General features: G+C 63.3%; 47 protein-coding genes (1 of these 47 cut by a window edge). 25 read left to right on the top strand and 22 right to left on the bottom strand.

From position 1 onward, the window contains the following. The 3 genes in view from XnspCFBP7698_RS19210 to XnspCFBP7698_RS19220 are tightly spaced (at most 10 nt apart) and all read right to left on the bottom strand, a layout consistent with a single transcriptional unit that may run on beyond the window. On the bottom strand, positions 1-168 hold the 5' portion of the coding sequence (locus XnspCFBP7698_RS19210; protein WP_047694728.1) for a DUF3526 domain-containing protein. The gene continues 1101 nt to the left of window position 1, outside the view; 168 of the gene's 1269 nt are visible here — the first part of the coding sequence; the start codon lies at positions 166-168; its stop codon lies beyond the left edge, outside the window. After that, a complete protein-coding gene (locus XnspCFBP7698_RS19215; RefSeq protein WP_104579514.1) occupies positions 168-1604 on the bottom strand; it encodes a DUF3526 domain-containing protein in 1437 nt (478 codons plus the stop codon). Before XnspCFBP7698_RS19215 ends, XnspCFBP7698_RS19210 begins: the two co-directional genes overlap by 1 nt. 10 nt (positions 1605-1614) lie before the next feature. Beyond that, positions 1615-2355 carry an ATP-binding cassette domain-containing protein gene (locus tag XnspCFBP7698_RS19220; RefSeq protein ID WP_104579730.1) on the bottom strand — a complete coding sequence of 247 codons (741 nt, stop codon included), beginning with the start codon at positions 2353-2355 and terminating at the stop codon, positions 1615-1617. 206 nt (positions 2356-2561) lie between these two features. Between XnspCFBP7698_RS19220 and XnspCFBP7698_RS19225 the strand changes: the two genes are divergently transcribed. Beyond that, positions 2562-4430: a M14 family metallopeptidase gene (locus XnspCFBP7698_RS19225; RefSeq protein WP_123137675.1), complete on the top strand. Its 1869-nt coding sequence runs from the start codon at positions 2562-2564 to the stop codon at positions 4428-4430. 21 nt (positions 4431-4451) lie between these two features. Here the strand turns inward: XnspCFBP7698_RS19225 and XnspCFBP7698_RS19230 are convergent, their stop codons facing one another. Next, positions 4452-5396, bottom strand: a complete 945-nt coding sequence (locus XnspCFBP7698_RS19230) for a LysR family transcriptional regulator (RefSeq protein ID WP_199680241.1) — start codon at positions 5394-5396, stop codon at positions 4452-4454. A gap of 106 nt (positions 5397-5502) precedes the next feature. Between XnspCFBP7698_RS19230 and XnspCFBP7698_RS19235 the strand changes: the two genes are divergently transcribed. The 5 genes from XnspCFBP7698_RS19235 (at position 5503) to XnspCFBP7698_RS19255 (ending at position 11406) form a co-directional block, all read left to right on the top strand. Continuing rightward, a complete protein-coding gene (locus tag XnspCFBP7698_RS19235; protein WP_104579517.1) occupies positions 5503-5916 on the top strand; it encodes a Rid family hydrolase in 414 nt (137 codons plus the stop codon). A gap of 483 nt (positions 5917-6399) precedes the next feature. Further along, positions 6400-7569 carry a hypothetical protein gene (locus XnspCFBP7698_RS19240; protein ID WP_104579518.1) on the top strand — a complete coding sequence of 390 codons (1170 nt, stop codon included), beginning with the start codon at positions 6400-6402 and terminating at the stop codon, positions 7567-7569. 11 nt (positions 7570-7580) lie between these two features. Further along, the gene (locus XnspCFBP7698_RS19245) at positions 7581-8009 is read left to right on the top strand and encodes a substrate-binding domain-containing protein (RefSeq protein WP_104579519.1); all 429 of its coding nucleotides are present in this window, start codon (positions 7581-7583) and stop codon (positions 8007-8009) included. Beyond that, a complete protein-coding gene (locus XnspCFBP7698_RS19250; RefSeq protein WP_104579520.1) occupies positions 8006-10141 on the top strand; it encodes a methyl-accepting chemotaxis protein in 2136 nt (711 codons plus the stop codon). Before XnspCFBP7698_RS19245 ends, XnspCFBP7698_RS19250 begins: the two co-directional genes overlap by 4 nt. A 527-nt stretch (positions 10142-10668) precedes the next feature. Beyond that, positions 10669-11406, top strand: a complete 738-nt coding sequence (locus XnspCFBP7698_RS19255; protein ID WP_123137684.1) for a DNA/RNA non-specific endonuclease — start codon at positions 10669-10671, stop codon at positions 11404-11406. A gap of 51 nt (positions 11407-11457) precedes the next feature. Here the strand turns inward: XnspCFBP7698_RS19255 and XnspCFBP7698_RS19260 are convergent, their stop codons facing one another. The 3 genes from XnspCFBP7698_RS19260 to XnspCFBP7698_RS21660 form a co-directional block, all read right to left on the bottom strand. Further along, complete coding sequence (locus XnspCFBP7698_RS19260; RefSeq protein ID WP_123137676.1) at positions 11458-11790, bottom strand: hypothetical protein; 333 nt, start codon at positions 11788-11790, stop codon at positions 11458-11460. Positions 11791-11825: 35 nt separating this feature from the next. After that, the gene (locus XnspCFBP7698_RS19265; protein ID WP_047694715.1) at positions 11826-12056 is read right to left on the bottom strand and encodes a DUF1653 domain-containing protein; all 231 of its coding nucleotides are present in this window, start codon (positions 12054-12056) and stop codon (positions 11826-11828) included. Positions 12057-12349: 293 nt separating this feature from the next. Then, entirely contained in the window at positions 12350-12520 is a 171-nt protein-coding gene (locus tag XnspCFBP7698_RS21660) for a hypothetical protein (protein ID WP_068838522.1), read from the bottom strand. 322 nt (positions 12521-12842) lie between these two features. On the opposite strand from XnspCFBP7698_RS21660, the gene XnspCFBP7698_RS19275 reads away from it, so the two are divergent. Continuing rightward, positions 12843-13058: a hypothetical protein gene (locus tag XnspCFBP7698_RS19275; protein WP_104579522.1), complete on the top strand. Its 216-nt coding sequence runs from the start codon at positions 12843-12845 to the stop codon at positions 13056-13058. 56 nt (positions 13059-13114) lie between these two features. Here XnspCFBP7698_RS19275 and map read toward each other — a convergent pair whose 3' ends face one another. From map to XnspCFBP7698_RS19300, 5 genes are all read right to left on the bottom strand, one after another. Further along, complete coding sequence (map, locus tag XnspCFBP7698_RS19280) at positions 13115-13891, bottom strand: type I methionyl aminopeptidase (RefSeq protein WP_104579523.1); 777 nt, start codon at positions 13889-13891, stop codon at positions 13115-13117. Continuing rightward, positions 13888-14115 (bottom strand): ParD-like family protein, encoded by a 228-nt coding sequence (locus tag XnspCFBP7698_RS19285; protein ID WP_104579524.1) that lies wholly within the window; start codon positions 14113-14115, stop codon positions 13888-13890. The genes map and XnspCFBP7698_RS19285 overlap by 4 nt, the downstream gene beginning before the upstream one ends. Positions 14116-14303: 188 nt before the next feature. Beyond that, complete coding sequence (locus XnspCFBP7698_RS19290; protein WP_104579525.1) at positions 14304-15380, bottom strand: chemotaxis protein CheB; 1077 nt, start codon at positions 15378-15380, stop codon at positions 14304-14306. Positions 15381-15797: 417 nt separating this feature from the next. Continuing rightward, positions 15798-16331, bottom strand: a complete 534-nt coding sequence (locus tag XnspCFBP7698_RS21665) for a hypothetical protein (RefSeq protein WP_199680235.1) — start codon at positions 16329-16331, stop codon at positions 15798-15800. A 350-nt stretch (positions 16332-16681) separates the two neighbouring features. After that, positions 16682-17605, bottom strand: coding sequence for a LysR family transcriptional regulator ArgP (locus XnspCFBP7698_RS19300; RefSeq protein WP_104579526.1), 924 nt, complete (start codon positions 17603-17605; stop codon positions 16682-16684). A gap of 103 nt (positions 17606-17708) precedes the next feature. On the opposite strand from XnspCFBP7698_RS19300, the gene XnspCFBP7698_RS19305 reads away from it, so the two are divergent. The 6 genes from XnspCFBP7698_RS19305 (at position 17709) to XnspCFBP7698_RS19330 (ending at position 24431) form a co-directional block, all read left to right on the top strand. After that, positions 17709-18323, top strand: a complete 615-nt coding sequence (locus tag XnspCFBP7698_RS19305; RefSeq protein ID WP_104579731.1) for a LysE/ArgO family amino acid transporter — start codon at positions 17709-17711, stop codon at positions 18321-18323. A gap of 158 nt (positions 18324-18481) precedes the next feature. Further along, positions 18482-19432, top strand: coding sequence for a diguanylate cyclase (locus XnspCFBP7698_RS19310; protein WP_052077030.1), 951 nt, complete (start codon positions 18482-18484; stop codon positions 19430-19432). Positions 19433-19641: 209 nt separating this feature from the next. Continuing rightward, entirely contained in the window at positions 19642-19890 is a 249-nt protein-coding gene (locus XnspCFBP7698_RS19315; RefSeq protein ID WP_146093153.1) for a hypothetical protein, read from the top strand. 366 nt (positions 19891-20256) lie between these two features. Then, positions 20257-22509, top strand: a complete 2253-nt coding sequence (locus tag XnspCFBP7698_RS19320; RefSeq protein WP_104579527.1) for a methyl-accepting chemotaxis protein — start codon at positions 20257-20259, stop codon at positions 22507-22509. A gap of 541 nt (positions 22510-23050) precedes the next feature. After that, a complete protein-coding gene (locus tag XnspCFBP7698_RS19325) occupies positions 23051-23602 on the top strand; it encodes a type II CAAX endopeptidase family protein (RefSeq protein ID WP_039405993.1) in 552 nt (183 codons plus the stop codon). A 145-nt stretch (positions 23603-23747) separates the two neighbouring features. Next, positions 23748-24431 (top strand): YoaK family protein, encoded by a 684-nt coding sequence (locus tag XnspCFBP7698_RS19330; RefSeq protein ID WP_199680237.1) that lies wholly within the window; start codon positions 23748-23750, stop codon positions 24429-24431. Between the two features lie 104 nt (positions 24432-24535). Here XnspCFBP7698_RS19330 and XnspCFBP7698_RS19335 read toward each other — a convergent pair whose 3' ends face one another. Both XnspCFBP7698_RS19335 and XnspCFBP7698_RS19340 read right to left on the bottom strand, forming a co-directional pair. Continuing rightward, on the bottom strand, positions 24536-25180 hold the full coding sequence (locus XnspCFBP7698_RS19335) for a response regulator transcription factor (protein ID WP_123137677.1): 645 nt from the start codon (positions 25178-25180) through the stop codon (positions 24536-24538). Further along, the gene (locus XnspCFBP7698_RS19340; RefSeq protein WP_123137678.1) at positions 25173-26612 is read right to left on the bottom strand and encodes a PAS domain-containing sensor histidine kinase; all 1440 of its coding nucleotides are present in this window, start codon (positions 26610-26612) and stop codon (positions 25173-25175) included. The genes XnspCFBP7698_RS19335 and XnspCFBP7698_RS19340 overlap by 8 nt, the downstream gene beginning before the upstream one ends. Before the next feature lie 212 nt (positions 26613-26824). On the opposite strand from XnspCFBP7698_RS19340, the gene XnspCFBP7698_RS19345 reads away from it, so the two are divergent. Next, the gene (locus tag XnspCFBP7698_RS19345) at positions 26825-27733 is read left to right on the top strand and encodes a bestrophin family ion channel (protein WP_047694694.1); all 909 of its coding nucleotides are present in this window, start codon (positions 26825-26827) and stop codon (positions 27731-27733) included. Positions 27734-27747: 14 nt separating this feature from the next. Then, positions 27748-28662 (top strand): universal stress protein, encoded by a 915-nt coding sequence (locus XnspCFBP7698_RS19350; RefSeq protein ID WP_233549028.1) that lies wholly within the window; start codon positions 27748-27750, stop codon positions 28660-28662. A 315-nt stretch (positions 28663-28977) separates the two neighbouring features. On the opposite strand, the gene XnspCFBP7698_RS19355 is transcribed toward XnspCFBP7698_RS19350, so the two are convergent. Both XnspCFBP7698_RS19355 and XnspCFBP7698_RS19360 read right to left on the bottom strand, forming a co-directional pair. Next, on the bottom strand, positions 28978-29466 hold the full coding sequence (locus XnspCFBP7698_RS19355; RefSeq protein ID WP_047694690.1) for a GNAT family N-acetyltransferase: 489 nt from the start codon (positions 29464-29466) through the stop codon (positions 28978-28980). A gap of 4 nt (positions 29467-29470) precedes the next feature. Beyond that, positions 29471-29734 (bottom strand): DUF1778 domain-containing protein, encoded by a 264-nt coding sequence (locus XnspCFBP7698_RS19360; protein ID WP_104579531.1) that lies wholly within the window; start codon positions 29732-29734, stop codon positions 29471-29473. Between the two features lie 610 nt (positions 29735-30344). Between XnspCFBP7698_RS19360 and XnspCFBP7698_RS19365 the strand changes: the two genes are divergently transcribed. The 9 genes from XnspCFBP7698_RS19365 to XnspCFBP7698_RS19400 all read left to right on the top strand — a co-directional run bounded on the left by XnspCFBP7698_RS19365 (position 30345) and on the right by XnspCFBP7698_RS19400 (position 44570). Continuing rightward, positions 30345-30563, top strand: a complete 219-nt coding sequence (locus XnspCFBP7698_RS19365) for a hypothetical protein (protein ID WP_104579733.1) — start codon at positions 30345-30347, stop codon at positions 30561-30563. Further along, positions 30560-30838: a hypothetical protein gene (locus XnspCFBP7698_RS19370; RefSeq protein WP_199680239.1), complete on the top strand. Its 279-nt coding sequence runs from the start codon at positions 30560-30562 to the stop codon at positions 30836-30838. Before XnspCFBP7698_RS19365 ends, XnspCFBP7698_RS19370 begins: the two co-directional genes overlap by 4 nt. Before the next feature lie 928 nt (positions 30839-31766). Continuing rightward, entirely contained in the window at positions 31767-32624 is an 858-nt protein-coding gene (locus tag XnspCFBP7698_RS21455) for a hypothetical protein (RefSeq protein WP_146093154.1), read from the top strand. A 1090-nt stretch (positions 32625-33714) separates the two neighbouring features. Beyond that, positions 33715-38682 carry an ATP-binding protein gene (locus XnspCFBP7698_RS19380; RefSeq protein WP_104579532.1) on the top strand — a complete coding sequence of 1656 codons (4968 nt, stop codon included), beginning with the start codon at positions 33715-33717 and terminating at the stop codon, positions 38680-38682. Further along, positions 38679-40163 (top strand): hypothetical protein, encoded by a 1485-nt coding sequence (locus XnspCFBP7698_RS19385; protein ID WP_104579533.1) that lies wholly within the window; start codon positions 38679-38681, stop codon positions 40161-40163. The genes XnspCFBP7698_RS19380 and XnspCFBP7698_RS19385 overlap by 4 nt, the downstream gene beginning before the upstream one ends. Positions 40164-40663: 500 nt before the next feature. Continuing rightward, positions 40664-41338 (top strand): hypothetical protein, encoded by a 675-nt coding sequence (locus XnspCFBP7698_RS19390; protein ID WP_146093155.1) that lies wholly within the window; start codon positions 40664-40666, stop codon positions 41336-41338. Between the two features lie 61 nt (positions 41339-41399). Beyond that, a complete protein-coding gene (locus XnspCFBP7698_RS19395; RefSeq protein WP_146093156.1) occupies positions 41400-43019 on the top strand; it encodes a hypothetical protein in 1620 nt (539 codons plus the stop codon). Between the two features lie 73 nt (positions 43020-43092). Beyond that, a complete protein-coding gene (locus XnspCFBP7698_RS21460) occupies positions 43093-43428 on the top strand; it encodes a hypothetical protein (protein ID WP_146093157.1) in 336 nt (111 codons plus the stop codon). Positions 43429-43817: 389 nt separating this feature from the next. Then, the gene (locus XnspCFBP7698_RS19400; protein ID WP_104579536.1) at positions 43818-44570 is read left to right on the top strand and encodes a MobA/MobL family protein; all 753 of its coding nucleotides are present in this window, start codon (positions 43818-43820) and stop codon (positions 44568-44570) included. Positions 44571-44779: 209 nt separating this feature from the next. Here the strand turns inward: XnspCFBP7698_RS19400 and XnspCFBP7698_RS19405 are convergent, their stop codons facing one another. From XnspCFBP7698_RS19405 to XnspCFBP7698_RS19430, 5 genes are all read right to left on the bottom strand, one after another. Continuing rightward, positions 44780-46384: a DUF3987 domain-containing protein gene (locus XnspCFBP7698_RS19405; protein WP_104579537.1), complete on the bottom strand. Its 1605-nt coding sequence runs from the start codon at positions 46382-46384 to the stop codon at positions 44780-44782. Then, positions 46381-46782: a hypothetical protein gene (locus XnspCFBP7698_RS19410; protein WP_147423614.1), complete on the bottom strand. Its 402-nt coding sequence runs from the start codon at positions 46780-46782 to the stop codon at positions 46381-46383. Before XnspCFBP7698_RS19410 ends, XnspCFBP7698_RS19405 begins: the two co-directional genes overlap by 4 nt. Positions 46783-46793: 11 nt before the next feature. Further along, a complete protein-coding gene (locus XnspCFBP7698_RS19415) occupies positions 46794-47048 on the bottom strand; it encodes an AlpA family phage regulatory protein (RefSeq protein WP_104579539.1) in 255 nt (84 codons plus the stop codon). 365 nt (positions 47049-47413) lie between these two features. Further along, positions 47414-47854, bottom strand: coding sequence for a hypothetical protein (locus XnspCFBP7698_RS19420; protein ID WP_233549029.1), 441 nt, complete (start codon positions 47852-47854; stop codon positions 47414-47416). A gap of 628 nt (positions 47855-48482) precedes the next feature. After that, entirely contained in the window at positions 48483-48893 is a 411-nt protein-coding gene (locus tag XnspCFBP7698_RS19430) for a hypothetical protein (RefSeq protein ID WP_146093159.1), read from the bottom strand. A 120-nt stretch (positions 48894-49013) separates the two neighbouring features. On the opposite strand from XnspCFBP7698_RS19430, the gene XnspCFBP7698_RS19435 reads away from it, so the two are divergent. Beyond that, on the top strand, positions 49014-49238 hold the full coding sequence (locus XnspCFBP7698_RS19435) for a helix-turn-helix transcriptional regulator (protein ID WP_104579542.1): 225 nt from the start codon (positions 49014-49016) through the stop codon (positions 49236-49238). A gap of 247 nt (positions 49239-49485) precedes the next feature. On the opposite strand, the gene XnspCFBP7698_RS19440 is transcribed toward XnspCFBP7698_RS19435, so the two are convergent. Further along, on the bottom strand, positions 49486-49749 hold a 264-nt coding region (locus XnspCFBP7698_RS19440), incomplete at its 5' end, for a transposase (RefSeq protein ID WP_147423615.1).

Genomic DNA, 49749 nt, shown 5'->3' on the forward strand with positions numbered 1-49749 from the left:
GTCTTCCTGCTGCAGCGCTGCAATGCGTGCGATGTTGGCGCGCTGCGCAGCGATGACGTGCTGCCCGGAGAGCAGGCTGCACACGGTCAACAGCCCAAGCAGCACCAGGCCGGCCGCTGCAGCGCGCGCGCGCAGCAGCAACAGCAGTTCGTATTTCCACAGCAGCATCAGCGCGTCACTCCCACACGTCGGCCGGCGACAACCAGCATGCACAGCGCCACCAGCAACCACGCCCCGATCAGTCCCAGCGGGATGCGCGTCGCGCCGATCACCTCCTCGGTGGACGCCGGCACGAACGCGAATACCGGAATCGCATGCCAGTGCGCTGCGGAAATGCGCTTGCGCCGGTCGGCACCGGCATCCTGCGCGGTGTCGTCGGCCATGCGCACCGCATCGGCCTGCAACTGGTTGAGCTGTTGCACCAGCGTGTAGCGATAGCGCTCGGCCTGCGCCAGAAAGTGCGCGTGCGCGCGCAGATCGGTGCGTGCCAACGCCATCGACACCTCGCGCAGCGCCACCGTCGGGCTCAGCACCGCGAAGCCGCGCACCAGCAGGTTCTGGTCCTGCTGGATACGGGCATCGCGCGCGGCGTAGCGTTCGAACAGGCTGGCGCTGAGCCGCTCGCCTTCCAGTGCGAGCAGGCCCTTGTAATTGACCGGCAGGTCTTCCACGCGCTGGACACCGTAGCGGCGCAGCACCTGCTGCTTGAACTGCGCAAAGTGCGGGTCATCCGGGTTATGGCTGTCGCCGAGCGTGCGCAGATCGCGCTGGATGGCCACATCGGTTTCCAGCCGCGTGGGCAGCCGGTACGCCGCACTGGCCACATCCGGCGCCACCCGCGGCACCAGCACGGCCAGCCACACCCACAGCGCCAGCGACACCAGCAGCGCATCGCGGCCGCGCCGGCACAGCATCGAGACCGTCAGCACCAACGCGCACCACAGCAGCAGATACGCCGCATACGCCAGCACCAGAAGCGCCACCGGCCCGGCCTGGCCGGGCACCAGGGCAATCGGTATCAGGCCGACCAGCGCCGGCAGCAGGCAGGCCCCGGCCACCGCAGCCAATGCCAGATATTTGCCGCCAAGCAATTGCCGGCGCGTGGCGCCCTGCAACAGCAACACGCGCAGCGTGCCGGCCTCCTGTTCGCGCGCCACCGCGCCATAGCCCAGGAACACCAGCAGCAACGGCGCCAGTACCTGCAACACGAACGCCGGGCTCAGTTGGCCAAACCGCACCAGCAACGAGCTCTGACGCACGTCGCCGAAGTTGGCGGTGTTCTGGCGATGGCCTTCCAGGAACATGCTGTTGCCGGTGAAGGCGTCCACGCCCGCATCGAAGGCGGCCAGCGCCGGCAACGGGCGATAGATGAAGTGGCCGTAATGCACCACGCGATGCGGATGCCGGTCCGGCTGGGCCTCGAAGGCCTGCTGCGCGGCCTGTTGCTGACGCGCGCGGAACTCGGTGACCTGGCGCTGGTGATGCGCGGCAGTCAGCGTGGCCGCCAGCGTCAGCAGCATCAGCAACACCACGCCGATGGCGGCGGAGCGATTGCGTGCCATGAAGCGCAGTTCTTCGCGGCCCACCAACCACACCGCCCTCATGCGCGGCGGCTCATGCAGCGTGATCCTGTGGACGCGCAAAGCGCGCATGCAGGGAGCGCACATCGAACCCGCTGTCGCCGGCGCCGATCTGTTCGGCAATGCGCCCGTCTTCGAGAAAACCGATACGGTCTGCAACGTCGACCGCGCCGAGCAGATCGTGCGTGACCATCAACACCGCACCGCCACGTTCGCGCACGCCGTCGACCAGGCGGTTGAAGTCGGCAATGGCGCGTGGGTCCAGCCCGGAGGTGGGCTCATCCAGCAGCAGCACCGGCACCTGGCGCAAGCTGGCGACGGCGATGGCCACCTTCTGGCGCATGCCCTTGGAGAACCCGGCCAGGCGCTGCGCCCAGGCCTCACGCTGCAGGCCTGCGGCGGCAAATGCCTGGCCGATCTCGGCATGGGCGCAGCGCTGCCCAGCCAGCGCGAGCAGGTAGTCGGCGTTTTCCATGGCACTGAGATGCTCATAGAGCGCCACGTTTTCCGGCAGATAGGCCAGCCGCGCACGTGCCTTGCCGGGCGCGGACACCGGGTCGACACCATCCACCAGCAGCGTTCCCGATGCTGGTTTCACAAAGCCCAGCAAGGCAGACAAGGTCGAGGACTTGCCGGCACCGTTGCCACCGAGCAAGGCGTAGACGCTGCCGGCGGCGACCTGAAGCGTGAGGCCTCGCAGCACGGCACGTCCGCGGTAGGCGACGTGCAGATTGTCGATCGAGATCGCCGGCGCTGGCTGTGGAGATGGGGACATCATGCCGATCATGGGTAAAATGATACGTTATCACATTGCCGACTCAGGCCTGAGATGCCCGGCCGCGCGCGACGCCCGCATGCCGTGCGCAAGCTGCAGCAGACCAGTGCCGCGCCCGTCACCCGACACTGGCGGCAGACCGCACGGCCACCGCCTTCATCAGCCCCATCACTGTCACCACCTCCACACGAGATTGCGCACGCCACATGAGTTCCGATCCACGCACCTGCCCCGACTTCACGCACGCCGGTCACCGCGTCGCCTCGCCGGGCTCCCCGCGCCCCGGCTTTCACCGCGCGACACGTGCCGCCTCTGCCTGCCTGCTCGCGGCCGCATGTCTTGCTGCAGCGCCGCTTGGCGCACAGCCACTGGAAACCACTGCCCTGTTGCCGCCGGTGCGCACCTGGCATGGGGCGAGCGAGGCGTTGATCGCCGGTCCAGCCGATCCGTGGATCACGCCGGCCGAGCGCAGCGATTTCGTCAGCACGCCCAGCTACGAAGAAACGCGCGCGTGGTTGCAGCGCCTGGTCGCGGCCTCGCCGCTGCTGTCGCTGGAAGTATTCGGCAAGACCAGCGAAGGGCGCGACCTGCTGCTGGTGCGCGCGCGCAAGGGCAAGCCGGGCAAACCGGTGGTGCTGGCGCAGGCCGGCATCCATGGCGGCGAGATCGATGGCAAGGACGCCGGGCTGATGCTGCTGCGCGACATCGCCCAACGCGGCAAGGACGATCTACTGGATGCGGTGGACTTCGTGTTCGTGCCCATCCTCAACAGCGACGGCCACGAACAACGCGGCCCACTGGTCGGCGCCGCATTGCGTGGCCCGCAACAGATGGGCTGGAACACCACCACGCGCGGCATCAACCTCAATCGCGATTATCTCAACCTGGAAGCGCCGGAGACGCGCGCGATGGTCACGTTGCTGCACACGCTTGACCCCGCGCTGTACATCGACCTGCATGTCAGCGGCGGGCTCGATCATCAGTACGACATCACCTTTACCTTCGCCGGTTGGGGCACGTATGCACGTTCGCGCGCCACTGCCGGCTGGCTGCAGCAACGCTTCACGCCGGCCGTCAACGCCGCGCTGCGCAACCAGGGCCACACACCTGCGATCTACCCCAGCCTGATCGACGAAGATGCGCCACGCTCGGGCCTGCGCTATTCGCCGGAAGGCCCGCGTTATTCCACCGGCTACGGCGATTTCGCCGGCATTCCCACCGTGCTGGTGGAAAACCACCGGCTGAAGTCGTACCGGCAGCGCGTGCTCGGCGACTACGTCCTGCTCGAAGAAGCGCTGCGCCTGGTCGGTCGCGATGCAAACAAGATCGCTGCTGCCAAGCGTGCAGATCGTGCCGCACGTCCGCAGGAATTGATGGTGGCCTGGGAACGCCTGCCGCAGCCGATCGACCACATCGCGTTCAAGGGCGTGACCTATACCCGCGCCCTGTCGCCGGTTTCCGGCCGGCAGGAATTGCGCTGGGAAGGCCGCGATGAAACCTGGACGATGCCGGTGATCGGTTACCGCCAGACGCAGGCGGTGCAGTATCCGGTGGCCTGGTGGATTCCCCCCGGCTACGACGACGTGCTTGCGTTGCTCGACACGCATGGCATCCAGTACGAACGTCTGCAGCAGCCGCACCAGCACACGGTGGAGCAGATTCGCATCACCAACACCAATACCAGTACCGACGCCACCAGCAAGCAGGTCGCGCACACAGACAGCGTGGACGAGCTCTTTCCTGCCGGCAGCATCCGCGTGCCCGCCGATCAATCGATGCGCATGTTGGCCGCCGCATTGCTGGAGCCGCTCAGCAGCGATTCCCTGCTGGCCAGCGGACGGTTCCGCAACGCCGGCAGCCCCGACAGCGGGCTATACGGCGCCGAGCTGGTGGACTTTACCGAACGCCTGTTGCGCAGCGACGCCGCATTACGCCGCGAATTCGAGCACAAGCTGGCTAGCGATGCTGCGTTCCGCGCAGATGGCGATGCGCGACTGCAGTGGATCTACGCACGCTCACCCTACGCGGCGATCACTGGCTGGCGGTATCCGGTGCGGCGCGAAGTGACGCAATAGCGCCGCGCCTATGCGCAGCGCTTATCGCAGAGCGGGCGCCATCGGCGGCGCATGCTCGGCCATCAGCGCAATCACCCAATCGATGAACACCCGCAGCTTGGCGCTGACGTGGCGGTTGGGTGGGAACGCAATCGACAAGGGCATCGGCTCCAGTTGCCAGTCTGCAAAGATCGGAACCAGCTCGCCGCTAGCGACATGCGCGTTGGCCATGTACACCGGCAGCCACAGCACGCCCATTCCCGCAAGCCCGGCGGCGAGATACGCATTGCCATCGTCGGCGGCCACAACGTGCCGCCCGTGGACGCGCACCGCGTCGTCGCCCCGCTGCATCACATAGGGAACCGTCGTGGTAGTGCCCCAGCGCATGAAGCCGACGCAGCGATGCCGGGTGTTTTCCAGCTCGGACGGATGGGTGGGCATGCCCAGCCGCTGCAGATACGCGGGCGCGGCGTAGACGCCGGCCTGCAGGTCGGCCACGTGGCGCGCGATCAACGACTGGTCGGTGATGGTGCCCCCGCGTATCACGCAATCCACGTTCTCGCCGATCAGGTCCACGCGACGGTCGCTGACGCCCATGTCCAGCTGGATACCCGGATAGCGCGCATGAAAGGCCGGCACCGCCGGCATCAGGATCAGCCGCGCCAACGGGCTGGGCACATCCACGCGCAGGCGCCCGCGCGGCAGTGTCGAGGCATCGGACAGGCTGGTTTCCGCGTCGTCCATGTCGGCCAGCAGGCGCACCACGCGGTCGTAGTAGGCCGCGCCATCGGCGGTCACCTGCACCCGGCGCGTGGTGCGGTGGAGCAGGGTCACCCGCAGGCGCGCTTCGAGCTGCTGCACCAGCTGGGTGACGCTGGCCCGGCTCATGTGCAGCGTGTCTGCGGCCTTGGTGAAACTGCCGGCCTCTACCACCCGCGCAAACGCCTGCATCGCATCGAACCGATCCATCGCCACTCCCGCATCCAGATTGTTTGGATTCTACAAACAGTGTTGGTCAAGGCTGCGGATTTATCGCGCGCAGCCACGCGTTTAGGGTGGAGCTCCGTTCTGTCGCACTTCGAAGGAGACCTCCATGGCCACACGTGACGTTGTTTTACCGCCGGGCCGCCACGCCTTGTATGAGCGCCATCGCTATTCGCCGGCGGTACGTGCCGATGGCCTGCTCTTCGTCGCCGGCCAGGTCGGCAGCCGCGAAGACGGCTCGCCCGAGCCCGACCTGGACGCGGAGATCGCGCGCGCCTTCAGCAATCTGGACGCCATCCTCAGCGCGGCCGGCTGCACCTCGCAAGACGTGGTGGATGTCACCTTGTTCATGGTCGATCCCGAGGTGGTGTTCGACGCTGCCTGGAACCGGTGGGCCGATTACTGGGGCCCGGCCCCCTACCCCACCGTCACCGCCGTGGGGGTGACCTGGCTGGCCGGCTTCCGGTTCGAGATCAAGGTGGTCGTCAAGTTGCCGGCGACCGATCCCGCGTCGGCGGCCTGATCCCGGCGTGGGCTCCCACGCCATGATGGCAACGAGCTGACGGCCGTCGAGCACCAAGCGGGTGACCGCGACGATGCCAGCGACGCGGATGACTCCCGCTGGCCGACCACCACACGACAACGCCACGCCCACGCGTGGCGTTGTCGTATGCGTCAGGCCAGCGCGCAGGGCACGCGTGGTAGCGCCGTGCGCCTACGATCTTCAACTCCTGCGCCATCGGCTGCGCTCAACATCGAAGCGGTGCCGGACAAAAACGTCCATCCACCCGTGGCGATTGGGTAATCCCGGCATTCCGATAGCGCCGGGCTATCGTTCATTTCCGTACTGTCTCCGGCGAATTAACCGTTTCTTAAATTCGTAAAAAACTCGCTAAAGCGATGCCATAGGCGGCCGCTACCGGGGATCAGCGCCACGAGACGCGCATCACCGTTCTGCCCGCTGCGCTCCTGGCGCGGCGTCCATCATCTTCTTAGCGAGACCGCAATGAACCTGACCGTCAAACTGCTCAGTGGCGCCATCGCCCTGGCCTCGTCGACCTGCGCCTACGCGCAGGAGGACTCGATGTTTTCCTTCAGCGGCTTCGGCACGCTGGGCGTGGTGCACTCGACGGAGGATCAGGCCGACTTCACGCCCGACATCCAGACCGTGGAAGGCGTTGGCGCAAGCCACTCCACCTCCGCCCGCCCGGACTCGCGCATCGCCGGCCAGGTCAATGCCAACTTCACCGACAACTTCACCGGCGTGCTGCAGGTGACCAGCGAATACGCCGAGCGCGCCGACTACGCGCCCAAGGTGACCCTGGCCCACGTGAAGTACCAGTTCGGCCCGCAGTTCGCCGCCCGCCTGGGCCGCATCACCGCGCCGTTGTACATGCTCTCCGAATACCAGCGCGTGGGCTATGCCACCCCGTGGGTGCGCCCGCCGTATGAGGTCTACAACTACCTGCTGCCGATGGACGGCGTCGAAGGCGTGTACACCATCAATGCCGGCGAAAGCGTGGTCAGCGTGCAGGGCTTCTACGGCCGCATCGATTCCAAGAAGGCCGACGTGTACGCCATGCGTGGTCTGGCCCTGGGCCTGGAATCGGGTGCATCGACCTTCCGTGCGGCCTACATCGTCGGCACCACCGACTTCGATTCGCCGTCGCTGGACCGCCTGTTCACCGCCTACCAGCGCATCAATCCGGCGCTGGCCAATCGCCTGACCACCTATGGCGTGGACGGCAGCTTCGCCAGCGTGGGCTACGCCTACGACCCGGGCAACTGGTTCCTGCGCACCGAAGTGATCCAGGCCGATTACTCGCCCTCGCTCAACGGCAAGACCACCTCCGGTTACCTCAGCGTCGGCGGCCGGTTCGGCACGCTGACCCCGTCGGTTACCTTCGGCAGCGTCGATCGCAAGGCCTCGCGCATCGCCCCGGGCCAGGACCCGGTCGGCATCATGACCCGTGCGCTGGCGCAGGCCGAAAGCGGCCGGCATAGCGTCACCGCCTCGCTGCGTTGGGATGCGCGCGAGAGCATGGCGTTCAAGCTGCAGGCCAGCCATATCAACAACAACGCCGGCTCGTTCGGCTCGTTGAACAACATCCAGCCGGGCTTCCGTCCGGGCGGCAGCTACAACCTGCTGTCGGCGTCCGTCGACTTCGTGTTCTAAGAGAGCCCCCCATGAAACTTTCCAAGTATTTCGCAGGCTGCGCGCTTGCGCTGTTGTCGCTGGTTGCGTTCTCGGCCAACGCCGACGTAGTGGTGGTGATGGCGGCCAAGGGCGGCCCGGACAGCCTGAGCGCGGCGCAGGTCTCGCAGATCTTCCTGGCCAAGTCCAACAGCTTGCCCGGCGGCGGCGCAGCGGTGCCGATCGACCAGGAAGAAGGCGCCGCCACGCGCGATGAGTTCTACAAGAAGGTCGCCTCGCGCGATGCGGCGCAGCTGAAGTCGTACTGGTCGCAGTTGATGTTCACCGGCAAGGCGCAACGCCCCAAGCGCGTCAGCGGCGACGACGCGGTCAAGAAGGCCGTGGCGGCCACGCCGGGCGCGATCGGCTACATCAGTGCCGCAGCCGTGGATGCCAGCGTCAAGGTCGTCCTGAAGCCGTGACCCGCCACCTGCTCGAGAGCCCTCTCATGAGACGCATTCTGTCGCTACCGTTGTTCTGGAAAATCCTGATGCCGGCAGCGGTAGCAATCATTTGCCTATCGGGCTATGTGGCTTTCAGCACGCTGGTGTTCCATCGCAACAACGACCGCCTGGAAGCGGTGCGCGACGTGCATTTCCCGATGCTCGACGCGATGACGCGCAACGTGGCAGCGCTGGACAAGCTCATCAGCGGGCTCAATGGCGCAGCCGCGGCAGGCGATGCGGACATGTTGGCGGCCACCAAACCGGTGGCCGACGACATCCACAGCTCCTACGTGAAACTGCAAAAATCCGACCCGGCCAACGCGCAGGAACTGGCGCGCCTGGGCAAGCAGTTCGATCAGTACTACAGCCTGGCGCATGGCGTGGCCGCGGCGTTCGTGGAGCAACGTGAACCCGATGCCGCGCAGATGAGCGCCATGGCGCCGGCGCTGGAGACCTATCGCACCACCCTCACCGCCATGCAGAAGCGCGCCGATGCGCGCTTTCGCGGCACCGTGCAGGAAGCGGTGGACAGTTCGGTCACCGCCAGCATGACCGGCCTGCTGCTGGGCCTGGTCGGCGCGGTGGTGTGCATCGCGTTCGGCTGGATCGTGGCGCGTGCCATCACCCAGCCGCTCAACCGCGCGGTGGGCATTGCGCATGCGGTGTCGTCGGGCCGGCTGGACAACGCCATCTCGATCGACCGCAATGACGAGGTCGGCCAGCTGTTGCAGGCCATGGACAGCATGCAGCGCCAGCTGCGTCGCGTGATCCAGGCGCAGACCGACATGGGCGACAAGCACGAGGCCGGCATCGTCAGCCACCGCATCGCCGAGCAGGAGTTCCCCGGCGAGTTCGGCACCATGGTGCGCGCCAGCAACACGCTGGTGTCCAGCCATATCGCGGTCACCATGCAGATCGTGGCATTGACCGAGCGCTATGCGGCCGGCGACCTGTCGCAGCAACTGGAGGCATTGCCGGGCGAGAAGGCGGTGATCAGCCAGTCGATCAACGACGTGCGGGCCAGCCTGCTGTCGATCAATGGCGAGATCAAGCGCCTGGCGGCGGCCGCGGCGGCGGGCGACTTCAGCGCGCGTGGCGACGAGACCGCGTTCGAGTACGACTTCCGCCAGATCGTGGTGGACCTCAACCACCTGATGGGCACCTCCGACAAGAGCCTGGGTGCGTTGTCGCAGGTGCTGCAGGCGATCGCCAACGGCGACCTGACCACGCGCATGCACGGCAACTTCGCCGGTGTGTTCGCGCGCATGCGCGACGATGCCAATACCACGGTGGAGCGCCTGACCGACATCGTCGCGCGCATCCAGCAGTCGTCGGCGGAAATCGATACCGCTGCCGGCGAGATTGCCGCCGGCAATCAGGACCTGTCGCGGCGCACCGAGCAGCAGGCAGCCAACCTGGAAGAAACCGCTGCCTCGATGGAAGAGCTTACCTCCACCGTCAAGCAGAACGCCGAACACGCGCATCAGGCCAACGAACTGGCACGTAGCGCCGCCGGCGTGGCGTCGAAGGGTGGCGAGGTGGTGAGCCAGGTGGTGGGCACCATGAGCGGCATCGAAGCGTCGTCGAAGAAGATCGCCGAGATCATCTCCGTCATCGATGGCATTGCCTTCCAGACCAACATCCTGGCACTGAACGCCGCGGTGGAAGCGGCGCGCGCCGGCGAACAGGGCCGTGGCTTCGCGGTGGTGGCCAGCGAAGTGCGCACGCTGGCACAGCGTTCCTCCGGCGCCGCCAAGGAGATCAAGGAATTGATCGACGCCTCGGTGGGCAAGGTGGCCGAAGGCTCGGCGCTGGTGCACAAGGCCGGCACCACCATGACCGAGATCGTGGCCAGCGTGAATCGCGTCACCGACATCATGGGGCAGATCACCGCAGCCTCCAGCGAGCAGTCGGCCGGCATCGAGCAGGTCAATCAGACCGTCATCCAGATGGACGAAACCACCCAGCAGAACGCGGCATTGGTGGAAGAGGCCATGGCCGCCGCCCGCGCGATGGAAAAGCAGTCCAGCACCCTCACCCAGCTGGTGTCGTTGTTCCAGCTGGACGCGGCAACCCAACAAGAACGTGCGCTCGAAGAAGTCGCATAGCAGATCGCGATCCGCCGTGCGGATCGTTTCGCTGGATCGTCAACGACCCCCTGCTGCATCGATGCAGCAGGGGGTTTTTTTGTGTGCTGGATGACGACCGCGCGGGCGACCGCAGCCATCGGGGCTGCGTAGCTGAGAGAGCCGTTTGGCAAGTGCGTAGCGCAGGCGCGGCAGGCAGGCACGGCGACGAAGCACGACGCCGGTTAGGCCCTACGGCATTCGACGTGACACGACGTCACCCGCATGCGCGGCAGTTGCGCAATGACCGGCAGCATCGCGCTGATGCACCTATGCCGGCACATCGCTGGATGCCAAGTGCGTCACAGCCTGGCACTGCGGCGCGCCTGGCGCAGATGTGTTGTCACGTTCGTCACACGCAAGCAACATTGGCATGCGATAGCTGTCGCGCTCGCTAGGGGACGGGCGAGCCATTGACCTCTCTCAGCGCACTGCGCATCACGTCGGTCTGCTCCTGGCACATCGGCGGCGGCGTCGTGCGTCCGACCGATTCGAAGGAGATTTGCCGCATGCGTTTCAGGACCCTGTTTGCCGTCGTGCTTCTTACCGCGTTCAGTGCCGTTGCCCAGGCACAGGTCGTCACGCTCAACAAAGGCGGTTACACGCTGCGTTACGACTGTACCAACCACACCACGCTGCGCTACGAATACGTGCTGCAGGCCGATACCGGCTCGGCCGCGCGCCCGTCCGGCTTCAATCTGGACACCGAGCTGCCCAGCGGCTGCGCCGGCCAGACCTCCACCGCCTCCTACGCCAGCGTGCGCAGCGGCTACGACCGCGGCCATCTGGTGACCTCCAACCACATGGACTACAACGCCACCTACATCCGTCGCGCCAACCTGATGTCCAACATCGTGCCGCAGGTGGCCAGCTTCAACCAGGGCATCTGGGTGCGCGCCGAAAACGTCGCCGAGTGCTACCGCGATATCGCCAGCGTGCAGGTCTACGGCGGGGTGATCTACAGCGACACCAGCAACGACTACTTCCTGACCAGCCACGGCATCCGCACCCCGGACTTCTTCTGGAAGACCATCATCACCGCCAACCCGGGCGGCGGCACGCGCGCCATCAGCTGGCTGATTCCCAATCGCGAAAATCTCGGCTCGCTGGACAGCTACATCGTCAGCATCGACGAACTCGAAGAGCTGTACGGCGCCAGCACCATCGGCATCACCGCGCCGGCCGCCGTCAAGGCCATGCTGCCTGCCACCACCTGGCCGCAGCCGAGCAACTGCGACCTGGGCTGAGCCGCCCTGCATTCACGCCACTGCACCCAGCCCGGCGCGCGCCGGGTTGGGTCATGCGCCATCGCGTGCGGCAAACCATGCGGCGTAAGGCGTGTTCCTGACCAGATGCCGATTGAGATCGGCGGCACCATCGCTCCACCACACTGGCCCACGTTCTCCCAGGGCCACCTTGGCGGCATCGACCTGGCGACGTGCCGCCGTCAGGGCGTGTGCATCGTCAGCGCGTTTGGCCGCCTTGACCGCGCGCCGCGCGTCCATCAACTCGCTCACCAGCGCCGCACGGGCATCTTCGCCTAGATGCGGATTGGCCGTCCGCCAGAGCCGGCCACGCACGATGAGATAGCGCCCGTCCGGCGTCAGCAGCGGCGCGTCGGTCGTGCTCATTGCGGTGTCCGGGACACGGCGGTCGGCATGCCTGCTCAGGCAACCGGTGCGAAGCGCGGGCGCATGGCGCCATCCACGTTCACCTGTTCCAGAAACATCGCATACGGCCTGACCCACAGGCCAACGTCGTTGTCCAACGGCCGGTACAGCACCAGCGGTTCCAGCGTCTCGCTGCTACGCACCACACCCAGCACCTCGTAGCGGCCGCCCTTGAAGTGGCGATATTCGCCCAGTGCAATGGTCGGTAGCGGTGGCAGTGTCTGCATGGTCGTCAGCGCAAGCGAGGGCTGTGGAGTGTAGGCCGGGTAGCGGCTGCTGACGAGCCGGCGGGCGCGTGCCCCGATTGTCGTGTACCCGCAGCATGCGCTGCATCGTCAGGCGACGCCGCAGTGGTAAAGCATGTTCGTTCCAGTGGCCCAACGAAGTCATGACGGCCGTGCCGCCGGCACACACACCACCGGGCAGGCATCCACGTCACCTGCAGGCGTGCGCACCCGGACCGGGCACGCACGCGGCTCCGGATGCCGCGACGCGGCACCTGGAGCGGCGTCTGCGGTGCCTATTCGTCTTCGTCCGCGTCGACGTCGTCTTCGATGCCATCGTCGTCGTCGATCTCGCTGTCCTGGGCAGGGCCATCCTGCAGCAGGTCTTCGTTCTTGCCCGGCGCCTTGACGCCATTGGGCGGGGTGGGGTCGTCGATCCGTGTCGCGCCGCTGTCTTGGGTACGCATGCTGCTCTCCTGCGGCAGAAGGCCGCGCAGCCACCTTCCCCCCGCCGCCGTGATGTGGACGTGTGCCGTGCGCATGCGCAGCGCGCAGGCACGCATGGCCGTCACAACGCAGCCGCCCGGTAACCAGCGCCATCAGGCGATGCCCGCACATCCGGCCGGCGGACGCACCCGACCGGTCACGACAGCCGCAGCCGCGCGCCACGCAACGCGTCGGCAGGCCACACGCGTCCGCGGCTGAACTGCGTCATCGCGCCGCAGGCCCGCCCTGCATCTGCGCGCCAGCTGCCTGCGTAGAGAGGGGACACCCATCGAGACACCGACCATGCCGAGCCTGCGCCGTGATCTGGAAGACCTGCTCGCCGCCTGGAAGGCGGAAGCACGCACCTTCGATGCCTGCGACATGCCCGCCTCTGCCCTGGCCTTGCGCGACTGCCATCGCCGGCTCTCGGCATTGCTGGGCAGCCACAGCGCGCACCCGCCAACGGCCGACGTGGCCGTGGCTGCCCACGCGCAGCCCATCGCCACCACCACGCTGTAATCAGGCGCGGCGGGTGGCGCCGGCCGAGGCGACCTGCCCTGGCGCGGTTGGCAGTCTCACTCCACCGCGCACAGCGGTGTTTCGCCGGGCCGTAACGTCAACACACGCACACCGGTGCGCGTGACCGCCACCGTATGTTCAAACTGCGCCGACAGCTTGCCGTCGCGCGTGTACACCGGCCACTGGTCCGGCTGCGAGCGGATCGCCGCGCGTCCCTGATTGATCATCGGCTCGATGGTGAACACCATGCCCTCCTGCAGGGGCAGGCCGGTGCCCGGGTGGCTGTCATGCAGGATCTGCGGCTCTTCGTGCATCTGCCGCCCGATGCCGTGCCCGCAGTAGTCCTTGACCACGCTGTAGCCGTGTTCGCGTGCATGCCGGGCAATGGCATGCCCGATATCACCCACGTGCGCGCCCGGCCGCACCGCGGCAATGCCCTTCCACATCGCCCGGTACGCTGTCTGCACCAGCCGCCTGGCGGCATAAGACACCTCGCCCACCAGATAAGTGGTGCTGGAATCGGCGATGAATCCGTGCTTTTCCAGCGTGATATCCAGGTTGACGATCTGCCCGCTGCGCAACACGTCATCGGCCGATGGCACACCATGGCAGACCACGTCGTCGATCGACGCATTGAGCACGTACTCGAAGCCGTACTGGCCCTTGCTGGCGGGCCGCGCGCCCAGCTCCTGCACGATCATGCGCTCGACCAGGGCATTGAGTTCCAGCGTGCTGCGTCCTTCCAGCGGCACCTGGTCCAGCGCATGAAACACCTGCGCCAGCAGCTGGCCGGCCGTGGCCATCGCTGCGACCTCTTCCGGCTGCTTGATCATGCCCGCCCAGGCTTCAAAACCTGCGGCTTCAAGGCCTGTGGCAGCACCCCTGCCGCGCGCAACTCCTGCGCCACGATGTCCTGGAACGACATCGCCGGATGCATCTCGCACAGCATGCCGACCTTGATCCAGAAATTGGCCTGCGCATTGATCGACCGGCTGCTCACCGTACAGGCGCGTCGCAGTTGGTCATGCAGATCGTCGTCGATATTGACGATGCCCATCGGTAAGCTCCTGATCGCGAATATACGCAACGTATATGAAACATATATTCGCAGCAAGCAGCCGCTACCGAGCGTCGCTTCGGCCGCGCGCCCTTGCATCAGACAGGACACTGCACAAACTCCGCATCGCCACACGCCACCTGCTGCGCGTCACTCCGGTGGCACAACCCACCTGGCGCGATGGACGCTCATCGTCGCGATGGGCGCTCATCATCGAGCGTGCCCATGACTTCTTTGTCGGCAACCGCCTCACGCTGGCGTGTCTGGTAGTTGTCCGCAGCCACTGCCGGCTTCAACGAACCCAGCAGCACGCCGCGCAACAGGTCCGCATAGCTGCGGTATTCGGACGCGCGGTCGGCATACATTGCCGCCACCGAGGGTTGGCGCCGGCCATCCCTGCTGGCCAACCGCGTCACCAGATCGACACGCTCCTCGATCACGCGCAACGCCACCCGCAAGGCCTCGTCCACCGCGCCTTCCTTTTCCATTTCCAGCGCCTGCGCAGAATACGCATGCCCCACCTGGCACCTGAAACGCAGCCCGCCGTCACCTGCGATCTGGCTCAGCACGCCGCCACAGGCCGGGCAACTCATCGTGGAGGGGGATGCGATCTGTGCGATCAATTCTCCCGTCGACGGCCGGCCGAGCGCGATATCCACCTCCAGCGTCAGCGCACCCAGATCGGCCTGGTTCGGCGACGGGCGCTGCTGCAGCAATTGCACGATGGCCTCTGCCAATCCCGCGCCGCAGGCAATGCGATCGGGCCTCAGCCGCTGCAGGGCGGCACGCGGCATTTCATCGGCATCGGCGTCGGCCGGATCCTGCACGATCACCGCACCACCGCAGGCCTGGATCGCCTCCAGCCCGGCGGCGCCATCGCCCAGCATGCCGGACAGCAACACCCCCACCACGCGCGGGCCAAACGCGAGTGCGGCCGACCGGAACAATGCATCGATGGCTGGACGTGACATGTTCTCGCGCGGCCCCACCCCCAGGGCAAGGCGCTCACCGTTGAGCATCAAATGCCGATCCGGCACCGCTACATAGATGTGCCCTGGCAGCAGCGCCTGCCCGTCTTTGGCCACGTGTACGGCGAACTGCGGTGCGGCGCGACGCACCATGCTGTCCATGCCATCGCCGCGCGCAGACAGATGCATGACGATCAGGATCGGCGCGGGCAGATCGTGCGGCAGCTCGCCCAGAAACGCGCGCAACGCCGCGCCACTGCCCGCAGAGCCGCCGATGACCACGATATCGCGTTGCATTGCAGACCTCTCTCCCGAACCTGAGGTCACCAACCTGCACGCGCGGCCGTGCATGGTTCGTTAGATGCACGGCCACAGCAGATCAGCGCCTGTGCAACACCATGACCTGGCAGCGCGTTGCAGCACGCGCAGTGCACTGGCACACCGCGCGCGTGCGTGGTTCACACGCATGACATCGCTTGATCTCCTGCGGCGCGACATCGCAAGGGAAGCGAGGGCCGCCCGGTCCGGACAGGCAGCAGCCTGCGCAGGCGCAGTCCGCTGGCGAAGCGATCACCAAGGATGGCCCGGACGTGCATGCGGATCGCTGGCACCGGTGCTGCTGCAGTCCTGCACGGCAGCACCAACGGCACAGCCGCTGCACGTCCCACCTTCAACCGGCAGGCCTGGCACGGCGACGATCGCTCGGGGACCTGATCAGTCGCGCACGGCGCCGCCCTGGACCTGCAGTTGACGCCGGCGCGTCTTGCCAATCAGCCGCCGCAGCGCCGGCCACAACGCAAAATGGGCAATTGCAGAGACGCTGGCGATCGCCACAAAGACGATGCAGGGCAGCACCGCCCCAAACACGAAGGTCATGCCCAACACGAAGCCGAACAGATATTCGGCACGGTACGCGCGGACCACCACTGCGCACAGCAGCAGCGTCACCAGCACACCGAACGCGACCGATTCGTTGCCAAGCACGAAGGCGACCGATAGCGACCCGCCAGCCGCCCACGCGCCAACCGCGCCTGCCACCGCGTTGCGGAACACCGCACCATCGCCAGCGGCCCGGCTTGCCACCACGCTGACGGCAAGCCAGCCCACCAGCGGCAGGCTGAGCAGCCCCCACCAATTGGAGATGGCAGGCAGGTCTGCGCGGTTCAGCAGGTGATGGCTACGCACGCCGCCGTGGCTGTGCTCCCACGCCAGTTGCGCGATGGCGACCAGCACACCCAGCAACGGCATGCCCCAACGCCACCAAGATCTGTCCCGCTGTGCCATCCGTGCTCTCCTGGTGGTGGTCGTTGCGCGCCCTGCGTCGCCATGCGCTGACGCACGACCACTTTGCCGCAGCCGTCGGCGCGCCACGTGTGCTGGGCGGCACCATGACTTCTGGACGTGATCATCGGCGCAATCGTGCACGCAAGGTCACCACCACGCACCGGCAAACGCTGCAGTGCGACTGCACACCGGCACCGGCCTCAGAGGTAGGCATGTGGACGGAGAGGTAGCCATGCACGACATCCATGTCGATGCCGGCAGTGTCGGTGCTGATGCGCAGAGCGTGCATGTGGGTATCGTCCGGAAGGATCGTCTCAACGGCGCACGGTGGAACTGCGTGCCTTTTTCGAATGCATCACCGTGGCGGCGGCATCGCGGATGGCGCTGGTGATGTGCTGGAGCGTGCTGGACCTGACCGCTGAATACTGCCAGTACAGCGGCACATCGATATGACGCGTGGGCGATATCAACACGACATCCCCGGCATCCACGGCGGGTAATGCCAGTGCATCCGGCGCAAGACACCAGCCCATCCCGCTGGCAGCGGCGCGGACGAAGCCGGTGGACGTGGGCAGGTAATGAATCGGTGGCTGCAGCCTGGCGCGCGTCACATGGCGGATGAATCGTGCCTGCAGGTCGTCCTTGCGGTTGAAGGCCAGCAACGGCGCCCGCGCCAGCGACGCGGCCGACACACCGTCAGCGAAGTGCCGGCCTGCAAATGCCGGCGAAGCGATCGCCACGTACCGCATCACGCCCAGCGCATGCACGTTGCAGCCCTGGATGGGGCGAGGCTCGGATGTCACCGCGCCGAGCACCGTGCCGTCGCGCAGCAGGCGCAGCGTGTGGTCCTGATCATCCACCCGCACATCCAGCAGATAGCCATGCGCGGCGTGCAGCCCGGCAATGGCCGGGATCACCCAGGTGACCAGCGAATCGCCATTGACCGCGATTGCAACGGACTGGGTGCCACGGCGCTTCTCCGAGCGCGCAAACACGTCCTCGACTTCGGACTCCAGCGCCTGCAACGGGCGCACGCGGCGCAACAACTGCTCGCCCGCCGCAGTGGGGCGGCAAGGCGCGTCTCGCACGATCAAGATCTGGCCCAGCCGGTCTTCGAGCGCCTTGATCCGCTGCGAAACCGCCGACTGGGTAATGGACAGGTAGCGCGCCGCCGCCTCGAAACTGCCCTCATCCAGAACCGCCGAAAAGGCCGCAAGCTGTGGATGCATGAGGATCATCGGGGCACTCCATTAGAGGCGCTAATGCTGTAGAAGAATGGATCGTTTGTCTAATGCGCGGCCTGCGCCAATGCTGGCACCTCTCATTGAGATCGGTGCCCACATGTCCATCACTGCCCTGCTGGCCGGCTTCCTCGCCGGCGCCGGCCTCATCATCGCGATCGGCGCCCAGAACGCCTTCGTCCTGCGACAGGGGTTGAAGCAGCAGTACGTTGCACGCGTGGTGGCCATCTGTGCCCTGGGCGACATCCTGCTGATCGTGCTTGGCGTTGCCGGCATCGGTGCACTGGTCCACCGCTATGCCGGGTTGCTGGACGTGCTGCGGGTGGGCGGCGCCTGTTTCCTGGCGGCCTATGGCGTGCTCGCCGCCAGGCGTGCCTGGCGCGGATCGGGCGGCCTGTCCGAAGCACCCGAAGCGCAAGCCGGCCCGTATCGCGTGCTGCTGACCTGCGCGGCGTTTACGTTTTTGAATCCACACGTCTACCTGGACACGATGGTGCTGTTGGGCAGTATTTCCACCCGTTATGCCGGCCAGCACCGCTGGTTCTTCGCGCTGGGCGCCTGCCTGGCGAGCGTGACCTGGTTTACCGCACTCGGCTTCGGTGCGCGGTTGCTGAGGCCGGTCTTCCGCGCCCCACGGGCCTGGCGCGTCCTCGATGCAGGGATCGCCGTGTTCATGATCGGCCTGAGCGTTGCCCTGCTCACTCGCCCGCTGTGAATGCGCAGGGCATGGTGCACACGACGACACCGCCAGCGATCGGGCGTTCGGGCACTTCCCGCGCGCTGACGCCTGCTCGGTTCATAAAGTCGAGGGTGCATCCGCTATAGCTCCGATCGATCCTGCCGCTATGGGTTGAATCAATGGAGCAAGCCTGCATGGCCAACGAACTCACAACCCAGGTGCCCTTCGCTGGCCTGGACGACACTGCCGGGGAACTGCTGCAGCGCCTTGCGGAGCTGACACCGCTGAAAACCTGGGTGCTTGCAGAAATCAAGAACGACCATTGGATCATCCGGGCCTGCACGGACGCGTCCTTCGGCCTGGCGGTGGACCAGTTCTTGAGTTGGCCCGAATCGGTCTGCCGCAGCATGATGGTCATGGGCGGGCCGCAGTTCGCACCGGATCTGCAGAAGTTCGAGCACCTGGCGCAGTCGCCGGTGGCCAGCAGACTCGGCATTGCAAGTTACCTGGGCGTTCCCATCCGGATCCCCGGCAGGGTGGAGGGCATGTTGTGCGGCCTGGACGATCGCGTCGTGGAGGGAAAGGTCGAGCATCTCCTGCCGCTGGTCGAGACCTTCGGGCGCGTCCTGGCCGGCTCCTGGGCCCAGCACCTCGGGGCGTTACCGCAGGCTACGGCAGATGCCGCGGCCGTGGACGACACACAGACGCTGGCCGGCCTCTACGACCTCGGCGCCTTCCGTGAGCTGCTTCAGGCAGCGGCGGATCACCGCCATCGCACCGAACAGGGCGGCGTCCTGTTGTTCGATCTGGATACCAGCAGCTCGGGAAACCCGCTCGGCTCCGAGCAGGACGTCATGGCGGCCATCGGCGTGCTGAAACAGGCCACCCGGCCGCAAGACAGTCTGGCGCGGCTGGCACATGGGGAGTTTGCGCTGTTCCTGCCCGGCAGCAGCGAATCCGGCCTGCTGTCGGTGGCACGACGCATCCAGTCGTCGCTGCGCTCCAAGGGCCTGAGCGCCAAGTGGGGAGCAAGCTGGTTCAAGGAGATGGGGCAACTCAACAACATCGACCACCTCATCAAGGTCGGGCCGCTGCTGCCATCCAGCCCGGTCAGCGACGCGCCAGCCATGGCGCCGGTCAACTGACGCGCAGCGTTTCAGCATGCGCCAGGCACTGCGATGTCGCGCGCGCAGCGTGGATCGACAGGCGCCCCTGCAAGCGGGCTCACCCACACCGACAGAACCTTCATCCCCTCCCTTCGATACTGCCACCTTGTCGCGCTCGCTACCGGGCGCTCATCTGCTGACGCTGCTGCACGGTCAGCAGCGGCCGCTGTCTTCAAGAGGGCTTGCTTTTGGATACCCCGACTGTCCGGGACGTGGGCGAGTATCTGCTCACCGCCCACGTCTGCCCACTGCATGGAAAGTTCGTGCCGGAGCTTCTGGTGTCCCGGCCCGGCGGCATCACCCTGCGTCGCCATTGTCTGCCCGGTGCCGCGTTTGCGGACCGCGACACCGCCTATGACTACGCCCGGCAATCGATGGCCTTGTGCCAGGTGTCGAGTACGGGCCTGGTGACCCTGTCGAACGTCAGCCTGGCCTGACACTCCGACAACCGCAGGCTGCGACCAAGCGCCGGGAGTGCGCCTGTCCATACGAGCGGCGTGAGCCCTGTACGCCAGTGATGGCGGCCAATGCATTGTGCGCGCTCGAAAGAAATCAGCAGGCGACCCACCTCCCCCATCGATATGGGACGACGGGCCAGGATCATCTCCGGCCGCGATCGCGCAGCCGCTGTCGCCGATCAAGAGTTCCTGCCGACAGCCGCTAATCCGTGTAGCCACCGGTATCAGTGCCAACCGGTGAAGCCGAACGCTGATGAGCCTCGCACCGGAGCGGACGACGCCTTCGGATGGTCAGTTGGTGATCGTTGTTCCGACACGCAGATCCACCACTCACCAAGGTCCACCATGCTCGCTACCATCAAGCGCAAGTTCCTGCTGGCATTGCTGGGGACATTGATCCCAAGCATCCTGCTTTGCCTCTTCCTGCTGCATAGCCTGCATGGCTCCAAGGACCGGGTGGGCACGCTCTACAACCGGGATTTCACCGGTTCGGCCCTGGCGAGCAGCATCGATGGCCAGCTGACCCGCGTCGACATCAACATCCTGCGCATGATCGCCATCGGCACGCCGGACACGATCGCCCAGTGGAAGCAGGAGAACGAGACGCGCTTCACCCAGGTGGAATCCAACATCGCGCAGCTCAAGCGCCTGCTGAGCAATGAAAGCGACCACACTGCGCAGCTGCAGAAGATCACCGCCAGCTACGCCTTGATGCACGATGGCATGCGGCGCCAGGTCGAGCTGATAGAAGCCGGCGACATTCCGGCCGGCGCAGAGGTCAACCGCACCCAGGTCAAGGACAACGCCAACGCCACCTTCGCCGGGCTCTCCACCTTGCGCGACGAGCTGGGCAGGTCCGCCAAGCTCCGTTACGAGCAGCAGCAGGAAGCCAACACGCGCGCAATGATCCTCTCGGCCATTGCGTTGGCCCTGATCGCGGTGGGTGGCATCAGCGCTGCGCTGGTGTTGGGAAACACCATCTCCCGTGCCATCCGGCGCGCGGTCGGCGAGGTCGAAAAACTCTCCAATGGCGTCCTCGACGCAGATGCCGGCCCCAAGGCGACCGGCAAGGACGAGACCGTGCAACTGGCCAATGCCGTTGACCGCATTCGTGACCGGCTGAAGGGCGTCATCGCAGCACAGGTGGAAATGGCACGTCAGCACGATGCCGGCCAGATCAGCTACCGCATGGATGAAAGCGCGTTCCCGGGCCAATACGGCCACATGGTGCGCGATGCCAATGCATTGGCAAACTCGCATGTGCAGGTCATGACGCGCCTGGCCCAGATCACCGGCCGCTATGCGGTCGGCGACCTGTCCGAAGACATGGACCGGCTACCTGGCGAGAAGGCGGTGCTGACCGAGACCATGGATCAGGTCAAGCGCAACCTGACCGCCATCAATCACGAAATCAGCCATCTGGCAGAAGCAGCGGCGGCCGGCGACTTTGGCGTGCGTGGCGACACCGCGCGCTTCCAGCACGACTTCCGCACCATGGTCGAACGCCTGAATGCCCTGATGTCCACCGCAGACGGAAATCTGCAGTCGTTGTCGGCCCTGCTGAAGTCCATCGCCGCCGGCGATCTCACCGCGCGGATGACGGGTACCTTCCAGGGCGTGTTTGCGCAGATGCGCGACGACGCCAACACCACCGCAGCGCAGCTTGCAGAGATCGTCGGGCGCATCCAGCAGTCGGCCGGCGCCATCAACTCGGCCGCAAGCGAGATCGCGGCGGGCAATCAGGATCTGTCGCAACGCACCGAGCAGCAGGCAGCCAATCTCGAAGAGACGGCTGCATCGATGGAAGAGCTGACCTCCACCGTGCGCCAGAACGCCGAGCACGCACGCCAGGCCAACCAGCTGGCGATCAGCGCCGCAGGGGTGGCATCACAGGGCGGCGAGATCGTCAGCAAGGTGGTCGGCACCATGGCCGGTATCGAAGCCTCGTCGAAGAAGATCGCAGACATCATCAGCGTCATCGACGGCATCTCCTTCCAGACCAACATCCTGGCGTTGAATGCCGCCGTGGAAGCGGCGCGTGCCGGCGAACAGGGGCGCGGGTTCGCGGTGGTGGCGTCGGAAGTGCGCACCCTGGCCCAGCGTTCCACCGCTGCCGCCAAGGAGATCAAGACACTGATCGATGACTCCGTGCAGCGCGTGGCCGAAGGCTCGACGCTGGTGCACTCTGCCGGGGCGACCATGTCCGACATCGTTGCCGGCGTGCAGCGGGTGACCGACATCATGGGTGAAATCTCTGCCGCCTCGCAGGAACAATCCAAGGGGATCGAGCAGGTCAACCTCACCGTCACCCAGATGGACGAAACCACCCAGCAGAACGCTGCGCTGGTGGAAGAAGCCACCGCGGCCGCCCGCGCGATGGAGGAGCAGTCCGTCCAGCTGACCGAGGCCGTTGCAGTGTTCAAGGTCGATGGCGGCGTGACCAGGCCAGCGCGCGCACTGGCGGCGGTGGCACCGGCGCGCAAGGCCGGCAGTGGCAAGGCAAAAACGACCGCCCCCGCCACCTCCAACCGACACGTGATCAAACAGGCGCATGTGGCGGTGGCTGCATCCGATGGCGGCAACTGGCAGGAGTTCTAGGGCCGGCGCGCATGCGTGGGCCGCGCCCGGGTCGCGACCGGTGCGGCCCGACTCGATCACATGATGCTGCTGGCCATTGGACCAATACACGGAAGCGCGGGCCCGGTGTGCAGCTTGCGGCTGCTCATCGCTGCAGGGCTCCGGACAATCAGGTAGTGACAATCGGTTTTTCGTATCGTCTGGCGCATCCCCAGGCGCCTGATCTGCAAGCGCCGCTCTGGTCAGACAGCGGCCGTGCAACGTCCAGCCGCGATGACAGCATCTGGATGCACTGCAATCACCACTCGACGCACCGGGCGAAGCAATCCCGCTGAGGGGGCGAACGGTACGACCATCACTTCTGGCATGCGACGCGCACGCCGTGTCGCCGCTAACGTCGATGACACCGTTCAACGTGTCATCAGGCATGCATCATCCAGATCCATCACATCCTGCCGTGCAACCGGGCCTTGCCGTGCTGCGGCATCCTCTTTCGCGGCTTGTCATGGTCGCGGCCATCCTGTTCCTGGCGCACTTTCCTTGGCTGCCGTTTCCGTGGCGGATGCCTCTGGTCGGTGTCGCTGGTCTTGCGCTGGTCTGGGTCGAAACGCGCTCGGCGCGTGCGTGTGGACTGGCGCCAACCGCGTTTCGCGCCGTGCTGGGTTGGACACTGTTGCTGGTGGCGTTGGTCATCGGACTGATCAATCCGGTGGTGCAGCCACTCATCGACACGTTGACCGCAACCCGGACCGACTACAGCGCCTACGGCGCGCTTCGCGGCAACATGGCGGCGGCCATCCAGCTGGCCGGTGGCGCCTGGCTCAGTGCCGCAGTGGGCGAAGAACTGGTCTTTCGCGCGTTCCTGCTGCACCAGCTCGATCAGATGCTGGGCCGCCATCGCGGCGGGCGGCTGCTTGCGGCGCTGGCCGCAGGCGTGGTGTTTGGCCTGATGCACGCCGCGCAAGGCATCTCCGGCGTACTGCTGACAGGAATCGTCGGCACGTTGCTGGGCGTTGTCTATCTGCGATCCGGGCGCAACCTCTATGCGCTGGTAGTGGCGCATGGACTCATCGACACCTGGGGAATCGCCACCTTGTATCTGGGATGGTATTAACGCCAAGCGTCGCGGACAGACGGTGGCGACGCCGCGGCGGTGACCTGCGTGCTGGCGGCGTGAGAGCCACCGCCACCTGCTCGGCGCCCTGCTTCACCTCTGCCACGCTGGCAAGATAGGCGCCTGAGTCGAAGAGGAGCGGAGCGTGGGACTGTATCTGCCGCGGCGCGTCTGGCTGGGGGCAACCGTGCTGGGATTCACCGCCGGCATCGTCAATGCTGCCGGCTATCTGGGATTCAAGCACCAGGCGCTGAGCCATCTGACCGGAACAGCGTCGCTGGGGGCGCTCGCCATGGGGGCCGGGCACTGGCGCCTGGCCGCAGAACTGGCCGCGATCGTCACCAGCTTCGTGGGCGGCGGGCTGCTGGTCGGGCTGGTCCTGCGCGGGCGCGCCCTCTCGTGGCGTTACGTCGGCCTGCTCTGCGTGCAGGCCGCCTTGCTGCTCGCCGCATGCGCACTTCTCGGCAGTGGCCATGGCTGGGGTGGCTGCCTGGCGGCAGCGGCGTGCGGCCTGCAGAACGCGATGACCACCTTCTACAACGGCTCGGCGATCCGCACCACGCATCTCACCGGTTTTTTCACCGACCTGGGCTTGCTGCTGGGGCAAGGCCTGCGCGGCGATGCCCTGCCATGGCGCAGGTTGTCATTGGGCAGCCTGGTGCTGGCCGCATTCGTCGCAGGCGGCGTCTTTACCGCCACGGCCTTCGGTCGCTTCGGCTTCCAGGTTCTCCTGGTTCCGGCAGCGCTGGCGGCCAGCCTTGCCGCCGGCCTGGCACTTCATCTCGCACGGCATGGCAGCGAAGAGCGCCCTGTGCCTGCATCCAAGTGAGCAACGTCGGCCTGCCCTGGCTGCCGGCCACCGGCAGACCGCGCCGCCCACGCGCTGCTCGAACCGCACACGCGACAGCGCCTGGCGGCCGTGCAGCGGCACCGTTACACCAGGTCGCGGTAATCCTGCAGGATCACCATCACCAACTGGCTGCGCGAGCGCACGTCGAGCTTGTTGAACAATTGCTGGAAGGTCGCCTTGATCGCGCTTTCCGAGCTGCCCAGCTGACGTGCGATCAATTTGTTGGACTGCCCGCGCAACAGCCCCCGCAATACCTCACGCTCGCGATCGGTGAAACTGGGGCGGCTTTCCTGGGTGCCCTGCACCACCAGCGATTGCAGGTAGCGCTGGTCGATCAGTACCCGGCCCATCGCCACGGCATGGATGCTGTCGATGAGTTCATCGGTAGACACATCCTTGCGGCAGATGCCGGAGACGCCCAGGCGGATCAGCGCCAGCGCGTCGCGCTCGGGCAGGCCGGCCGTGACCACCAACGTGGCCGGGCGGCGCGTCTGCTCGGCCTGGCGACGCATGTAGTCCAGCGCGTTGTACTCACCCATGTCGTAGTCCAGGATCACCACGTCCGGCGCCAGCGATGCGATCTGCACGATGGCCTGCGCCAGCGCGCCGGACTGGCCCACCACCTCGAAGCGCGCATCGGCGCCGAGCAGGCGCAGCAGCCCCTCGCGGAACAGCGTGTGGTCGTCCAGCAGGTACAGCCGAACCGGTGGGCGCTGCGCCTCATCCATCGGGCAGCTCCGCATGCGGCGCATGCGCCAGCGGCAGATGCAGCTCGAAACACGCGCCTTGCCCGCCGGGCGCGTAGCGCAGCAGGCCGCCCTGGTTGGCCATCAGCGCCCGCGAGATGTACAGCCCCAGCCCGGAGCCATCGCTGTCGCTGCGGAACGGCTGGAACAGGCGGGCCGGCTCGGCAATGCCCGGCCCGGTGTCGCGCACGCTCACCACCGCACGGCCCTGCTCCAGGCGCGCACTCACGATCAACTGACGGCGCTGCGGCGGCAACCCCTGCACGGCGCGCAACGAATTGCGCGCCAGATTGAGCAGCACCTGCAGCAACGCATGGCGGTCGCCCTGCAGCGACGGAAACTCGGCCGGGATCTGGATGATCAGCTGGCCGTCGATGTCTTCCCAATCGGAGCGGATGATCACGTCCAGCTCGCTGCACAGCGTCTGCAGCCGCGTTTCGTGCACCTCATCGGGCAGCTGCCGGCGCAGGTTGAACGACGCCAGCTCCATCAGCGCCGCCACCAGGCTGCGCAGTGCGGCCAGATCCGGGTCTGCACCGATGGCCGGATGTCGCGCCAGGTTGGAAGTGACCACGCCTGCGGCCGAACACAGGTTGCGGATCTCGTGCGACACCGCACCGGCCAACAGCCGGTTGTTCTTCAACACATCGTCAAAATGCGCCGACTCGCGCGCGCGCACTTCCTCGCTGGTGTCGACCAGGATCGCGGCCAGATGGCGCTCCTGGCTGTCTTCGTAGACCGAGAACCAGGTGGTGGCCGGAAACCGGGTGCCGTCGCTGCGGCAGCCCCAGGTGCTCGCCGAAGTACGCATGCCATCCAGGTTGGCGCTCATGCTGAGCGCATCGTCGAGCAAGGGCAGGAACTCGCGCACCGCGCGGCCTTCCAGTCCACCGTCGTCGGCCATGTCCAGGATCTCGTGCGCGGCCCGGTTGGCGGCCACGATGCGGCCGTCGCCGGCCACGGTGAGCAGCGCTGCCGGGCTGCTTTCGGCCAGCAGGCGCAATTGGCGCTCCAGCCGTCGGCGCAGCCGCTGCTCGGCGCGCAGCTGCACGTAATGGGCCAGGATCACCCGTCGCGTGCGGCTGATCTCTGCCACCAGCAGGCCGCAGCCGGCATAGGCAATCGTGGCCATGAAAAACCGCAGTGCCTGTTCGACCAGGGTCTCCTCGGTCACGAACAACCCGCGCAGCACGGCGCAGGCAATTGCGGCAATGACGATGTCGCGGCGTGACAGCACCGTGGCCGCCAACACCACCGGCAGGATGTACAGCAGCCCCAGCGAGACGCCCAGGTGCGAATACCACTCGGCCCACACCAGCGACGCCAGCATCGCCAATGATGCCCACAGCGTCGGGCCGCGATTGAGTTTGACCACCTGCCCGCGCCACTTGAATGGCAGCCTCAGCCTGTCCATCGCCCACCGGTGCACTTGCGCTGCAAATTCGCTCCTCGCCACATCCTCAACACCACAACATGCCGGCCTGGGGCGCAGATTTCACCCTATCGAAAGATAGCCCGGCCGCATCGTTCGGACCGCCTGCAACCCGTCCGATGCCGGCGCAAGGATGGCAGACACAACCGTGCAGGCCGGGTGTAATGCGGCCACCCCACCTTGGCTGCCCCTCCATGATCACCCGCGATACGTTTCCGTTGCGGCGCATCTGGCCCAAGACCTACAAGCGCCTGCTGGTGCTGCTGGCCTTCGACTGTGCCGTGGCCGTGCTGTACACCTTCTTCGACTGGCACTGGCTGTCCATCGAAGCGCTGCCGCTGGCACAACTGGGCTCGGCGCTCACCATTTTCCTGGCATTTCGCGCCAATGCGGCCTATGGCCGCTGGTGGGAGGCACGCCAGCTATGGGGCGCGCTGGTCAATACCTCGCGTGCCATCGCACGCCAGGCGTTGACCGCACTGGATGTGGACCCCGACGACCCGCGCCAGCGCGCACTGCGCGATGACATCGTCGTGCACCAGGTCGCCTTCGTCCATGCGTTGCGCTGCCATCTGCGCCGACAGAATCCCTTCCCCGAACTCACCGGCCTGTTGGGGCAGGCACGTGCCGACGCATTGCGCAGCTACGCCAACATCCCCAACGCGCTCACCCTGCGCCTGGGCCAGCAGCTGCAGCAGGCGCGCGACCACGGCATGCTCGACAGCCTGCGCTGGTCGTCGCTGGACGCCAACCTCACTGCGCTGGCCAATATCCAGGGCGCCTGCGAGCGCATCAAGAACACCCCGTTGCCGCGGCAGTTTTCATCGCTGCCCAGGACGCTGGTGAACATGTATTGCTGGCTGGTGCCGCTGGGCCTGATCGCCGGCATGGGCCTGGCCATGCCGATCGCCTCGGTACTGATCAGCTTCACCCTGATCGCCATCGACAGCGCCAGCAGCGCCATCGAAGACCCGTTCGAAAACACCGTGCACGACACCCCGATGACCGCATTGTCGCGCGGCATCGAGCTGACACTGCGCGAAATGCTGGGCCAGCGCGTGCCACTGCGCGAAGTGCGCGCCATCGACGGCTTCATCTACTGACCACGGAGAGTGCCATGCAGACCACGCCAACCCACCTGATCTTTGCGACCAACTTTTCCGAAACCTGCCACGCGGCCATTCCCACCGTGGCGCAACTGGTGGACCGCCTGCGCGCCCGCCTCACCATCCTGCACGTGCATGCCAAGGGCAAGCGCGCGCAGGCCCGGCAATCGCTGGACGCGTTCTTTGCCGAAGCCTCCAACTACCCGGGCTGCGAGCGCGCGCTTGCCAGCGGACCGGCCGCCGCCGGCATCGTCTCGTTCTGCCGCAGCCGCGACGACGCACTGCTGATCATGCCGCCGTCCGAACGCACTGGGCTGCCACGGCCGCTGCATGTCTCGCTGCGTGCACGCGTGCTCGAACGCGTCGCCACCCCCATGCTCACCCTTCCCTACGCCGACGCCATCCCGCGCGACGGCGCAGGTGGCGGCCATGTCGCCTGCTGGATCACCGGCCGCGAGACCAGTCTCGACACATTGCGCGATGCCGCCGCCATGGCGCGCCGTCGCGGCGCCGACCTGCACCTGCTGCACGTCATGCCGGACATCAGCGAAGGCCTGCTGGTGGACAGCCTGTTCAACGACAAGCCCCTGACCGAAGCCGCAGCCGCCAGCTGGCTCAGCGACCTGGTCCTGCAACTGCGCGATGACGACCTGCGCGTGCGGCTGCATGTGGCCGTGGGCAACCCACGTCGCGAGATCGCCGGCCTGCTCAAACGCGCTTGTGCCGACGTGCTCGTCGTCGAACACGACGCTGTCGTCCGCCGCGGTGTCTGGCGCTCCTCGCTGCAGGCCACCCTGGCCAAGACCCCCTGCGTGCTGATCTGCCTGCCACCGTCGCATCTACGCCGCCCGGCCATCGGCACCGCACCCAACCAGGACAAGCCGCGACGCCGCCGCGGCCGCGCCAGGTGGTTGCTACGCGCGTAGACGCCCTTTCGCCCGACCTGGTGCGTGCATGCTGAGGCTGTCAAACCGCTTCGATGTCTGACCTGCCACCTGCAAGCAATAAGGCGATGGGCGCGCGCGCATCGAAGGCGGGAGAATTTCAGCCCTGCACCGCTATTGGAAATGGCCTGCGTCACCACCGCATCATGGCAGGGCGCGACGGCGGGTATCTCCGTCAAGCAATCAATGCGCGTTTGAGCAACGCCGGCGAACTCCAGCACACCATCTCCGATCTACCACACGGCAGCTTTCACGCGTTGCAGCGGCGGAGCGCCTCAACAACGACGCTGGGTCGGATTACGAAGTCCCCAACGGCAGATACAGTGTCATCGCACTCTCAGCAGCCTCACGGAATCCGTAGCTCTTGTAGAACCCGGCTGCCTTCGTATGCAAGGCATCCACCAGCAGCACCCGCACGCCCAACTGCTCTCGCAGACCCAAGCAGCGAGCGACCGCATGTGCCAGCAGGTAATCCCCATACCCCTTACCCTGCTCTGCTGATGAAACCGCCAAGCGTCCCATCCGGATCGCGGGCACCGGGTAGTTGGGCAGGCGCTTGCGATCCTGCTCCTGTAACGCTGTCAGCAAGAGCTGAGCCGCTGACAAGGTGGAGTAGCCCAGAATGTTGCCAGCAACCTCATCATTCGCCAGGACATGGGTCGTGCTGATGCCATCGCGATGGTGCTGCACCGCCTGCCGTCGCAAATAAGCATCCAGTGTCGGCTCCCCACAGCTGAAGCTGTTGCGGTCATGCCGCTTTGCCTGGAGTTGCTCAACGATTAGCACGCACTCAGCCCTGTGCAACGCGGGCGAGCGCCTTCCTCAACTTGGCGTTGGGCTGGAAAGGTGCGTCCAAGGCTTTCAGGAATCGCCTGGACTCCTCCGCCGACAACGTCACCGTCAACTCGGCAGCCATGACGCTCTCGGCCTCGCGCATGACCGCATCGCGCACAAAGGCCGAAAGCGGCACGCCACGCAGATCGGCGGCACGGGAAATCCGCGCCTTGTCGGCAGGGTCTAAGCGCAGATCGAGGCGGGCAGCGGCGTTGGTCATGGCAGGCTCCTATTTGTACGGAATATTACCGTACATCCCATTCATGTCAAATGACCTCCCCGCCCCTGGCGGGCGTTGTGGTTGACCTTCAACGACCTGGGCAGCTTGGACAAGACAGCAGACAAGCGTTGCGCGTGACAGCCGTTAGCGGCAAAAGGCGCTTCGGCCAACGCTTGGCACAAGAGTTGGGCGAGACGGCTGTCTGCGTTGAACTGCGCCGCGCGTGCTCGCTCGCCGGCTACAGCGCCCAATCTGAGAGAGCGTCAGGCACGACCACGTCGTGCCGGAGATTCTCGAAATGAGCTACGCCGACTCCAAAGCTTTCCCGTTGACACGCGCCAAGAGCTGGAGCGAGTATGCGTGTGTCGCCGCATATTCGGCGACCGGGATTGGTCTCCCGATTACTCAGGCGCACCAGCGCCCATCGATCGATGCAAGGCGCTTTTTTGTTGCCCAGCATCGCGCGGGGTGCGTGCTTGCCATCTTTATGGCGGGCGGTACGCGGGGGGCTTCGGCCCCGCCGGTCCCTGAGTCCGGTAGACCAACCCGTGCCGTCCGCCACCCCGCTTGGTCTCGGGTTGGCGGGCTCCAATTTACTCAGGAGTCCTACATGTTTTACGACACCCAAGAAACACCCGCACTTGCGGCGCGCGCGATCACCCACGATGTCGGCCTGATCGCAAGCACCCTCGAATGCAGGCATGCCGTGTGGCTAAGCCTGATGCCGCGCCATGAAAGTACAGGCGGGGCCATCTACCAGTTCACGTGTACCGACGATGATGCAGCAACCGCTGCTTTCGATGCTATTTCTGCGCAGGTGCGGCGATGAGTACGCACAAACACTTCCGCGTCTGCACCGGCATCACCCTCAGCTTCGAGATCATGCAGGGCTATGTGCTAGCCATGCTGCATTCTCACACGCAGCCCGATCTACCGCCGGTCCTCATCGCCTGCGAAGCCGCTGGCTTTGAGGACATATTGCCGGGCAGCGATGCGCTAAGCGTCGTGCTGGGCCGGCTGCATGTCTGCATGCGCGTGGACCCGGCAATCGAGGTCCTCACGTGGCTGCGCAAGCAAGCGCATCGCGCTGGAGTGGAACGATGAACCCGGCACACGCAGTCGCTCATCGAGAACACGCCGACACCGCGATCAGCAAAACAAAAGACCGTTTCCGGTAAGTCTCCGACGGCCCCCGACAGTGTTCCGAAGGACACAAAAAAGGCACTTGGGCGGGCATCCCAAGTGCCTGTTATCTATTGGTGGGCCCACCAGGATTCGAACCTGGAACCAAAGGATTATGAGGCAGCCATATTTACCTTAATTATCAAAGGCTTATCACCCTGAATTTCCCCGAGGACCTACGCGCAGGTCCTTATGGCACGTGGAGGAATCCGTAATTTTTCCCAAGCCGGCGGCCTCTAGAGTCCGGCTGCCAGCAGCTTTGCTCGCAGCAGTGCCTGGTACCTATCTATGTACAGCAGGCACAGCCTCCGAGATTGATCGATTGCTCTGCTGTGCGGTTGGACGGGAGCGACGTTGAGGCACTCATCTGCTACTCCTCAACGTGAAAAGCGCACCAGCTAACCGCGTCGAGCTGCTGAAGCCATGCAGAACCTGAATAGGCCAGACGGCATTCCGCTCGCGCCGTCTGGCACTTGCACTCGCCGTGCTTCAACGCTAGTCTGACGTTACGATAATGTTGCTCCGGGTTTGATGGCTCCAGCCCGTGACCCGATTTGTTGCACAAATCGGGTCACGGGCTGGAGCCGTTAACTCAGGACTTTTTGGGTCCAGAACGGGCACACTACCGTTTCTACGCTGAGGGTTCACGATGGCCAAGACACTGACAACGAGGGAGCTGAGTTCAGCGACCTATGGCAAATTTAGCCGTGCTGGCGTGACTGTGGACGTACGGGGCTTCTTGATGAGCTCCGAGGGTCAGAAGGTCTTACAAAAGATTCACGGGGCCGCTGCGCTCCAGATCCCAGCCAAGCCTAAAAAATAACCAACGGGCTTTACGGGGCAGGATGCCATGCCGTTCAACCAGCTCATCCTGCCCTTGCTCGGAGGTTATCTTTTAATTACCTACGCGCACTGCTTCATCTACTGGAGCTCGCGTCAGTCGAAAGAGCAACTGCTGTTTGCCTCCGCTTTTGCGGGTGCTCTACTGGCTATATTTGCCCGTATTGTCACATTGACAGTGGCCAGCACAAGCTGGGGGCATTGGCTCTACGAAGCCCTGCATGGCCTTGTGAACTACGAAGGCATTGGTACAGCTGTACTCTCGCTAGCTCTTGGGGTCACACTTGTTATTTGGATCAATAGCGCCTGGCCCAAAGCAGAGGCAGGGCTTTGGCTATACGGTCGCGGATCTCTCACACATTTAGAAGCACTGCTCTATGCAAGCTTCACTGGCAGCGCGCCTTCAGAAGATGCGGTGTTCCGTTCGTTACCAGTGGAGCTCCCTCTCCGACTCTTTGCCACCTTGCCTTTGATCGGTTCACCCGTCAAACGCCGGATCCAGGCGCGCAAGTCGTGGAGAATTTTCACTGCTTATGACGAAACAATTAATCGCGCAGCGCCAGCGCCATTGATGGTGACAATGAAGGATAGAAAAGTTTATGTAGGGTTTTTGCAGCACTCACCAAGCCTACAGCAAGCGAGCATGTCCCATCTTAATTTTGAAGTATTATCAAGCGGATACCGAGACAAAGACGACTTGCGTGTGCAATTTACAGATGACTACACCGAGATCTTCTCTTCTGAAAGTCAAGCAACCACACTACCTTCATATAAAGTTTTTCCGGTAGCGGACATTGTCAGCGCCAACTTTTTTGACGCTGGAATATTTGATAAGTTCCAGCGCAAACGAATTGAGCTAGAAGGCTAATGGTTATTTGAGAAACAAGGTCGTGCGGCTAGGTTCAGTGCGCGCCATCAGGAATATCGAGTTCTGAGACGGCCCGGTTTCAAAGTTTGTGCCGTGCCATCCCTTCCCCCGCCTCACACATATGCCCGCTTGCTTGGGCCAGCCTACCTCGAACCGACTCCACTTGGGTTGCCACTTAATGCGCTCCGGATCCAACTCGGCTTCCCCTCTCCTACGGAGGATTTCAGGACGACGAGCTGGATCTGAACCAAGTACTGATCCGCAACCCGCCAGCCACCTTCCTTTACCGCGCCGAGGGCTAGAGCACGCTCCTCGCCGGAGTCTACGACGGCAATATCCTTGTAGTCGATCGCTCGGTGGGGCCGATCAGCGGCGATATCGTGCTAGCCATCTGGGACGGGAATTAGCCCGAAGGGGTCAGTTTCGCTTTTGGAAGCTGCTCATCCTCAAGCATGCACAGCATCGGTCGTGGATGCGCGTGGTGGCCCACCAGCACACGAATAAAAAATGCATCCAATTGTTTTTACTGGACTTTCCTTGAACAAACTAGAACATCGACTCACTTTTTGACTCACTTTTAAGTCGACGTGAATCGGACATCATTGGACGACCTCAGACAGTTTGAGGGCAAAGCTGCCTACGACCAAGCACGCCAGTGTCGCTCGTGTGTGCTCTGCGAGCTCTACAGAAACAGCACCCGCCTCCCAAGCCCGAGCATCTAGGCTCTTGGCCGACTCTCACGCGCGCACCGATGGGATTGATCACCAAGACCGATCCGCCGGGAGCGCCGGCCGACGCTGGACGGTAGACCTAGAGAACGGCGGCTTCGGCCAGTTGCCATCGTTCGCCCCACGGGAGCAACTGTCAGGTCCAGACTCGCTGCCGTCGGCGGCTTCCCGTCTGCGAAGTCGGAGGTGTCCGTGACCGGACTCCCAGCAACCGGCACGCTGGTCAAGCGTTGTTGGCAAGGGAACGAGCCGCCTAATCCCCGACCCGACGGCCACGCTGACACGCCGTGGGCGGCTAACATCGATCCTAGGAGTCGACTGAACATCACAAGACGGGGCGGGCAAATGAATCGGACAAAGGCATGGCGCAGCGCGCCGACGATCAGCAGCATGACCCGCCGGCCAACCCCGGCGTTCGACCGATGAGCGGCCCGTCACCCACCGCGGGCGGCCGGGCAACGGAAGCTGGCATGTCCTTTCAGGCGAGCGTTGCCGCTTGGTTCGCCGCCCATCTTGTTGCGGACATGCCGGTTGGCGAGAAGGTCGGCATGGCTGGTGATACACGCCTTGTCGAACTTCAGTGCGAGACCGCCGACCCCATGGATGACGTCGTTGCCCGTCTGGCCAACGGCGGCAAGATCTACGTTCAGTGCAAAACGCAGGCCGGGTTGGCAAGAACGCACGACAGCGCCCTCGGGCGCACGATTTCCCAGCTCGTCGGCCTGTATCTCGATGTCGCTCAGGCCGTGGGGACCGCGCAAATCGTCGCCGTGCTCGCAGTGCAGGAATCGGCGCCGCGCTCGCTCGACGATCTGGAAGGGGCATGCCGTATGTTCGATGCCGGCGGGACATGGCCCGCCGTCTTGGCTCTGCTGTCGGCGGCGCAACGCGAAGCGCTGGCTTTGTTCGAGGACCACGTTCGCGCTGCGTGGGCGAAGCGGAAGCCCGTCGGGCCGAGCGACGACGACTTGGTGGCGATGGCGCGGCTATTCCGCATCGCGCGTTTTTCTGAGCCCGGAGAAGGGGCGGAATGGCGTCTCGCCAGTCATCTGCTGGGCGGACGGCTGTACGGCAGTGCTGACAAAGGCGATCAGCCGATGCTGGCTCTACTCGACATCAGCCGACGTGCCATCAGGTCGGGCGCGCCGCAGGATCGCAACGGGCTGCTTCGCAGCCTCCGGTCCGCGGGCCACTTGGAAGTCGCCGCCCCTGGGTTCGACGAAGACATCGCGACCGTCCTCGCCTACTCAACGCATGAGCGGGAGCGGCTAAAGAAGCACACGGTGCTACCGCTCGACGGCATCGCGCCGCTTGAGCGGGACTGCCTGAAACCACTACTGGACGCTGCCAGGGATGGAAGCCTGCTGGTCACCGGCGAGCCTGGTGCCGGCAAAACAGGGGTCCTGCTGCGCTTGGCAGATCTGGCTGAGCAAGAGTCTGGCCCGGTATTGTTTCTTTCCGTCGAGCGGTTCTCAGGATTCACGCACCGACGCAACTTCCGGGACGAGCTCGGCATCGTCCACGACCTCCTGGACGTGCTGGCTGCATGGCCGGGCGACACACCGGGGCTACTCATCATTGACGCCCTGGACGCCTCGCGAGGCGGCCCGTCAGAGCAGGTGCTGGCGACCTTCATTGCCGATGCGGTGGCGAAAATCGGCGTGCGTTGGTCCATCGTCGCCTCGATCCGCAGTTTCGACCTCCGCAATGGGCGGCGATTCCGTGACCTGATGCGGGGCAGCCCGCCGGACCAGAGGTTCATGGAGAAGGAGTTGGCCGACGTACGGCATTTCCACGTCGCGCGCTTGTCTGCTCGCGAACTCGGTGCCATCGCTGCAGGATCGCCTGAACTGAAGGACCTTGAGTCGACCGCGCCGGATAAGGTCAAGGAGTTGCTGCGCAACATCTTCAACCTGTCGCTTGCCGCAGAACTGCTCGCCTCAGGGGTGGAGGCGGAAGCAATACGCCATCTCGCAACGCAGTCGGAGCTGATCTCGCGATATGAGGACGTGCGACTGACAGGACACCGGATGCAACGCGCCGCGAAGGCCGCCGTGACGCAGATGATCCAGCGGCGCCGGCTGATCGTGCCGTCCACCGCTATTGAGCATGATGCGGTAGACGATGTTCGCGCGTCTGGAGTGTTGGTATCCGCCGGGCGCGATCACGTTGCCTTCGCGCACCACGTTCTGTTCGACCATATCGCCGGCCGGTTCTATCTGGACGCGAGCGACCCCGAGGCGTTGCGCGGACAGCTGCCGAGCGACGCAGCCATGGGGCTGTTGCTTGGTCCGGCGCTGCGCTTCGCGCTTGAGCGACTATGGAAGGAAGGTGGCGCCAGCCATGGCAGCACCTGGCTGTTTCTGCTGAACCTCGCTTCTGAAGACAAAGCTGACCCCGTGCTCCTCAGTACGGCACTGCGGACCGCTGCCGAACAGGTAGTGGTGCCATCGGACATCGACGGGCTGCTCTTGGCGCTGAAGGCCTCTGAGCATGCAACGGCGCCCGGCAAACTGCTTGGACAGCTCTCGCGGTTTGTGGGAATGACAACTGGTCAGGTTCCACCGGACGAGGCAGCGGCGCCGGCCGCGCTCGCCTGGATGCGGGTGGCGAGATTCGCCGCGGCGTCGACAGATCCGCAAGCCGTTGATGCCGCGCGCATGTTGCTCATGGCGTACTTCGACCGGATCGAGCTAAACGATGCGTCGGTTCTCGCGGAGTTCGGTGAGGCCGCGCGGACGCTGCTCAGCGCCGCATGGTCAACCTACGTGACACATCCCGCGATGGCGTCTGCAGCCATTCGCTTCGTGACGCGCTCGTACGGGGCCGATTGCGCGGCGTCGCGCGCCTTGCTTGAGCGAATTCTGGAAGATCGGTTTGAACAGCACGCGTCAAACGAGGCCCCGTGGCTCGCCGATGGCGTGCGCAGCATCTATCCCCACGACCCAGACTTTGTGGTTCACATTTATGGCGCTCTGTTCGAGCGGGACGTAACGGACCAGAGCAAGACATGGATGGGTGGAACCGCGAGTCGCATCCTCCCACTGACGTCCACCCATCGCCAGGACTACCAACACGCCCGCTGGCAGCTTGGCCAGTCGCTGCCGCCGTTCCTGAACGACCATCCAGCCGCAGCAACCCGCGCGGTCATCAGTGCAGTGCGGGGGCTGAGCCTGGAGCGCCGCAGGGGACACGACCAGACGCCGCCGGCGGTCACCGGCGTTGACGTTGATGATCGGCTCGTCAAGGTCATCGACGACTACCTGACGCTGCAGGACTGGCGTGCGAGGAAGTCGTACGACTCCGAGGTTCTCACCAGCTTTGTCGGCTTCCTCAGGGATTGCTCCGACGCGGCATTCCGCACGGTCGTCGAGGCGGCTCTGCAGGAAGCGACGAACGCGGCGGTCTGGTCGCGGATATTAGGTGTCGCTGCTGATCGTGGGCCGGTCGCAGACAACCTCCTCGCACCGCTCGTACTGCAGCCCCGGTTTCTCGAGATATCGGGCGTGACGCGAGATGCCACCATGTTCTTGGTCGCCGTCTACCCCAGGCTGACGCAAGAACAACGCCAGGCGCTGGAGGAGTATTTCCTGCAGGACCGCTTCCTCGATGACGAGCGCCAAGCTCGTCTGCTGAGCCGATTTCTTTCGGATGTGCCCGCCGAACAACTGGCAACGGAGGCCATGCGGGCGCAGCGCGCAACGTTTGACATGGCTGGTCGTCTGATGGGGAACCGGCCTGCGATGGAGATGTCGTCTGGTTGGGCGTCGACTGACGATATTGTCGACAGCATGCTGCAGCATAGCGGCGCGAATCTGGAGCAAAGTCCAGACCGAGAAATCCGAGCCGCAAGCCGGCTGGTCGAGGACGCGGTCAAGGGGCTGCCTGAGGACGCTGATGCATCGACTCTCGTTATCCTTTGGGAACGTGCAGCCAGCCTGTCCCGGTTGCTCGATGCGGCAGCTACGCCACCCCCTCACCCTCAGCTGGCTCATTCGAGTTGGGGAGCGCTGAGCAACGCCGTTGAGAAGCTTGCCGCCAGCAAGGCCTATGAGCCCGGCAGCAGCGGCCTGCCGGAACTGAACGAACTAATTGATCTGATTGATCGTTTGTCTACGAGCCCATATCCGGAGTCTGCTAACGACACATCCAAGGGCATGGGCTGGGGCAATTGGGATGTGCGCGTGTATGCAGCAGAGAGCATCACCTCGCTCGCGCCTCGATTCGCTTTGGACCGGCCAGACTTGCTAGATAGGATGGAGCGCTGCCTTGATGACCCGGCGCCCACGGTCAGACATCAAGTATCAGCCCACCTGAACGTGCTTTGGGATGTGGCACCTGACCACATGTGGCACTTGGTCGATAAGGTCGTGGAGCACGAAACCCATCGGGCTGCCCTGGCGTTTTTTGTGTCTGGCCCCTTGTGGCCAATGGCTCGCAAATATCCGGGCCGCACCGCGCAGATTCTGTCGCGGTTGCTGAGCAAGAACTGGCCAACGATCAAGGCTGACCCTCCCGAAGGGCGCGATGAATTCACCGACGCTGCGGCGGACTTGATCGCGTTCCTGTACGTGGCCCGCGGCAGTGACGTCGCTTGGCAATGGATCGAGCGCTGGGTGACGGATCTGCAGCGGGGCGTAACGTTCCTCACGGCAATGTTGCACGGTCTGCGGGAGGTATTCTTCTTTGCCTATCGACCAGCGCTAAGCGCAGAGGATCTGCATATGGTGCAGCGGCTTCAGCGACTGATTCGCGCTGCAGCCAAGTCTGCGGCTGCAGCCCACGATGCAGCTCGGCCGCACCTTCTCGGCACCTCCTCGGACGAGGCGGAACGCTGGCGCCCCCTATTTGATGCTGCAGACAGGCTGCTCGACCAGATCTGCAATCAGTTCTACTTTGGGGCTGGTGCGTTCGATCCTGGAAACCGGGGCGAGAAGGAACAACCCGGCCTTCCCAGCCCCGAGTCCAAGAAGCGATTCATCGCCGACTACGCGCCCATCCTCGAAATCCTCGATCGCTATTCCCAAGCCCGCACTACCTACAACCTGGTTGGCCTGTACGGCTTCCTTGCAGAAGGAAATCCGCGCGCGATCTTCGATCGCGTGGCAACGCTGCTGCTTGGTGCCGGCGCCCAGGATGGGTATCACTACGAATACCTGGGATCCGAGAGCTTGGTCAAGCTGGTCAGACGCTACCTGGCCGACTACCGCGGCATCTTTGATGACCCGCAGAGGCGCGCCAAACTGATCGAGATATTGGAGCTGTTCTCCGAGGCTGGCTGGCCCGAGGCACTTCGCCTGATGTTCGAGCTTCCGGACGTGTTGCGATGAGCGGCACCGACCGGTCAGCCTTCCGGCGAGCCTGGCGCGAGTCCGTAGATCGTTTTCGCGCGGAAGAGCCGATTCTTCGAAGCTCCTATGCAGGAGAACTCAACACTGGCCAAGTGACGATCGAAGAACTGCTAGAGCGTCCAACGCGCCGGTTTCTGATAGACGGCCTTTTGAAGGCGCTGGGCTGGAATCCAGACATTCCGGACCAGATCGTTGAAGAGGTGCGCAGCCGCGAGAAGGATAGCGGGCAACCGCTCTTCTTCGACTACCTCGGCCGGGCGTATGACAGATCACCTGCCATGCTGGTGGAAGCAAAGCGCTTTGACGCCGATCTTCCTCGACGCCCCAGAGGCGAAGTTCCGCCGAGCCACGAGATGGGACGCCTCATCTGCGAAGGGCTGAACCTGCTGAAGACCGGCAGGAACGAGCTTGAGATCCTTTCATCCTGGAAAGGCTGGCTGACTGACATGATTGGTTATGTCAGGTCTCTTCCAGAGAGCGAGCAGAAGGGGCTCGCGCGTGTCGTCATCACGGCCGGGCAGTGGCTGATTGTCTTCAAGCGGCCGTATTCGAGCTTTGTCGCCGACGCGGTTCTGGATCCGGATGACGTCGTCTGCTTCAGTTCATTCGAAGAAATGGAGACTAGGTCGAACGAAATCTTCGACCTGCTAAACCGTGCGCGTCTCATCGATACCCTGCCACTGACGATGGATATCGGCGAGGCGCTTGCGGTGATCCAGCCAGGCGACATCCAGGCCATGTTCCGTGGTGTCGTCGTGTCAACACAGCGAGTGGGACCAAAACGCGCCAGCTACCCGCACAGAACGGTGATTCCTGCCATCACATTTTTAGTTGGCAACCGGGAATTTGCGGTCACCCGATACGGCGGTGAGCCCGTGGTGGAGCCCATCACTATCAACGGATTAGGTGACTTTCTCCAACGGCTCGCGACCGAGGGCGGTGCTTTCGAAGCCGCAGTGTTACGGGATTTCGGTCGCGAGGATCTCCGTCCCTCTCCTGTGACTCTTTTTCCACTGACAGCCAGAGCGTTTGTGGAGTCGGCGCATCCGCCGCTCATCGCGTCAACTGCGGCCCGGGCGGCCGCCAATCAACCCAAGCGGCCAACACTGGTGATGGAAATCGATGAATCTGGGGGAGCGGCCGACTTCCTTGCGATCACGGGGGACGTGTGGTTCTACAAGGCCCCAGCGCCGTTTACCGGCGATTGCCAGTTCCACAACTACCCAGCAGCAAGGAAAGCAGGCTTTGCTAGTCAAACTGCAAGCATGGGCGAACGGCCCGATTCCTACACAGCGTCAGGAGATCTGCACCACTGCGAGCACCAGATGCTACTGTCTCAGCGCAGGCAAGAGGGCCGTTGTCAGCTAAAAACGTTGGAGACTCACCTGTGCTGCCGGGCCTGCGTCTTTCACAACGTCTGCTGGAAGCCGGAAGAGTTGCCGCGGCTGCCCTGCGAGTAACTTTCCGCGAATCCGTAGGTTTCCGGTTGCCGAGACATTGTGGCGATGACCGTGAGTTCGCATTCGGACAGCGACTGACACCTTACGCTGCACAGCTGTCTTTCAGATTAGCGGAGCGAACGGCAGCAACGGGTCGCTTTCTGACGGTCGGGCCGCTGCCGGCTTCTGGCAATTTGGTAACCCACGATGGTCAATACCAACGCCGATCCCGGTCAGCTCCGCTGGCAATCGCTGGTCAGTTGGCTGGCAATATGCAACTGGTGTTGCCGTGTTGCTATCATGTTGAACCTGCTGCCTTAAACGCTTACCTCATGAGCCCAGAGTAGGCGCGCCAAGACGAAGTGCTTTCCAGTCGAGCATCTTTCCGGTGTTTTCGGACCTAGCCACTAGACTACGCACAGTCCTGACACCCCATTCATGGCAACTGCGCTAACGCCGTTTTAGCCCATCTCTTTGAACCCATGATTACGAACGAGATGTGCCCATACTGTTTGGTCATCATGGTAAAGGCCGAGAACCTGGATAACAGCCGTTCGGTCGAGCACCTAATCCCCAATGCCGCGCTGACGCGGAAACGCAAGAACGACGAAGGTGATTTCTATGCATGCCGTCGATGCAACTCCCAGAAGAGCAAGGTTGACGAGATCATCGGCGCCATGGCAAAGGCCCAGTCGGCCGATAGCGAGTTGGCGGCGTCAGCATTGATCAAGCTTGTTACGCGTCATGAGGGCCTGCCTGCACGCTATGCGCGAATGCTCGATTCGGCTCAGCATGATCTGGACGGTGTGCACGTTGACATGCCCCTCACCGGACCCGAACTGATCCAGTACCTCACCTTCCTAGGTAAGGGCGCCTACTTCAAGAAATTCAAGAAGCCATTACGGTCTTCCAGCCAGATCATGCTGTTTGACCTGCACAACAAGCAAGTACTGGCATCCTTTGAGCAGGCCTATGAGACTAAGCATGGCACCCGACCCGTCAGGGATCTGGAGACCAACCCTCGTTCAGAGGTTATTGAGCCCGGTCAAAGCGTGATCTGGTCCAAGGGCACGACGTTCTTCATCGTCCTGCACGATTATCTCGGCATCAGCATCAAAGTCAGGCCGCGCAATCGAAAGAATGAGATGCGCGCGCGCACCGCAACCAACTATCTTCTTCAGCACTTTGGCCACTGAGCGCCGGAATGAACACGCGTCCTATGGTCTCAGCAGCTTCAAAATTAGAAGCGTGACAATCTTGAACATATATCTCCGGGAACACCTTGTTCGTCTTCAGGAACAGGTAGGCGTTGATCCGCTTTCCCGTACCTTTATCTTCCACCGCAAGTATGCGAAAGACCGTCACGTGCCCTATCCCGACGATCTGACCCGCCCTTGGCTCTCGGTGCTACTGCGCCATGCCCTGACCCCCGAGTCACGTCGCGCCCTTTATCCAAGCCGCTTTGACCTTGGTCATCCATCGGGAGGTACGGCGGAACACGCCACAGTCAGCGAGTTAATCCAACACCTCGAGAAGGAATCACAGCCAATCAATGAGGAGCAACGGTCAGGGCGCACATCAGCATCCAAGCTCAGGGGCGAATTAACACGACGCAGCAAGCGGGATCTGAACACCGTACTGAAGGGCATACGGGAGACCACTGAACGTGTGATCGACATCGGTCAATCCGAGCAGCCACTGGTCAACCTCAAGGTCATCAACCTGCTGCACCAGCTGACCCGAACCCGCAGCAACCGTCTGTTTCAGCTCATCGACCCACCCGAGCACGTCAATCGGACCAAGCGCGCCAGGCATGTCACGTCCCATACGCTTGAGTTCAAGGACGCCTATCCTGATTCACGGAACCCAGATGCCACCCTTCTGATCGCCGACCTGATGGCGTATCTGAGCGCGGAGATCGACAGCATCCGCCTTGCGCAGATTGATGCTGCCACGCCGCCATTGCCTGAAATACTCCAGATGATTGAGAATCAGAACGCCAGGCTCGGCCGACAGCTGCGGGGTCATGGCAATGGAGAGCAAAGCCAGCATGCCGCCGCTTATAACTCTCTTACCTCAGCGATCGACGCGTATACATTTTCGCCCCAGCCGACGCAGAGCCGGCTGGACGAGACTCTCTATACCTACCTGCGCACTCTGCGCTTCCGGCACTACGTTGGGGGCTTCGAGCAGACCATGGCTCTGGCAGTGATCAAAGGAACGGTCACCTCCATCGCCCAGGAGATGAGCGCACTGTGCGATCAGATCAGTGACAGATGGGGATTTCGCCTTGAGTTGCACGATAAAGTACTTTCCATCAATGCGCTGCCGGACTTCATTGCGCAATGGAAGCCGGAACTGCTCGCCCTGGTTGAATGCGCTACGGGACTGACCCGTTCCCGCAACGCCGATCAAATCAAACACGCGGGAAAGCTCCTAAACTTATACACATATTTCGAGCACCGCACCCGTGATCTTAATGCCAAGCTTCTTTCAGTCTGGGACTGCGTTGCCGCGCTGTGCACCATCCGACACGAGCTGGCAGTCAAGACCCAATACAGCCCTTACTGGTATGGACAGAAGTCACAGGGCAACAATCTGCTGATGCATCTGAACGCGAAACGTAGCATCGAGTCCCTCTATCAGGACGACTACGTGCCGCACGGGGTCAATCAGATCCTGTACCAGCGATACAACAACATGTTGAGCGCATTGATTGGAATTGGAGAAATACACGAAGCGCGGATGGCGTTCAGACTTTCCCGCCTTAAGCAGCACGCCAAGATTCTTCGATTCAACGACGCAACCCTGATCCGTGCAGAACTCCAACGGCTTGATCAATACTGCACTGAGAAAGCTACGCTAATCCGCAATTGAGCGCAGTCAGTAACCATGGAGGCCGCACAGAGGAATCGCGGATCTGGCTCAGCGCCAGGCGAAGCATACTGAAGTGAACGAGCATCCAGCCTCCTTCGATCAGGGCAACCCAGGCACCATGGAAGAATTCGCAGCGGCTCGTAGTCGTTGCACTCGACTGTGGCTGCTGCGAATTCTTGACGCCAGTCCCAGCCGTTGTGGGAACGATGACCTCATGCACGCAGGCCTGTCGCACGTCGGGCTACCCATGGCTCATGATGAGTTGCTGACGCACCTGCACTACATGGCTGAGAAGGACCTAGTCCAGCTGGAGTACGTTGACGACTTCAGCTTCAAGGTATGGGTCATCAAACTCACACGTAAGGGGCATGACGTGGTCAACGACCTGATCGTGGTGGAAGGAATTTAGCGGCTCTCAGCCGCTGATCAGTCCTTATAGCGAGGCCACGCTCATCAACTTCAGGGGCTGCACATCGGATCCAGTCGGGTTGAGATGGCGTGTTCACTCTTCAGACAATAGCGATCATTACCCGATATCGGTACACCTATCCGACGACAGGCATGGCGTGCGTATGTATTTTCTTACTGGCGGCCTATGTCTATGAGGAAAGATGCAGTTGAGATGACTTGACAGCGAGGGCAACTGGCTACTGGTACTCCACCACATAGGGGGGGGGGTGTTTGGTACGCGCACTTACCGTTTCCTTCAAAGCATCATAAATGCACCGATCCGAAAGCAGCCAGCGAGGAACACTTCGCTGGTTTTTTTGTTGATCCTCAGGAAAGGGTAGTACGCACATGGCAAGCTTTCATCACCGAGTCAAAAGCGGCAAGAAGGGAACCGCAACAGAACACGCCACCTATATCACCCGGCAGGGCAAGCACCGGCACCGCGAAGACCTGGTTTGTGCTGGGCACGGCAACCTACCTGCCTGGTCCCAGGATGATCCGATTCGTTTCTGGAGAACGGCCGATGCGCACGAGCGTGCCAATGGCGCGGTCTATCGCGAGCACGAGATCGCCCTGCCAGGAGTACTGTCACGCGAGCAGCAGATCGAGTTGGCCCAGACGCTGGTTCAAGAGCTGATCGGTGACAAGGCCTATCAATACGCGATCCACGCACCCGACTCGGCGTTGGAGGGCGTAACGAATGCGCACCTACACCTGATGTACTCCGGGCGCATCCCTGACGGGTTCGATCGAGGCCCGGCACAGATGTTCGCCCGGCACAATCCTGTCAACCCGGCGCGGGGTGGGTGCAAGAAGGAGGGTGGTGGGCGCAGTCCCCTTCAGGTTAGAGCCGATCTGATTACCCTGCGTAAGCACAGCGCAGACATCCAGAACGCGGCGCTGGCCCGTTATGGATACGATGTTCGCGTGGATCACCGTAGCTTGAAGGAGCAAGGCATCGAACGGCAGCCCGAGCGCCACCTGGGTCCGGCTCGGATCAGAAGCATGTCAGAGCGGGAAAAGGTTGCCTACGTGGCAGCACGCCGCGATGCGCGCCTGTCACAGACTGAGGTGGGAACGATGCATGACGCTGAGGACTAACGACTAGGCAGAACTGTGCCTGCCCGTTACTTCGGGACGGGCAGGCACAACCGGGCACTCCGTGGTTCGCGTAGCATCCGGCGCAGTCGTCGCGCTAGGCATCCAAACCAGTTAGGGCCGGGGTATCACCTTCAAAATTCCGCAAATTTTGCTCCTGCATTAGCATCCTTAGCAGGAATTCGCACCCCCAGCCCTTTTTTTTAACAGGATCAGCGGAGCTGCTGCCGCTGGTCTTCCGCCGCGAGCAACTCAACCGTGGCAGCCAACCCTCCCCTATCCGTATGCTTTTCGGCGATACGCACGCGCCCCATATCCTCTAGCCGACCCAGCAGTCGGTGGACATGTGCGCCGCGCAGCTTGTATGGGCAGAACTTCATGAGGTTGCTAATTTCGCGCAGGTCGATGAAGCGATTGATCCGGGTTCTGCGTATCGGATTGCGGAACTTCTTGACCATCCAGTCGTAGAGTTTCAGGGCATCCAAACCCTCCTGATCTTTTGGCACTATATACTCCATGTAGTCCTTGGAGCCTTCGTCGCACAGGGCTATAGCGGCCAGCACGCAGTCCTCGCCGATGTCGGACTCGAAGCGTTCGGTAACATGGAAGGCAGCTGCCAGACGCGCGACAACATCTGCAAGCTTGGAAGCGTGATCAGTAGCCGAATGGTAACGACCGCCCTCCCGTATCTCATATTCGACATAGTCTAAATACTTCATCCACACGTAAGCCGCCTGCGGGCTGAACTTCAACGTCGTGCGGGTGCATTCACCTGCACGCGCCAAGTCAATGTATTGACCCAGTAGTGTCTTGAGATTTTGCGTGAACCGATCACGGCACGCTTTCGACACCGTACCAATACGGGATAGGCGTTGGCCCTGCGTAGTGCCAACCCAGCTAAACAGAATACGTGCCATGTAGCCGGAGTCGATGCTCGCCTTGCCGCGTCCGGCCATGATGCCCTTGAGCTTGTCAGGCTGGAGCATTAGGCATTTTGCCAGGCGCGGCTCCATGACAACGAAGCTGTCCGTCGTGATCCGGGCCACATCGATACGCTGGTTACTCCAGATATCGCATAAGTCCGCATCACTGGGAAGAATGACCTCATTGAGCAGCTTCCAGCTGTCACCGGATAGCCAAGCGACTGACGGAAGGGCAGCCAGCCCGTTCTTGACCACCTGAACGTTGGCGTCCTTGAACATCAGCTTCATCCGGCCACGCTCCTCTGGCTTGTTCATCTCGTGCTGGCGGATCTGATCATCAATGTCCGCCGTGTCGCGTCCCTCCTTAGCCAAGGCGGCATACTTTGCGTTCAAGGCACGGTACTTGCGCGTCCAGGCCCGCAAGTTGCCCTGAAGCTGCTGGACATGCGCCGCCTCCAGCGCCGACAACTCATCATTCATGTCAGTGAATGCGCGGAAGAATTCATTATCCAGTACCGTCTTGCGCTCGCCGGACTTGGCGCAGATCAGGGTGTACATGGATAGGCCGACCCGGCCTCCCCTGGGCTTTTCTACGTCAAACATGCCCTGCGCTGCTGCACAGCAGGCGGTAGCGGCAATGTAGTAGGCCATCTTCTTGGGGGTCTGATGGTCCTCCGTCGCCTCCAGGACGGCGGCCTGGTAGGTAGGCAAACGGAACTGGCCAAATTGGGGCACCCCCCCGAAGGGAAAGGCGTACGGCTTATCGGCCATGGGAGCGTACTCGGCATCGCTGAGTCGCAAAGCTCCAGTGGAGGACACACTCGTCGAGCACTTGACCTGACCATGCACGAGTACACCAGCGGGCAACAGCGAGGAGTCGTAATACATCTTCATGCGGAAGCCTCCTCACGAATGGGATGGCCGGGCATGCCGGCCAGCAAATCTGGCATCGTGTTGTGCTTCGCTGGCGAAATGGGGTGCCTGCACGTCTTGCAGTGCATAGCATCGCCGTTCCGCTTGCGGCGTTCAGTCTCCGCGTCCAGAAGTTCGCGAAAGCGAGCCGGGTGGAGCTTCAGACCGTACTTGTCCTCCAGCGCGGCCAGAATCACTTTCTGCGGCACCTTGCGTGCGATGGCCGGAACGATCAGGTCGTAGGCTTCGCGGAACAAGGCCTGCTTGCGTTCCTTACGATTGGGGTCGGCGTGCTCGAGCGCAGCGGCCAGTTGGGCGAGGCGATCGTCGGCCTGCGCATCGTTGAGGCTCACCGTCGCTTTCTGACTCATAGTCGTCATCATCGTCTCCCTCACTGAGCCTTGGCCGCATCAGCACGAGCGTGCAGCCACTCGAGCACCTCGTCCTCAAGAAACAGCGTCGGCGCGGTGGCTGAAGACGTCAATTTGAACGGACGCGGGAAAGTCGGATCGCGATTGATCAGTTCGTAAAGGCTGCTGCGGCCACAGTCGCCGATCAAATTGCAGACCCGGGGGATACGGATGGCGGGAGAGCGGCGGCGGGGCGCATCACCTTTGTGAGGCGTGGATTCGATACTGATGTTCATCTAAAGGTCCTTTAATTGGAGTGGATCGCGGTGCATATCAACCGCGTTGCGCACCTTATGCGCCCTCCTCCGGAACCTCACTGCAAATAAATTCAACGTTCTTGCAGATGCCTCGGAAGATCCCGAACCGCACCCAAGCCGACCGTCCACCCGCTCTACTTGCACAAACTCTGCCTTCCGCCGCCTTGTACGAGTCACATCGACGCTCGGGGCTCTAAGTCCGGCCGCTACTCAGCGGTGGGGTAACGTTCCCCCCAGCCACCACCACCTCCTCCACTGGCAGTAGCGCCTGAAAAAAAATAGATTCGTGTCCCCACCGCGCAGAGGGAGCAAATGCTCCCTCTGCGCGGCAAGTCAGGTACAGGTCAAGGAGATGGCTGCACCTGCAGCCACTTCCCTCCGTGGAAGACGTACAAGCGTTCCTCTTCCGTAGAGGGACAGCAGCCCGGATCATCCGGCCCTGGGACGAGCAACGTCACATGCACGATGCCGTCTTTCAAGCTCACCTTTTGAGCTGCCACGCCGTAGCCAGAGACCGATGTCGTGCCGACCAACTGCAGCTGCGGACCGTCCTTACGTTGGAATACTGCCAAATAGCCACCCGCGCCATTGCCGTTTCCGCTGCCCTCCAAGGTGTATAGGGCCACCACCTCTGACTTGCCGTCTCCGGTCAGATCGCCTTCGACTATCTTCCGCGCTTCTTTGTACTCTGTCGCGCTGTCAGCCTTCTTCGCTGCGTCGGCAATGGCCGCATTGATGACCTCAGCATCTGGCGTAACCTGCACAGCTCCCGGCGGTGACGGCATCGCCGCTCTTGCAACGGTTTGTACAGTTGTCTTTACGGCATCGCACCGAATAGCTTCAGCCTCAGCTCGCTTAGTCCCTGGCTGGACCTCGCAACCCGCTAGATTGAGCTCGCCGGCTTTCGTTACCTCGTCAACTTTGCTACATCCCGTAGCGGCTAGCGCAACTAGTAGGGTCATCATTGACCTAGAAATTGCCTTCATCATGTTCCTTATTTGATCCTGCTCTGCTGTGCGGCATTGGCTAATCGATCAATGGAGTCCGAAGGCGGAGAACCTTCAGAATGAATTGCAACAATTTCCGCCTCTCCATAGCGCTTTTTCAGCCTATCGAACGCATATTCACAGGCAGACTCCTGTCCTCCACTGCCGGCGCAGTTGCCTACGAACACACTTCGCGCCTTTTCGACCTTGCTGCTGCATGCGAAGCCAGCCCGACGACTGGATCAGCATTCAATGGCACGATCGAGCTAAGTTTCAGCGTGAGTTCTGCAGCCGAAGGCCCTGGGTTGCCACTTGATGTTGTGCGCGAAATACAGCACAACTGCGTTCCCTTCCAGGGCGCTGTGAGACGATCTGAACTTGGGCTTTGGATTTTCCAACGAAATCTGAGAACAGCCGCTAGGAAATGCTAAAAGATGGGCCCTAGCATCGACTTTTCGTAGGACAGAAGTGTCTGAGAATCGCCCTGGTCCGTTTCCACCCGATAGCGAAACGTGCGTTCGCGGCCTGATTGGTAGTCGTAAGCGATAGTGGCTTCGCATTCGTAAACGTCCGTGTCCTTGTCATGGCTCAGGACGCGGATTTTGGACACCTCGTAATTCTCCGGGATTTTCCGGAAGGCCTCAACGTTGAACATGTCCATGTACCTCTTGGCTTCCGCGCTGTTCTCGTACCACGTCACACGCTTCTCCACTGCTTTGACGATCACTCCATGGATCAGTTCCATGGTTTCGCTATCACCGCAGTCAGGCGTGCCGCCGGCACAGCCGGACAACAAGACAGACACCAGCACCATGCTGGCTGAAAAAATTCTCTTCATTTGGTTCCCCTGTATTTGTTAAGCGATCGAGATGCGTTGAGCGGCCGGACCAATCCAGCCGCCCCCGAATGCTAATCGCAGTATGTCGAACAGTAGTATTCAAACCGGGACCATTTCGCAATGGCCCGGGCAGCTCATGAAACTGGATTAGTCACCGTCTTCGCCGGCAACGTCCGGCGACTGAGGAAGGAGCGCGGGCTGTCCCAAGAGGACTTGGCGGAGGCGGCCGGCGTACACCGCACGTATGTCGGCATGATCGAGCGCGGCGAGAAGAACGTGACGATCTACAACATTGAACGCATTGCGCTTGCACTGCAGGTTCGCCCGGGGCTACTCCTGGAGTGAGTAGCGTTGACCGCTGGCGTTCTGGGTTTAAAGCGGCCGACACCTGCTGCCAACTGCCGAGCTACATTGGCCAAGCTTAAGCCGCAACTCGCCCGCCTCGGCATTGCATAACGCCCATCGTCTGGCCGCCCTAGGGATGGTCTGATCAACGAGACCTGAGGATGAGCAACATGCGTTGCTCCGAGGAGTCGCGTCCGGATAGGCGGATTTACACCATTTCCGGCGCAGTCCGGAGGTCATCTCCGGATTACAGGCACACGCCTCCCGCAGTCGGCAGTAACTGCTTTCTCTTCATCCACAGGTTCGACAGCGCAAACAACGTCATCACCTGCGCGGTGTTCTTGGCCAAACCGCGATAGCGCACCTTGGTGTAGCCAAACTGCCGCTTGATCACCCGGAATGGATGCTCCACCTTCGCACGCACGCTGGCCTTGAAGTGTTCCCAACGCTGCTCCCGAGCACGCTCGTGTTTGTTGCCGATGGCTTGGACTGTCGAAGGCCTGGCGGCGAT

It is taken from the genome of Xanthomonas sp. CFBP 7698 (genome assembly GCF_003600855.1).
Classification (GTDB): Bacteria; Pseudomonadota; Gammaproteobacteria; order Xanthomonadales; family Xanthomonadaceae; genus Xanthomonas; species Xanthomonas cannabis.

Excerpts from the sequence above, each read along its gene's own strand:
- XnspCFBP7698_RS19220 (WP_104579730.1), bottom strand. The coding sequence starts at position 2,355 with ATGTCCCCATCTCCACAGCCAGCGCCGGCGATCTCGATCGACAATCTG.
- XnspCFBP7698_RS19325 (WP_039405993.1), top strand. The coding sequence starts at position 23,051 with ATGCCTCTGGTCGGTGTCGCTGGTCTTGCGCTGGTCTGGGTCGAAACG.
- XnspCFBP7698_RS19245 (WP_104579519.1), top strand. The coding sequence starts at position 7,581 with ATGAAACTTTCCAAGTATTTCGCAGGCTGCGCGCTTGCGCTGTTGTCG.
- XnspCFBP7698_RS19345 (WP_047694694.1), top strand. The coding sequence starts at position 26,825 with ATGATCACCCGCGATACGTTTCCGTTGCGGCGCATCTGGCCCAAGACC.
- XnspCFBP7698_RS19380 (WP_104579532.1), top strand. The coding sequence starts at position 33,715 with ATGGCGCAGCGCGCCGACGATCAGCAGCATGACCCGCCGGCCAACCCC.
- XnspCFBP7698_RS19255 (WP_123137684.1), top strand. The coding sequence starts at position 10,669 with ATGCGTTTCAGGACCCTGTTTGCCGTCGTGCTTCTTACCGCGTTCAGT.
- XnspCFBP7698_RS19215 (WP_104579514.1), bottom strand. The coding sequence starts at position 1,604 with ATGAGGGCGGTGTGGTTGGTGGGCCGCGAAGAACTGCGCTTCATGGCA.
- XnspCFBP7698_RS21660 (WP_068838522.1), bottom strand. The coding sequence starts at position 12,520 with ATGCGTACCCAAGACAGCGGCGCGACACGGATCGACGACCCCACCCCG.
- XnspCFBP7698_RS19290 (WP_104579525.1), bottom strand. The coding sequence starts at position 15,380 with ATGCAACGCGATATCGTGGTCATCGGCGGCTCTGCGGGCAGTGGCGCG.
- XnspCFBP7698_RS19365 (WP_104579733.1), top strand. The coding sequence starts at position 30,345 with ATGTTTTACGACACCCAAGAAACACCCGCACTTGCGGCGCGCGCGATC.
- XnspCFBP7698_RS19415 (WP_104579539.1), bottom strand. The coding sequence starts at position 47,048 with ATGAACATCAGTATCGAATCCACGCCTCACAAAGGTGATGCGCCCCGC.
- XnspCFBP7698_RS19235 (WP_104579517.1), top strand. The coding sequence starts at position 5,503 with ATGGCCACACGTGACGTTGTTTTACCGCCGGGCCGCCACGCCTTGTAT.
- map (WP_104579523.1), bottom strand. The coding sequence starts at position 13,891 with ATGATCAAGCAGCCGGAAGAGGTCGCAGCGATGGCCACGGCCGGCCAG.
- XnspCFBP7698_RS19285 (WP_104579524.1), bottom strand. The coding sequence starts at position 14,115 with ATGGGCATCGTCAATATCGACGACGATCTGCATGACCAACTGCGACGC.
- XnspCFBP7698_RS19410 (WP_147423614.1), bottom strand. The coding sequence starts at position 46,782 with ATGACGACTATGAGTCAGAAAGCGACGGTGAGCCTCAACGATGCGCAG.
- XnspCFBP7698_RS21455 (WP_146093154.1), top strand. The coding sequence starts at position 31,767 with ATGCCGTTCAACCAGCTCATCCTGCCCTTGCTCGGAGGTTATCTTTTA.
- XnspCFBP7698_RS21665 (WP_199680235.1), bottom strand. The coding sequence starts at position 16,331 with ATGCCGTTGCTGGGTGTGCTGGTCGCCATCGCGCAACTGGCGTGGGAG.
- XnspCFBP7698_RS19300 (WP_104579526.1), bottom strand. The coding sequence starts at position 17,605 with ATGATCCTCATGCATCCACAGCTTGCGGCCTTTTCGGCGGTTCTGGAT.
- XnspCFBP7698_RS19305 (WP_104579731.1), top strand. The coding sequence starts at position 17,709 with ATGTCCATCACTGCCCTGCTGGCCGGCTTCCTCGCCGGCGCCGGCCTC.
- XnspCFBP7698_RS19390 (WP_146093155.1), top strand. The coding sequence starts at position 40,664 with ATGGTAAAGGCCGAGAACCTGGATAACAGCCGTTCGGTCGAGCACCTA.
- XnspCFBP7698_RS19310 (WP_052077030.1), top strand. The coding sequence starts at position 18,482 with ATGGCCAACGAACTCACAACCCAGGTGCCCTTCGCTGGCCTGGACGAC.
- XnspCFBP7698_RS19435 (WP_104579542.1), top strand. The coding sequence starts at position 49,014 with ATGGCCCGGGCAGCTCATGAAACTGGATTAGTCACCGTCTTCGCCGGC.
- XnspCFBP7698_RS19360 (WP_104579531.1), bottom strand. The coding sequence starts at position 29,734 with ATGACCAACGCCGCTGCCCGCCTCGATCTGCGCTTAGACCCTGCCGAC.
- XnspCFBP7698_RS19405 (WP_104579537.1), bottom strand. The coding sequence starts at position 46,384 with ATGAAGATGTATTACGACTCCTCGCTGTTGCCCGCTGGTGTACTCGTG.
- XnspCFBP7698_RS19420 (WP_233549029.1), bottom strand. The coding sequence starts at position 47,854 with ATGCCGTCACCGCCGGGAGCTGTGCAGGTTACGCCAGATGCTGAGGTC.
- XnspCFBP7698_RS19350 (WP_233549028.1), top strand. The coding sequence starts at position 27,748 with ATGCAGACCACGCCAACCCACCTGATCTTTGCGACCAACTTTTCCGAA.
- XnspCFBP7698_RS19340 (WP_123137678.1), bottom strand. The coding sequence starts at position 26,612 with ATGGACAGGCTGAGGCTGCCATTCAAGTGGCGCGGGCAGGTGGTCAAA.
- XnspCFBP7698_RS19225 (WP_123137675.1), top strand. The coding sequence starts at position 2,562 with ATGAGTTCCGATCCACGCACCTGCCCCGACTTCACGCACGCCGGTCAC.
- XnspCFBP7698_RS19385 (WP_104579533.1), top strand. The coding sequence starts at position 38,679 with ATGAGCGGCACCGACCGGTCAGCCTTCCGGCGAGCCTGGCGCGAGTCC.
- XnspCFBP7698_RS19335 (WP_123137677.1), bottom strand. The coding sequence starts at position 25,180 with ATGGATGAGGCGCAGCGCCCACCGGTTCGGCTGTACCTGCTGGACGAC.
- XnspCFBP7698_RS19370 (WP_199680239.1), top strand. The coding sequence starts at position 30,560 with ATGAGTACGCACAAACACTTCCGCGTCTGCACCGGCATCACCCTCAGC.
- XnspCFBP7698_RS19320 (WP_104579527.1), top strand. The coding sequence starts at position 20,257 with ATGCTCGCTACCATCAAGCGCAAGTTCCTGCTGGCATTGCTGGGGACA.
- XnspCFBP7698_RS19260 (WP_123137676.1), bottom strand. The coding sequence starts at position 11,790 with ATGAGCACGACCGACGCGCCGCTGCTGACGCCGGACGGGCGCTATCTC.
- XnspCFBP7698_RS19400 (WP_104579536.1), top strand. The coding sequence starts at position 43,818 with ATGGCAAGCTTTCATCACCGAGTCAAAAGCGGCAAGAAGGGAACCGCA.
- XnspCFBP7698_RS19265 (WP_047694715.1), bottom strand. The coding sequence starts at position 12,056 with ATGCAGACACTGCCACCGCTACCGACCATTGCACTGGGCGAATATCGC.
- XnspCFBP7698_RS19240 (WP_104579518.1), top strand. The coding sequence starts at position 6,400 with ATGAACCTGACCGTCAAACTGCTCAGTGGCGCCATCGCCCTGGCCTCG.
- XnspCFBP7698_RS19275 (WP_104579522.1), top strand. The coding sequence starts at position 12,843 with ATGCCGAGCCTGCGCCGTGATCTGGAAGACCTGCTCGCCGCCTGGAAG.
- XnspCFBP7698_RS19430 (WP_146093159.1), bottom strand. The coding sequence starts at position 48,893 with ATGAAGAGAATTTTTTCAGCCAGCATGGTGCTGGTGTCTGTCTTGTTG.